Source organism: Paraeggerthella hominis (genome assembly GCF_021044775.1).
Lineage (GTDB): Bacteria > Actinomycetota > Coriobacteriia > Coriobacteriales > Eggerthellaceae > Paraeggerthella > Paraeggerthella hominis.
The window spans coordinates 171,598-228,791 of record NZ_JAJNOQ010000002.1 but is presented as its reverse complement, the minus strand read 5'-3'; the positions used below and the strand labels follow the sequence as shown (position 1 = coordinate 228,791).

Annotated in this window: 51 protein-coding genes, 2 tRNA genes and 1 pseudogene (2 of these 54 only partly in view); 31 read left to right on the top strand and 23 right to left on the bottom strand. The window is 58.1% G+C overall.

All coding sequences use genetic code 11. From position 1 onward, the window contains the following. The 12 genes from LQE90_RS03285 to LQE90_RS03230 form a co-directional block, all read left to right on the top strand. Nucleotides 1-141, top strand: the end of a protein-coding gene (locus LQE90_RS03285; protein ID WP_216529265.1) for a TadE/TadG family type IV pilus assembly protein. The gene continues 510 nt to the left of window position 1, outside the view; only the last 141 of its 651 coding nucleotides appear in the window; its start codon lies beyond the left edge, outside the window; its stop codon occupies nt 139-141. Next, nucleotides 138-470: a type IV pilus modification PilV family protein gene (locus LQE90_RS03280; protein ID WP_216529266.1), complete on the top strand. Its 333-nt coding sequence runs from the start codon at nt 138-140 to the stop codon at nt 468-470. The genes LQE90_RS03285 and LQE90_RS03280 overlap by 4 nt, the downstream gene beginning before the upstream one ends. Continuing rightward, complete coding sequence (locus tag LQE90_RS03275; RefSeq protein ID WP_216529267.1) at nt 467-997, top strand: hypothetical protein; 531 nt, start codon at nt 467-469, stop codon at nt 995-997. The genes LQE90_RS03280 and LQE90_RS03275 overlap by 4 nt, the downstream gene beginning before the upstream one ends. Further along, nucleotides 998-2,695, top strand: coding sequence for a GspE/PulE family protein (locus LQE90_RS03270; RefSeq protein WP_216529268.1), 1,698 nt, complete (start codon nt 998-1,000; stop codon nt 2,693-2,695). Nucleotides 2,696-2,708: 13 nt separating this feature from the next. Continuing rightward, nucleotides 2,709-3,764, top strand: a complete 1,056-nt coding sequence (locus LQE90_RS03265) for a type IV pilus twitching motility protein PilT (protein WP_216529269.1) — start codon at nt 2,709-2,711, stop codon at nt 3,762-3,764. After that, nucleotides 3,764-4,972, top strand: a complete 1,209-nt coding sequence (locus LQE90_RS03260) for a type II secretion system F family protein (RefSeq protein ID WP_216529270.1) — start codon at nt 3,764-3,766, stop codon at nt 4,970-4,972. The genes LQE90_RS03265 and LQE90_RS03260 overlap by 1 nt, the downstream gene beginning before the upstream one ends. A 97-nt stretch (nt 4,973-5,069) precedes the next feature. Next, nucleotides 5,070-5,465, top strand: a complete 396-nt coding sequence (locus tag LQE90_RS03255) for a prepilin-type N-terminal cleavage/methylation domain-containing protein (RefSeq protein WP_216529271.1) — start codon at nt 5,070-5,072, stop codon at nt 5,463-5,465. 54 nt (nt 5,466-5,519) lie between these two features. Continuing rightward, nucleotides 5,520-6,374 carry a prepilin peptidase gene (locus LQE90_RS03250; protein ID WP_255713185.1) on the top strand — a complete coding sequence of 285 codons (855 nt, stop codon included), beginning with the start codon at nt 5,520-5,522 and terminating at the stop codon, nt 6,372-6,374. Nucleotides 6,375-6,406: 32 nt separating this feature from the next. After that, nucleotides 6,407-7,399: a pilus assembly protein PilM gene (pilM, locus tag LQE90_RS03245; RefSeq protein WP_216529273.1), complete on the top strand. Its 993-nt coding sequence runs from the start codon at nt 6,407-6,409 to the stop codon at nt 7,397-7,399. 5 nt (nt 7,400-7,404) lie between these two features. Beyond that, nucleotides 7,405-8,073, top strand: a complete 669-nt coding sequence (locus LQE90_RS03240) for a hypothetical protein (RefSeq protein ID WP_231088177.1) — start codon at nt 7,405-7,407, stop codon at nt 8,071-8,073. Then, on the top strand, nt 8,060-8,662 hold the full coding sequence (locus tag LQE90_RS03235; RefSeq protein ID WP_216529274.1) for a type II secretion system protein GspM: 603 nt from the start codon (nt 8,060-8,062) through the stop codon (nt 8,660-8,662). Before LQE90_RS03240 ends, LQE90_RS03235 begins: the two co-directional genes overlap by 14 nt. Nucleotides 8,663-8,725: 63 nt before the next feature. Beyond that, a tRNA-Phe gene (locus LQE90_RS03230) sits at nt 8,726-8,801 on the top strand. 232 nt (nt 8,802-9,033) lie between these two features. On the opposite strand, the gene LQE90_RS03225 is transcribed toward LQE90_RS03230, so the two are convergent. Then, entirely contained in the window at nt 9,034-10,362 is a 1,329-nt protein-coding gene (locus tag LQE90_RS03225) for an IS1595 family transposase (protein ID WP_216529275.1), read from the bottom strand. A 394-nt stretch (nt 10,363-10,756) separates the two neighbouring features. On the opposite strand from LQE90_RS03225, the gene LQE90_RS03220 reads away from it, so the two are divergent. Then, the gene (locus LQE90_RS03220; protein WP_216529276.1) at nt 10,757-11,503 is read left to right on the top strand and encodes a restriction endonuclease; all 747 of its coding nucleotides are present in this window, start codon (nt 10,757-10,759) and stop codon (nt 11,501-11,503) included. Between the two features lie 293 nt (nt 11,504-11,796). Here LQE90_RS03220 and LQE90_RS03215 read toward each other — a convergent pair whose 3' ends face one another. Further along, the gene (locus tag LQE90_RS03215; RefSeq protein ID WP_216529277.1) at nt 11,797-12,009 is read right to left on the bottom strand and encodes a hypothetical protein; all 213 of its coding nucleotides are present in this window, start codon (nt 12,007-12,009) and stop codon (nt 11,797-11,799) included. A 222-nt stretch (nt 12,010-12,231) separates the two neighbouring features. Further along, complete coding sequence (locus tag LQE90_RS03210) at nt 12,232-12,447, bottom strand: helix-turn-helix domain-containing protein (protein ID WP_114566321.1); 216 nt, start codon at nt 12,445-12,447, stop codon at nt 12,232-12,234. Between the two features lie 97 nt (nt 12,448-12,544). Between LQE90_RS03210 and LQE90_RS03205 the strand changes: the two genes are divergently transcribed. The 3 genes from LQE90_RS03205 (at nt 12,545) to LQE90_RS03195 (ending at nt 15,356) form a co-directional block, all read left to right on the top strand. After that, nucleotides 12,545-13,306, top strand: coding sequence for a hypothetical protein (locus LQE90_RS03205; RefSeq protein WP_216529278.1), 762 nt, complete (start codon nt 12,545-12,547; stop codon nt 13,304-13,306). Between the two features lie 256 nt (nt 13,307-13,562). Then, nucleotides 13,563-14,159: a zinc ribbon domain-containing protein gene (locus tag LQE90_RS03200; protein WP_216529279.1), complete on the top strand. Its 597-nt coding sequence runs from the start codon at nt 13,563-13,565 to the stop codon at nt 14,157-14,159. A 69-nt stretch (nt 14,160-14,228) separates the two neighbouring features. Beyond that, nucleotides 14,229-15,356 (top strand): hypothetical protein, encoded by a 1,128-nt coding sequence (locus LQE90_RS03195; RefSeq protein WP_216529280.1) that lies wholly within the window; start codon nt 14,229-14,231, stop codon nt 15,354-15,356. Between the two features lie 339 nt (nt 15,357-15,695). Here LQE90_RS03195 and LQE90_RS03190 read toward each other — a convergent pair whose 3' ends face one another. From LQE90_RS03190 to LQE90_RS03180, 3 genes and pseudogenes are all read right to left on the bottom strand, one after another. Beyond that, entirely contained in the window at nt 15,696-16,664 is a 969-nt protein-coding gene (locus LQE90_RS03190) for an Abi family protein (RefSeq protein ID WP_216529281.1), read from the bottom strand. 167 nt (nt 16,665-16,831) lie between these two features. Next, nucleotides 16,832-17,731: an IS1/IS1595 family N-terminal zinc-binding domain-containing protein gene (locus LQE90_RS03185; RefSeq protein ID WP_216529282.1), complete on the bottom strand. Its 900-nt coding sequence runs from the start codon at nt 17,729-17,731 to the stop codon at nt 16,832-16,834. A 405-nt stretch (nt 17,732-18,136) separates the two neighbouring features. Further along, a pseudogene (locus LQE90_RS03180) lies at nt 18,137-18,280 on the bottom strand (twin-arginine translocase TatA/TatE family subunit); the annotation flags it as partial. A gap of 198 nt (nt 18,281-18,478) precedes the next feature. On the opposite strand from LQE90_RS03180, the gene LQE90_RS03175 reads away from it, so the two are divergent. From LQE90_RS03175 to LQE90_RS03165, 3 genes are all read left to right on the top strand, one after another. After that, nucleotides 18,479-19,105, top strand: coding sequence for a TetR/AcrR family transcriptional regulator (locus LQE90_RS03175; RefSeq protein WP_216529283.1), 627 nt, complete (start codon nt 18,479-18,481; stop codon nt 19,103-19,105). Nucleotides 19,106-19,182: 77 nt separating this feature from the next. Then, on the top strand, nt 19,183-19,653 hold the full coding sequence (gene purE, locus LQE90_RS03170; RefSeq protein ID WP_114566311.1) for a 5-(carboxyamino)imidazole ribonucleotide mutase: 471 nt from the start codon (nt 19,183-19,185) through the stop codon (nt 19,651-19,653). 12 nt (nt 19,654-19,665) lie between these two features. Beyond that, nucleotides 19,666-20,352, top strand: coding sequence for a queuosine precursor transporter (locus LQE90_RS03165; RefSeq protein ID WP_114566310.1), 687 nt, complete (start codon nt 19,666-19,668; stop codon nt 20,350-20,352). Between the two features lie 48 nt (nt 20,353-20,400). Here LQE90_RS03165 and LQE90_RS03160 read toward each other — a convergent pair whose 3' ends face one another. After that, entirely contained in the window at nt 20,401-20,697 is a 297-nt protein-coding gene (locus LQE90_RS03160) for a TFIIB-type zinc ribbon-containing protein (RefSeq protein WP_216529284.1), read from the bottom strand. Between the two features lie 629 nt (nt 20,698-21,326). Between LQE90_RS03160 and LQE90_RS03155 the strand changes: the two genes are divergently transcribed. From LQE90_RS03155 to LQE90_RS03125, 7 genes are all read left to right on the top strand, one after another. Further along, nucleotides 21,327-23,336, top strand: coding sequence for a thiamine pyrophosphate-dependent enzyme (locus LQE90_RS03155; RefSeq protein WP_216529285.1), 2,010 nt, complete (start codon nt 21,327-21,329; stop codon nt 23,334-23,336). Continuing rightward, nucleotides 23,329-23,922: an indolepyruvate oxidoreductase subunit beta gene (locus tag LQE90_RS03150; RefSeq protein ID WP_216529286.1), complete on the top strand. Its 594-nt coding sequence runs from the start codon at nt 23,329-23,331 to the stop codon at nt 23,920-23,922. Before LQE90_RS03155 ends, LQE90_RS03150 begins: the two co-directional genes overlap by 8 nt. A 192-nt stretch (nt 23,923-24,114) precedes the next feature. Continuing rightward, entirely contained in the window at nt 24,115-25,350 is a 1,236-nt protein-coding gene (locus LQE90_RS03145) for a phenylacetate--CoA ligase family protein (protein ID WP_216529287.1), read from the top strand. Between the two features lie 295 nt (nt 25,351-25,645). Continuing rightward, nucleotides 25,646-25,837: a hypothetical protein gene (locus LQE90_RS03140; protein ID WP_147269851.1), complete on the top strand. Its 192-nt coding sequence runs from the start codon at nt 25,646-25,648 to the stop codon at nt 25,835-25,837. A gap of 120 nt (nt 25,838-25,957) precedes the next feature. Beyond that, entirely contained in the window at nt 25,958-27,502 is a 1,545-nt protein-coding gene (locus LQE90_RS03135) for a sodium:solute symporter family protein (protein WP_216529288.1), read from the top strand. A 517-nt stretch (nt 27,503-28,019) separates the two neighbouring features. After that, nucleotides 28,020-29,021 carry a YdcF family protein gene (locus LQE90_RS03130; RefSeq protein WP_216529289.1) on the top strand — a complete coding sequence of 334 codons (1,002 nt, stop codon included), beginning with the start codon at nt 28,020-28,022 and terminating at the stop codon, nt 29,019-29,021. 198 nt (nt 29,022-29,219) lie between these two features. Then, nucleotides 29,220-30,875, top strand: coding sequence for a Na+/H+ antiporter NhaC family protein (locus LQE90_RS03125; protein ID WP_216529290.1), 1,656 nt, complete (start codon nt 29,220-29,222; stop codon nt 30,873-30,875). 57 nt (nt 30,876-30,932) lie between these two features. Here LQE90_RS03125 and LQE90_RS03120 read toward each other — a convergent pair whose 3' ends face one another. Then, nucleotides 30,933-31,604, bottom strand: coding sequence for a 5-formyltetrahydrofolate cyclo-ligase (locus LQE90_RS03120; RefSeq protein WP_216529291.1), 672 nt, complete (start codon nt 31,602-31,604; stop codon nt 30,933-30,935). A gap of 290 nt (nt 31,605-31,894) precedes the next feature. Between LQE90_RS03120 and LQE90_RS03115 the strand changes: the two genes are divergently transcribed. Then, complete coding sequence (locus LQE90_RS03115; protein WP_114567950.1) at nt 31,895-32,368, top strand: RrF2 family transcriptional regulator; 474 nt, start codon at nt 31,895-31,897, stop codon at nt 32,366-32,368. Here LQE90_RS03115 and LQE90_RS03110 read toward each other — a convergent pair. From LQE90_RS03110 to LQE90_RS03100, 3 genes are all read right to left on the bottom strand, one after another. Then, nucleotides 32,365-33,660, bottom strand: coding sequence for an Nramp family divalent metal transporter (locus tag LQE90_RS03110; protein WP_216529292.1), 1,296 nt, complete (start codon nt 33,658-33,660; stop codon nt 32,365-32,367). The two genes, LQE90_RS03115 and LQE90_RS03110, sit on opposite strands and share 4 nt — an antisense overlap. A 4-nt stretch (nt 33,661-33,664) precedes the next feature. Further along, a complete protein-coding gene (locus tag LQE90_RS03105; protein ID WP_114567952.1) occupies nt 33,665-35,017 on the bottom strand; it encodes a magnesium transporter in 1,353 nt (450 codons plus the stop codon). Between the two features lie 621 nt (nt 35,018-35,638). Continuing rightward, nucleotides 35,639-35,715: transfer RNA gene (locus LQE90_RS03100), tRNA-Arg, on the bottom strand. A 265-nt stretch (nt 35,716-35,980) separates the two neighbouring features. On the opposite strand from LQE90_RS03100, the gene LQE90_RS03095 reads away from it, so the two are divergent. Beyond that, the gene (locus LQE90_RS03095; RefSeq protein WP_216529293.1) at nt 35,981-36,535 is read left to right on the top strand and encodes a protease inhibitor I42 family protein; all 555 of its coding nucleotides are present in this window, start codon (nt 35,981-35,983) and stop codon (nt 36,533-36,535) included. Between the two features lie 61 nt (nt 36,536-36,596). On the opposite strand, the gene LQE90_RS03090 is transcribed toward LQE90_RS03095, so the two are convergent. The 11 genes from LQE90_RS03090 to LQE90_RS03040 all read right to left on the bottom strand — a co-directional run bounded on the left by LQE90_RS03090 (nt 36,597) and on the right by LQE90_RS03040 (nt 51,269). Beyond that, nucleotides 36,597-37,394 (bottom strand): ABC transporter permease subunit, encoded by a 798-nt coding sequence (locus tag LQE90_RS03090; RefSeq protein ID WP_216529294.1) that lies wholly within the window; start codon nt 37,392-37,394, stop codon nt 36,597-36,599. After that, on the bottom strand, nt 37,387-38,301 hold the full coding sequence (locus LQE90_RS03085) for an ABC transporter ATP-binding protein (protein ID WP_216529295.1): 915 nt from the start codon (nt 38,299-38,301) through the stop codon (nt 37,387-37,389). Before LQE90_RS03085 ends, LQE90_RS03090 begins: the two co-directional genes overlap by 8 nt. Continuing rightward, entirely contained in the window at nt 38,298-38,936 is a 639-nt protein-coding gene (locus tag LQE90_RS03080; protein ID WP_216529296.1) for a TetR/AcrR family transcriptional regulator, read from the bottom strand. Before LQE90_RS03080 ends, LQE90_RS03085 begins: the two co-directional genes overlap by 4 nt. A 90-nt stretch (nt 38,937-39,026) precedes the next feature. Further along, a complete protein-coding gene (locus tag LQE90_RS03075; protein WP_216529297.1) occupies nt 39,027-39,785 on the bottom strand; it encodes an ATP-binding cassette domain-containing protein in 759 nt (252 codons plus the stop codon). After that, on the bottom strand, nt 39,782-41,359 hold the full coding sequence (locus tag LQE90_RS03070) for an ABC transporter permease/substrate-binding protein (protein ID WP_216529298.1): 1,578 nt from the start codon (nt 41,357-41,359) through the stop codon (nt 39,782-39,784). Before LQE90_RS03070 ends, LQE90_RS03075 begins: the two co-directional genes overlap by 4 nt. Before the next feature lie 145 nt (nt 41,360-41,504). Beyond that, nucleotides 41,505-43,496 carry a Stk1 family PASTA domain-containing Ser/Thr kinase gene (gene pknB, locus LQE90_RS03065; protein ID WP_114567968.1) on the bottom strand — a complete coding sequence of 664 codons (1,992 nt, stop codon included), beginning with the start codon at nt 43,494-43,496 and terminating at the stop codon, nt 41,505-41,507. Between the two features lie 87 nt (nt 43,497-43,583). After that, nucleotides 43,584-46,343 (bottom strand): FtsW/RodA/SpoVE family cell cycle protein, encoded by a 2,760-nt coding sequence (locus tag LQE90_RS03060; protein WP_216529299.1) that lies wholly within the window; start codon nt 46,341-46,343, stop codon nt 43,584-43,586. Further along, a complete protein-coding gene (locus LQE90_RS03055) occupies nt 46,340-47,545 on the bottom strand; it encodes a Stp1/IreP family PP2C-type Ser/Thr phosphatase (protein WP_216529300.1) in 1,206 nt (401 codons plus the stop codon). The genes LQE90_RS03060 and LQE90_RS03055 overlap by 4 nt, the downstream gene beginning before the upstream one ends. Next, nucleotides 47,545-47,958, bottom strand: coding sequence for an FHA domain-containing protein (locus LQE90_RS03050; protein WP_123193062.1), 414 nt, complete (start codon nt 47,956-47,958; stop codon nt 47,545-47,547). Before LQE90_RS03050 ends, LQE90_RS03055 begins: the two co-directional genes overlap by 1 nt. Before the next feature lie 21 nt (nt 47,959-47,979). Then, a complete protein-coding gene (locus LQE90_RS03045; protein ID WP_231088176.1) occupies nt 47,980-49,167 on the bottom strand; it encodes an FHA domain-containing protein in 1,188 nt (395 codons plus the stop codon). Nucleotides 49,168-49,493: 326 nt separating this feature from the next. Then, nucleotides 49,494-51,269 carry a response regulator transcription factor gene (locus LQE90_RS03040; protein ID WP_216529301.1) on the bottom strand — a complete coding sequence of 592 codons (1,776 nt, stop codon included), beginning with the start codon at nt 51,267-51,269 and terminating at the stop codon, nt 49,494-49,496. A gap of 605 nt (nt 51,270-51,874) precedes the next feature. Between LQE90_RS03040 and LQE90_RS03035 the strand changes: the two genes are divergently transcribed. Then, nucleotides 51,875-53,560 (top strand): MFS transporter, encoded by a 1,686-nt coding sequence (locus LQE90_RS03035; RefSeq protein WP_216529302.1) that lies wholly within the window; start codon nt 51,875-51,877, stop codon nt 53,558-53,560. A gap of 200 nt (nt 53,561-53,760) precedes the next feature. On the opposite strand, the gene LQE90_RS03030 is transcribed toward LQE90_RS03035, so the two are convergent. Beyond that, nucleotides 53,761-54,384, bottom strand: coding sequence for a hypothetical protein (locus tag LQE90_RS03030; protein WP_216529303.1), 624 nt, complete (start codon nt 54,382-54,384; stop codon nt 53,761-53,763). Between the two features lie 389 nt (nt 54,385-54,773). On the opposite strand from LQE90_RS03030, the gene LQE90_RS03025 reads away from it, so the two are divergent. After that, nucleotides 54,774-55,037, top strand: a complete 264-nt coding sequence (locus LQE90_RS03025) for a hypothetical protein (protein WP_114566737.1) — start codon at nt 54,774-54,776, stop codon at nt 55,035-55,037. 161 nt (nt 55,038-55,198) lie between these two features. Further along, nucleotides 55,199-57,194: the 5' portion of a molybdopterin-dependent oxidoreductase gene (locus LQE90_RS03020; RefSeq protein ID WP_216529304.1), read on the top strand. 317 nt of this gene lie beyond the right edge of the window; only the first 1,996 of its 2,313 coding nucleotides appear in the window; the start codon lies at nt 55,199-55,201; the stop codon falls past the right edge of the window.

Below are 57,194 nucleotides of genomic sequence, written 5' to 3'. Positions count from 1 at the left end.
GAAGAGCTTTCAGCAAGCTCCCCCTACAATATGACGGTGTCCGTTCAGTGTACTCCGACGTATGATGCCGCCGGTCGTTTGGCTGCGTTCACATACGGGGATAATACTGTTGTCAAGAAGGCTTCGGGAGGTCAGTCATGACCGAATCCTTGTTCGACAGGTTCCGCCGCAAGGTTGTCGACCGTCGGGGCGACTCCATGGTTGAAGCGCTGGTGGCTATCTTGATTGCTGTGCTGGGCGCAACGATGCTGGCCACTATGGTGATGGCGTCTGCGAGCACGGCGATTCAGAGCGAGCGCGCGCTGGACGCTTCGTACGATGCGGAATCGAATCTCATGAATTCGCATGTAGACCTGACCAAGGTAAAAGTCGATATTCCCAATTCGGAAGGGGCGAATGACCCGGAGCCGGCGGTGACGCTTTACGGTTCGGGTGATTATGAGCGCTATTGCGAAGGCAAGCGCGCATGAGAAACGTGAAGTACAGAGCCATGCTCCGCAGCCGCGTGCGCGATACGCGGGGATTCATGCTGGGCGAACACCTGATCAGCATCTTGTTTATCGGGTTGCTGTGCGTTGCGGTAACCGCCGGATTGCAGGCGGCCATGAGCTCGTACAGTCGCATTACCGTGCAGACGAAAGCCAACGCGATGCTCATGCAGGCGGTCGAGGAGGTAAGCGACGAGCTAACGTACGCGCTTGAAGTGGAGGGCGATGGGGTGCAGTCTGACGAGAACCCTCTGTATTTCACAAGCTCCACGCGGCATGAAATCGCCTTGTTGCAGTCCGACGGTCAGCAAGGCATCTGGTTGAACGCCGAGGGCGCGCAGGCTCTTCTTGCTCCTGCCGAAGACGGCCTTACGCCGCGGCTTGAAATGCTCTCGTACAATGCCGCCTCCAAGACCTGGTCTTTCGAGTTGGGCGTGTACGCCGAAGGAAACGTCGCGCAGGAAGCGCTTGCCAAAACCACCATGAACGTACTGAGGATAGGATCGTAAATGCCTTACAAACGTTTGGGAGACGTGCTGTTCGATGCGGGCCTCGTGACCGAGGACCAGATAGAGCACGCGCTTTCGGAGCAGAAAACAACGAAGCGCCGTTTGGGCGACGAACTTATTGCCGAGGGCATCATTACGGAAGCGGGTCTGATCGAGGCGTTGCAGATGCAGTTGGGCGTCGAGTTCATCGATTTGTCCCAGGTTGATCTTGACCCCGAGATGAGCCGCGTGGTGTCCAAAAACGTCGCGCGCCAGTACAACGTCGTGCCGGTTCGCACTACGCCTGACGAAGTGTACCTAGCTATGAGTGACCCGCTGAACTTCATGGCCATCGAAGCGGTGAAGCACGCCACCCGCAAGCGTGTTGTCCCCATGGTTGCCATGCACGACGCCATCATGCGCGCCATCATGACGCTGTACGGCAACGAAGGCGCCGCCCGCGCGATCGAGGAAATGAAGCGCGATGCGCGCCCGGCGGACGATTCGTCCAGCGGGTTTGCCGCTACGTCGCTCGGCGACGATGCCGACGCCCAGTCCGCGCCCACGGTTCGCTTGGTGAACAGCATCATCGAGCGCGCAGCGACCGAACGGGCAAGCGATATTCACCTTGAGCCGCGCGAAGCCGACCTGCACGTGCGCATGCGCATCGACGGTTTGCTGCGAACGATACTGACGGTGCCGAAGGAGCTTCAGGCATCCGTTATCTCGCGTCTTAAAATCATGGGCGGCATGAACACCTCGGAGCGCCGCGTTCCCCAGGATGGCCGCGCGAGTATTCGCCTGAAGAAACAGGATATCGATCTGCGCATCAACACGCTGCCCACTATCCACGGCGAAACGGTGGTTGTTCGCCTGCTCGACAAGAACGACAGCCTGTTCGACCCTCAGGGCATCGGCCTTACCGGGGAGAACCTGGAAAAATACAATCGCCTGATCAGCTCGAACAACGGCATGGTTCTGATCGTCGGGCCCACGGGCAGCGGCAAAAGCTCCACCATGTACACCATGATCCGCCATCTCAACATCGATTCGGTGAACCTGGTTACGCTCGAGGACCCCGTGGAATACAACATCGACGGAGTGAACCAAGTCCAGATCAACGAGAAAACGGGCATGACGTTCGCGAACGGCCTGCGCGCTATTTTGCGGCAGGACCCCGACATCGTGGCGGTGGGCGAGATCCGCGACGGCGAGACGGCCGAGATAGCCATGCGCGCCGCCATCACCGGGCACCTGGTTCTGTCCACCGTGCACACGTTCGACGCTGCGTCTACGATCGATCGCCTGGTCGACATCGGCGTCGAGCCGTACCTTATCGCAAGCGGCATTCGCGGCATTATCTCCCAGCGCCTGGTTCGCTTGGTGTGTCCGCATTGTCGGCAGGAGTACGATCCTCAGCCTGAAGAATTCGAGACGATCGGGCTGCCGTACGACGCGCACGTCAAGTTCTACCGCGGGACGGGCTGTCCCCTGTGCTTCGGAACGGGGTATCGTGGAAGGACCGGCGTGTTCGAGATATTGACGCTCGACCGCGCCTTGCGCACCTCGATCACAGGAGGCGCGACGCGCGAAGAGCTGCAGGGCGCCATCGAGCGTTCGGGCTCGTTCAAAACCATGGAAGCTTCCTGCCGTGAACTGGTGCTCTCTGGCGTGACAACCGCCGAGGAAGCCCGCAAGACCATTACGGCGTTGGAATAGCAAGGAGCCGATCATGAACGTAGAGGAGCTCATAGCTTCCGCGCATCGTGCGCAGGCGTCGGACGTGCATCTGGTGTGCGGCCTTCCGGCCAAGTTTCGCGTTGCGGGTCGATTGACGAACGCGGGATTCGCCGACGACGCGCCGTTGACGCACGACGATTGCGAGCAGCTTGCACGGCAGCTGGCCGGCGACGATTTCGAGCGCATCAAGCGCTCGGGAGAGCTTGACCGAGCCGCCACCATTGCCGGCGTGCGCGTTCGTATCAACCTGTTCCGGCAGCAAGGCCACGTCAGTGCCGCCCTGCGCCTTTTGTCCGACGCCATACCCGCGCTCGAATCGCTGGGGCTTCCGCCTGCGGTGCTCGATTTCCCCCGTATCCAGCGCGGCATCGTGGTGGTTACGGGTGAAACGGGCAGCGGCAAGTCGACCACGCTGGCTGCGCTCATCGACAGCATCAATCATACGAGCGACCAGAACATCATCACCATGGAAGACCCCATCGAGTACATCTACACGCCGGATCGCTCGATTATCTCTCAGCGCGAAATCGGTCAGGATACGGCTAGCTACCATGACGCCCTGCGTGCTGTCCTGCGCGAAGACCCCGATGTCATCCTTATTGGGGAGATGCGCGATTTGGAAACCATCCAAACGGCGCTGACCGCTGCCGAAACCGGCCACTTCGTGCTGGCCACGTTGCACACGAAGTCAGCGGCGGATTCCATCGACCGCATGGTGGACGTGTTTCCTGAGGGCTTGCAGCGACAGATTCGCATGCAGCTTTCCACCTGCCTGGTGGCTGTTCTTTCACAGCAACTGTTGCCGCGCCGCGACGGGACGGGCCGCGCGTTGGCCTGCGAGCTCATGATGGTGACGCCCGCTATCCGCAACCTTATTCGCGAGGCGAAAACGCCGCAAATCGCCAGCTCGCTTGCCACTTCGGCGGCGGCAGGCAGCGTGTCCATGGACAATGCGCTGATCCAGTTGGTGCGCACGCGCGCCATCAGCTTGGAAACGGCAGCCGCCGCAGCGTACGACGAAGACTACGTGAGAAGGAACGCGCGCTAATGCCTGCATACACCTACATGGGAGTTGCCAACGACGGACAGCGCATCAACGGCGTGGTCGAGGCGTTCGACGAGATCGAGGCCATGGAAAAGGCCCGCGAACTGTGCCGCGTGGTCCAAAGCGTCAAAGAGGTCAAAAAGGGCGCCAATATTTTGACCATGGACATTACCAAGCCGAAGGCGAAAACGAAGAACCTCGCCATCATGTGCACGCAGTTCTCGACCATCTTGAAAGCGGGCTTGCCTATTGGGCGCGCGGTGTCGTTGGTGGCCGACCAGACCGCCGACAAGTACCTCAAGCGCGTGCTGGTCGAGGTTGCCGCCGACGTATCGGCGGGGCACGGGCTTGCCGAAAGCTTTGAGAGCAAGGGCGAGAACTTGCCGCGCGTGTTCGTCGAAACCGTGCGCGCCGGTGAGGAAAGCGGGCACCTGCCCGAGTGCTTCGCGCGCCTGCACGCGTATTACGATAAGCGATCCAAGGTGGCCGCCAAGGTGGCCAGCGCGCTCACGTATCCCATCTTCGTGCTGATCATCGCTGTGGTTGTAGTGGCGGTGATGATGGTGATGGTGGTGCCGGCCATAGCCGGCATGGTTTCGTCGCTGGGAAGCGACATGCCGGGCATCACGCAGTTTTTGATCGATTCCTCCAACTGGGTTTCGGCGAATATCGTGATGGTGCTGGTGATCGTGGCGTTGTTGGTGTTGGGCATCAAGCTGTACAGCACCACCGAATCCGGAAAAACGCAGTTCGCGAAGATGCGGCTGAACCTGCCGGTTCTTGGCGTGGTTGGAAAGTACTCGGGTGCTTCGCAGTTTGCGAACACTATGGCCATGCTCATATCGTCGGGGCTTTCCATGCCTCGTGCGGTGTCGGTGACGTCTCGCGTGATGGACAACTACGTGCTGTCGCGCGAAGTGGGGCGCATGGAAGCAGGGCTGGAAGAAGGCCGAACGCTGGGCGAGTGCATGATCGACTGCCGCTGGTTCCCGCGCACGCTTATCGAGATGACCACCGTGGGCGAACACACCGGAGAACTTGAAGAGACCTTGGAAACCATGGGGTCGTTTTACGATAGCGAAACGCAACGCGTGACCGATCGCGCGCTTTCGCTTATGGAACCGACCCTGCTGGTTCTGATGGCGATATTTGCGGGCTTCATCGTGGTGGCGTTGTACTTGCCGCTGTTTACCATGTATGCTGCAATGTAACGAAATAGATAAGCTATGACTTACTTTCGTTGCATTGTGCAGAATATAACGTGAATTTGGCACGACGGAAGTGCTAGATCAGGAGAAAGGAACAACTATGAAGGAAATGATCAAGAAGATTCGCGAGGAGAAGGGCGGCTTTACGCTGGCCGAGCTCCTGATCGTGGTTGCGATCGTGCTCGTGCTGGTCGCGATCGCCGTGCCGGTGTTCACGGGCGCTATGGAGAAGGCGGACAAGGCGGTGGGGAATGCTAATATTCGCACGGTAAAGGTTCAGACTGCTTCTACGATTATGCTGAATGAGGATACGTATGACCTCACGAAAAAGTACGAAGCGAGTGCCAAGGTGAGTGAATCGGGGGATCTGGGTCCAGTGACCATCACTGAAAAAGCCGACGCTGCTGATAAAGCAACTAAGGAAAAAGACGGCACGTGGATCATTACTGCCGTAGTTGAGGGCGATAACCTGACTCCTGCCAAGTCTGCTGCCTAATTGTCCCTCCCCATCAACATCTTCACGCCAGGTGAGGCGGCCATCCTTCTGGGGATGGTCGCCCTCCTTGGCGCGTGCATGGGCAGCTTCATCAACTGTTTGGCATGGCGCATGGTGCACGGCGAAAGCGTCCTGCATGGGCGCAGCCATTGTCCGGCGTGCGACCATGCGCTCGGCCCGCTCGATCTGGTGCCCATCGTATCGTGGCTGGCCTTGAGAGGCCGATGCCGTCACTGCAAAGCCCCGGTCAGCCCTCGCTACGCGCTTGTCGAGGTTGTTATGGCAATCGTGTTCGTCGCGCTTGCGGTGGTGCATGGCTTCGGCATTCCCGTCTTGGCGTACATGGCGCTCGCGACCATTCTCATGGGTGCGGCTTTGGTTGACCTGGACACGTTCACCATCCCGAATGGGTTCGTTGTCGCGGCGCTGCTCGTTTGGGCGGCTTCCGTAGGGTTCATGGCTCCTCCGGCAAACGGAAGCTTTGGCGTGGGTAGCCTGTTCGTTTCGTTGACGGGTTTCGGGTGGGCGTCGGTGGCGCTCGACGGTTTGGCAGGCGGCCTTGGCGTAGGCGGCGGCATCCTGCTGTTCTCCATCATGTTCGATGCCGCAACGAAGCGCGCTTCCCTGGGTGGCGGCGACGTAAAGCTCTTGTTTGCGGTGGGGTTGTTTCTGGGATTGGCCGGTTCGTTGCTGAACCTGCTGATCGCTTGCATTGCCGGGTTGGTGTTCGCCCTTGTCCGGGGGCTTTCCGCTTCGCCCGATGCCGTTGCAGACGGTGCGGCGGATTCGGGTTCTGAAAGCTTCCGGACAAAGGCGATCCCGTTCGGTCCCGCTATCTCCTTTGCAACGGTGCTGACGTTGCTGGTGGGACCGGCGGCTCTTACGTGGTATACGGGAATGTTCTTGTAGGGTTCAAAAGAAGGTTGAAAGGATCACGCCGCATGGGCAAAACGTGCACAGGCGTCGACATCGGCGAAAGCAGCATCAAACTTGCGGTGTGCGAGGGGGATGCTGTTAAAAAGGTGGTAGTGGAGTCCCTTCCCGAGGGTCTTGTTGTCGACGGCCGCATCGTGAGTCGCGACGCTATGGCCGATTTCATAAAAAGCCTGGCCAAAAGCGCAGGCGGTATCTCCAAGGACGTTGCGTTGGTGCTTCCTGCGGCCGACAATCTAGTGCGTCGGCTTACGTTGCCCGCCATGACCGAGAAAGAGCTGAAGCTCAACCTTCCCTACGAGTTTCGCGATTACATAGCACAAGGCAAAGACCGGTACCTGTACGACTACGCCGTGCTTTCCATGAACGAAGCCCCGGACGGAACGCCTGAAACCATGGATCTTTTGGCCGTGGCGTCGCCTCGGCAGACGATCGCCGACTTTGCGGAGTTGTTTCGTCGCGCCGGCTTGCGGTTGCGTGTCGCGTTGCCCGAGCAAGCGGCGTTTCAGAATCTGATCAGGAAAAACCCGATTGCGTTTCAGAATTGCTGCGTCATCGACTTTTCGTATCGCGCCACGAAGCTGCACTTCTTCTTGGACGGAATGTACGACGTTGCTCGCTCTATTGAGATCGGCGGGATGGATATCGATCGCGCGCTTGCCCGCGAACGCGGCGTTGACGAGCATGTTGCCGTGAAGTACAAGCTGGCGGATTTCGAGGACGCGCAGCATTCTAAGGAAGTTCAGTCGATATACGCATCCATCGCCGTAGAGCTTGGAAGGGCTTTGAACTTCTACAGCTTCAATAATCCTACGGCAGCTATCGAGGTGGCGTATTGCTGCGGCGGCGGAACGCTGCTGGAGCCTCTTATGGAAACCATCGATGCCCACACGAACATCGAACTTCGCCCCATTATCGACCTTATGCCCTTCACCACAAGCGATCGCGACTTGCGCGCCTTGTGCCCGGCCGCCGTGGGCGCTACCAGGAATGCGAGGTGAGGGACGTGGATCTGAAAAAACCGGTTTCCATCAAAGGGTTCTCGTCCTCGACGAAGAAGGATTCCTATCCCACAAAAACGTTCATCAACCTTGTGGCGGTCGAGCAGCAACGTGGGTCGCGCGCAACCTACGTTGCCTTGTTCGCAATAGGCTTGGTGCTGATTGCCCTGTTCGCCAAGTTCGCGGTTGTGGACCCGCTGGCTGCAAGCGCGGCAAGCGGTCGAGACGTTGCAGCAGCGCAAGCCCAGCTTGATGCGCTGAGGGATCAGAACGCCGACTACGCAGAACTGAACAAGCAGTACGCTCGCTACGTGGTCACGGGGCTTTCCGAAGAGGAGATGAACCTGGTCGACCGCGATACGGTGCTTGATTTGCTGGAGCAGAAGGTGCTGAGCGTAGGGTACCTGTCCTCGCTGAAGGTGTCGGGAAACAAAGCGACCGTTACCTGTTTGGGAGTGGATCTTACCAAGGTGTCGCACCTGGTCCAAGACCTGGAAGGCGACGATCGCGTAGCGCACGTAACGGTTTCCACCGCGCAAGGAGAAACCGACGCGGTTGCGTCGGCCACCATCGAGATAGCCTTCAAGGGTGCGCTCGACCAGGCGGCTGGCAAGGCGATGGCGGAAGCGCAGGGCGACGTGGCGAAGAAGGGAGGCAGCAATGGCGCGGCGTAGTTTCTTGAATCGCTCGTTCTCCGGTCGCGAAAAGGGCCTGCTGCTGGTGCTAGTCGTTCTGCTGGTGGGTGCCTGCTATTACTTTTTTGTGGTGAAGAGCGTAGCCGACACCGTGGCTGCTAACGAACAGCAGCTTGAAGACATTCGATTGCAAGTTGACCAGCAGACTATGCTGGCAAGCGTTCGTCAGCGTATGCAGGCCGAGTTGGATGAGCTGGGCAAGCAGCAGCCGGTTCCCGAGGTGGCGGTGTACGACAACCTGAAAAACGAGCTTGACCAGCTCAACGCGTTGATGACTTCTGCGATTACGTACGATCTGAAGTTCGAGCAGCCCGTGCTTGACGGGCATCTGGTGCGTCGCCCGGTGACGGTTTCGTTTACAACTTCCAATTACAGCGCCGCTCTTGATGTGGTTCGGGCGTTGGAGAACGGCGCTTATCGGTGCGAGATCATGAACTTTTCCATGACGGGAAAGCTGTTGGCGGACGGGTCGGTCGAAAGCGTGGCCTCGACGTTTAACGTTACGTACCTTGAAACGACGAACGGTTCCACGAATCTTGGAGGCCTTGTTGAGAAAAGCACGAAGTAGGGCTTGACCGCAGGCGGCTACATCGGTAAAATATCAATCCGCGTCCTTTACGGATAGCGAAATGGTCGGGTAGCTCAGTTGGTAGAGCAGCGGACTGAAAATCCGCGTGCCGAGGGTTCAAGTCCCCCTCCGACCACCATTGCATGCTGTATTCAAGAAAGTCTGTTGATGACTGGATTGAATATGAATAAGTGGATAAGTCAACAACGGCTTATCCACTTTCTTTTTTCCATAGCTTCTTGACGATTCCATCAAAGATTAGAGATTGCCTGAACGCAGGGAGAGCGTTGCCGGGAAAAGGCGCAGAAAAGCCCGGACTTCGTTTTTGAAGTTCGGGCTGATTCGTTTACGAGGAGATGAGGGGTGCTTCCCTAGACGGGCTTGCTCCTGAGCATGCCGGTCGTGAGGATGGGCGCGGATCCCTCCCAGCTCCTGCCTCCGGTGACGGTCTTCTTGCCTACCGTTGCCGCCCCGGAGCGCTGCTTGCGCTTCTCCAGCGCGTCCCGGCGCTCCTGCACGACGGCCTGCATGTCGGGGTCGTCCCCCGCCTCTTCGGCGGCTCGACTGAGGTTGTGCTCCATGATGGCGATCTTCATTCGCTCGCATTCGCGCTCGCCCGCTGGCGATTCCCACCAGTCCATAAGGGGGTAGGGGCTTGTCCGGAAGTCCCTCTGGACGCTGCGGTAGTCGCACTGGGCGATCTTCTGAACCACGCGCTTGACGGTCTGGTCGGCCGAGTCGTTGATGGTCGCCTGCCAGCGCCAGGCGAACTCGACGAGGTACAAGGGAAAGCGGCGGGTGGAGACCCCGCGCTTTCGCGCTATGAAGTTCTTGAAATGGGAATGGAGGGCGTTGACGTTGCCCAGGCTGCCGTCCACATCGGTGGAGATATGCGCCGTATGCTTGACCTTCAGGGCGTTCAGGACCCCTACGTAGGCGTTCAGCTCGTCGGTGACGATGCAGCAGCCCTCCTCCAGTTTGCCGGAAAGGGCCTCGCGGCAGCTCTTCGAGTCCATCATGGACCGTCCCGCGATCTCAAGGAACGTGTTGCGGCGCTCGTCCACGCCCGTGAGGATGCACACATGGTCCGCATCGCTCTTGCCGTTCGCGCGAAGGCGGCGCTTGTCCTTCTTCCTTCCTCGGACGTAGGCGGGGCGGGGCATCTCGAAATCCTCGCATTTGGTCCGGTTGCCCTTGAAGCTCTCGTAGACGAACGTCTCGTCTATCTGGGCGCGCTCTCCGCTTCCGAGCGTCCACGCCTCCTGCGTCTGCTCGATGAGATCTTGGATGCGCATGCGCATGTAGTAGGCCGTGGGGGCGCTCACGCCGCAGCGCTCTGCGCATTTCGCGATGGGAAGCTCATCGACGAAGCAGTTGATGTACTTCATCCAGGTGGACTTGGGCAGCTTGGAGGTGAATATCATGGAGCGCTTGGGCTTGTCCGAGAACGTCCGCCCGCAGTCCTTGCACTTATGGCGCTGCCTGCCGTCGGTGTAGCCGTAGCCTACGGAAGACAGGGATCCGCATTTGGGGCATACGGGAATGGGGAGCTGATCGGGCTTGCGGGACTCTTCCAGGATCGAGTCCATCTCGTGCTCGAAGAGGATGTCCCGCACTTGGTCGATGAGCGCCTTGCGCTCGATGATGGGGAGAATGGACAGGGACCTGTCCAAAGATGCCGCGATCGCGCCTCCTTGCATGCGGCCTCCTCGTCCTTCTCTCTCCGGGTCCGTGCGGATCATGTTCTCTGCAAGGTGTAGTATATTCCCGTCGGAAATATTGAAAAGCCGTGTCATCAATATATAGATTGAGGTTTTAAGGAAGATACAAGATGTTGTATTGCTCGAAAAGAGAGTGGGTTATGAATCGACGTTTTCGCAGATGGATCCGCGGTTCTTCAAAATGGGATACAAGACTTCTTTCGTTATCCTGCTCCCCCTGTTTCCCGGTTGTTGACCTGCGGTTCTCGTGAAAAGTATATTATATGCCGTCATGCGAGGATCGGTTGATGGCTGATCAGGGGAAAACACGAAGTCTTACAGGCCGCATGAGTCCGGTTCAACGGTTTTGCAAGAAGTAGTGGATTGGACGTAAATGTTGATAGAGCAGAGCGTTTCGGTATTTTTGGTATTTGCTGGAGGCGTGTTGGTGCTCGGTTCGCTACTCAGCCTCTTCTTAATTCGTCAATTGATATGTCGGATAATTGAAACAAGCGACGATCGTCAGAAGAAGAGTTCGTACGAGTTGAATGGCTCAGATTTCGAAAAAGAGGTCGAGCGGCTATTGAACGGAAGTAAAACGGCTCTGACAAACGCCCATCGACCAACATCCCTGAGCGTCAACCGCCGGTCTTTTGGTGATTTTGGAGGCGACTTAATAGTTGATTACTGGGCTAAGAAATGCGTCGTTCAATGCAAGAAACAAAACAAACCAGAAACCCATTCGTCTATTGCTGCGATATACCAGGCAAGCTACGCTCAAGCATTTTATGATGCCGACTATGCAATAGCGTTTACGAACACTGATTTTTCCGATCCCGCTAAAACGGCGGCAAAAACGCTTGGCATTATCCTCCTGAATGGTGAAACTTATAAAGCGTTGCAAGATGGCAATGACGAGAAGGTAAACGAAGACATACGGGTTCTTCGGTATACGGCGGTTTTCTGTCCGAGATGCATACTAAGAATAATCAGGTTCTTTCGGCGTAGGCGTTTTAGGTTTAAACACGATAAGAAAAAGTACGCACCCTCCGCTTATAAGGAGGATCATCATTTCGTCAAGGAAGTTAAAAGCCTCTGTAGATGGTTGAAGGATGAAGCAATAAACAGACGCGAGAGCTAAGAGCGGGCCATAAGCAAAGCTTAGTATTGCGCGAAGCGTGTATTGCGCATGAGAAAGCCCAGCGACTCCACCGTTAAGGGCAAACCATCCGACTCTTGCAAAGAGAAATATCTGCGCTAGATATAGATAAAGAGGAATGTAATTACTTTCGATCATTCCTTTCTCAAAATTAATATACACCCAAATTCCCAATGTTGTAAAAGCGGCGATGGCAAAAGAGAAGGACGCAATTAGGGAAATCAAAAATGATCGCATAGCGCCATCCTCGCTTTTGCATCGGCAGTATTCCATTTTCAATTCTTCTCGGTTATGGAAGGGGCTTCGTATTCGTTCGTATTAGGCCGCATGACGTTTTCTCGCCCTATCATCAGGTACTGCGTCAGAGCGGCGGTGACGATCTCGGTCGCGCTCATGTTCTCCAACGCCCTTTCGAACTCCGTCTTCAAACGTCCTTTGAGGCGCACCGTTATGCGGCGGCTGCTTTCAGTGTTTTCGCTGGCGTTCATACTCGTCCTTATATTGTCTGACGTTTACGAATATTTTGTCTGACAATAGTATATAGAAAAGGCTTATTGCATGGGTTCTTGCTCGAACGCGAACATTAAAAAAGCCAGACGGTTCGCCTGGCGGGAAAAGGAGCTTTACTGTTGGGTCTGGAACTGCCGTTCGGGGTCGGCATCGATTGGGGGCCTTCTACGTGGGCAAGCTCGCGTAGCGAAGCAGCCGGTTCAAAGGCCCTCGAAGAACTCGCCGAGGGAAAGGCCGAACCCCGCCGCGATCCGCTCGTAGGCGTCGAGGGTGCAGTTGCGCTCCCCGCGCTCGATCTTGGCGTAGTAGCTGCGCTCCATGCCAAGCCTCCCGGCGGCTTCCGTCTGGTTCAGACCGGCCTGCTCGCGCAGCTCCTTTATACGCTGGCCGACTATTTTCCTCGTTGCGACTGTCATTGGTTCAGCCTATCGACTAAACTTGTTCAATGTGGGTCTTATAAGACCCACTTGCAATGCACATAGATACGCCTGAAGCCATCGAGAAAGGGGAACGATGAAGAATCGAAAAAAGAGCATGCGGCTAGTAGCTAGCGTGATCGTCGCTATTGCAGCGGCGCTGGTCTGTCTTGCGGGATGCGCGGGGGGAAGCGGTGTTGTCGGAACGTGGTACCACGTGGATGTGGACGATGGGAAGATGGAATTCGTCACGTTTGACAAGAACGGTACGTGGATTGATGATAGCGGAAACACAGGGAACTGGACCGAGACCGATTCCTCCGTCAGCATGACCGGCGGATGGGTGAACGAAGCTTTGCAAAAAGGCGATGGAACGCTTACAACCATGGGCGACGATGCCAGGACTCTCGTAAAGGAGCAGGCAAAAGCGCAGGAGACCTACGACGCTCTCGTAGATGCCGCCAATGCTCAGAGAGATGAGCTTGCCAAGACGATCAAGGGCAATCTCATCGGCTCTTACGCGTACAAGAGTGTTTTGAGAGAAGAGCAGCAGGTATCGGTTTCGTTCAAGGAGGACGGGACGTGGACTTGCGAATGCCGCTACGAAATGACGGACGTATTCGGGAAGAGCCTTGGCAAAACATACGACGGAGCGGCTAATGGAACATGGCGAATCGCGTACGAGCCGAAGTGCGAGGCGTCTTACGCACCGGATGATCTAAAGGTTCAAGTTGACGATGGAAACCAAACCGGCGCGGATCCTATAAGTAAGCCGGAAGTCGTAGTTAACTCATACGACAAGGATGAAATTGGTGAAGTGATACTGCATCAAAACGGATCGCTCCTAGTCAAGCTATAGGACAGAGTTTCTTCTGGCGGCTTTCATGCAATCAGGGTAAAAATCGACTTATCAAAAGGTGCTTGGTCGAAAGCAGCTGCTTTCTTGTGGAGGCGTGGATACTGTCGCGTATCCCATGGCCGACGGTGAGGTTGTTTTTGATCCTGGTAATGGTGGTGCCGATGAGCCTGGCATGTTGGTTGAAAAGTGCTTTTCGGCGGCTACGTAGGCTTGGCGCCAGTGGTTGAGTGAATGGGAAACGAGCAAGGAGAACTTCATGAACTGCCAGAAATGCGGTGCCGCGATGAACGAGGAGGCTCGATTCTGCCCCCAGTGCGGAGCTGGAGCCGACGGGCAGCCGTCGAGCGAGTTCGCCGCAGGCATGCACCAGTATTTTCATTACCAGCGCGACCAGCTGAGGAAAGAGCAGGAGGCGAAGGACGCCCGCAGCGCCGCATTCTACGCAAATGCCGAGTTCGAGCGCTTGAAGAAACGGCGCACCTCCTGCACCATTGCCGGAGCGATCGCGGCGTTGACGGGAATCAGCCTGACCGCGATCCCCTTGATGGCCTCCGCCTCTTCGCCCGACCAATTTCTTTCGGTGATTCCCCTTGCCATCATCGTAGGACCGTTTTTCTTCTTCGCCCCGTTCGGGTTCATGCCCATCAAGGACTTCATCTCCAACCACGGGGCGATCATCGTGTTCGCATGGATCTTCGTGCTTATAGTGTTTTACCTGGTCATCGTGTTCTGCATGTTCGCCGGGATACCGTACTTCTTCTACCTCCGGTCGAAGATCAAGGCGGCGCAACGGGATGCCGAGCTGCTGCAGAACCGCGCCGACGTCACGGTGGCCAACTTCCGAGAAGGCTGATCTCCGCATTGCCTTCAAGCGTCAGATGCGGGTCGTTGACCCGCCGATTGAAAAGCCGAGGCTTCGACCGTGAACGATGAAAAGAAAAGCTTGGAAGCTCCTGCCGAAACTCCGCCGGTCGCCCCCAAGCGTCCCCGCAAGCCCGTCCTGATCGCGATGGCAGCGGCAGCTGCGGTGGCGATCGCCGGGGGAGCGGCGCTCGCGTGCGCCCTCGGCGGCCCCGCCGAGACCGCCGATCCGCCTTCCAACCAACAGTCCCAGGCTGCGGCGAGCTCCCCGCAGAAGTCCCAGTCCGCCGTCAAGCTCACCGTTCGCGCGGAAGGAGCCGACGGCAGCGCGACCAAGGCGAAGGTCGTCGCGGTCGGCAAGGACAAGAAAACCGTCATCGCGGAGCGCGAAGTCGAGGCCAACAAGGCCGTCGAGATCGGCAAGCTCGCGGAGGGCGAGTACGAACTCATCGTCACGTGCGCCCCGGTGACCTCGACCGGCTCCGCCTTCAAGCTGCCCGAGAAGCCCACGGCCTTCAAGGTGGACGGCAAAGGCAAGGCGGTCGAGGTCGAGGTGAAGCTCGAAGCACTGCCCGAAGAGGAGATGACCAAGGAACAGCTCGAAGCCGTCGCTACTATCTTGGAAGCGTCCGGCAACGCCGAAGCGGCGAAGAACGTCGTCGCGAAGGCCGAGACCGCGCCTTCCGTCCCCGGAAGCGGCGACTCCGTCCAGACCACCCCGCCCGCACCCTCGGGCGGCAACAACGGCGGCGGTTCCTCCGGCAACAACTCCAATAGCTCCGGCGGCGGCACCGGCAACGGCGGTTCCGGCAACGGCGGAGGCGCGACCCCTGCTCCGACTCCCACGCCGACCCCCGATCCGACCCCACAGCCTCCCGCGCACCAGCACGACTGGGTCGCCCAGTACGAGACCGTCACCATCCCCGCCGTCACCGAACAGCGCTGGGTCGAGAACTGGATCTACGTCAATCGCTATACGTGCGGACATTGCGGGACGCATACATACTCTTATTCCGAAGCGCAGGCTCATCAGGATATGCATTGGGAACAAACGGGCACAATTTATGGGTTTGTTACTAGCGGCTACGAAGAGGATCGCGGCTACTACGAAACCGTCGTCGTCTCCCCCGAGCGCACCGAGCAGCGGCTCACCGGGTACGTATGCTCCGGTTGCGGCCAGTGGAAGTAGCGACGTGGGCGGGTTGTTGCTTCGTCGCAGCTTCAAGCAGATCAAAAAGATAGGACGGCGAATCCGAAGAATACGGTTCTGGAATAGTCTGGAAAGAGTTCCGAATGCCCACACGCTACAGACAGTGAATAATTCGGAAAGGCACCCTTTTGAAACGCAATCTTTGATTTGCGGTCATTTGCGAGTTTCTTCAACGTATACGTGGAATAGTTGGCAGATACCGCGTTTCTCCCCATATATAAGGAGAACCCGACGCATCGGGTTCTCCCAGGTGTCACCCAAAGGCTTCCACCGCAATTAATTGAATATATAATACCACGTTTCGCAGCAACAAAGGACTTACGGCAAATTTTTTACGTAGTTGATAATTGAAGAAAGCTTTTTTCTGTTGTCGGGTTGAATAATTTTACCATAAATATCATAGGAAAGCTCGCTGCGAAATCTTTCTAGAATTTGAGAATAAGAATTGATGAATTGACGACATTCAGTTTTAGTGCACCCAAGTTTTTTCATCATATACAAAATCAAGATTGCATAGTCGGTAATGCTGGAAAAATTCAAATCAGCGGTTTTTGTTTCCAGGAAAAGAAGATCCGTTACGTTTTTTGCGATTCCTCCGCTTTTAAAACGGACATCGAAAACCGCGCCGTTATGAGCGACGGCGTTGCGAAGGTCTTTGAGTGCGAAAATAATCTGCCCGAGCTGCTTCGGTGAATCGACGTTGGACGGCATCTTCAAATCGCCGATAATTTGTTCCTTTACTCTTCTATTTAGGCAGGCATAAAACATGCCGAAATTACCGAGTGTCATAGTTTCGAAAACAGCCCAGATAGGAATCGCTCTATCGTTGTTCCAAAAGTGGCTGAAAACAGGCTTTGACGCATGGTTGCGCAAGATAAGATCATCGATCTCTTTCCGCAGTCGGAAGCGCTTTTCCCAGGCTTCCTTGTATTTTTTCCTTGATTCCTCATAGTCGCGATACCCCGTTACGCTCTTCGCCCAAATATCTTCGAGTTTGTGTGAGCAAGAATCTTCAAGAACCGCCTCAAGTGTGTAGTTCTTCAAAGCGGTTTCGATAAATAAAAGCCTTGGATAGAAGAGCGTTTTCAACTGCATGTCGAACTCATTGAGTAGAGAGATATCGTTAAATGAAGAGATGTTCAGTCTATTTGCGGAGTCTCCTGCAAAACGATATCCTTTGTATCCATGGTAATAGCCGAGGTTTTTGAGCTTGCGTTTCTGAGTAGATCCTCTGATTTCTATCCCGCTTGCCCTCAAATGCTTCATGAGAGAGTTCAAAGTTGCCAATTGGCGCTCTTTCTTTTAGTTGATTGACTAGATGATATTTGAGCGATTATACAACTAACGCCAGAATTGTTCCAGGTGTCCGTTCCTCAAGTTCTTCATGTCTTTCTTCATCCCGAATGTAGCATGTTTCCTAATATTTGAAAGTCCTTAATGCATCCGATCCGGTGCTAATGTGTCGTCGTTCTGCCGCAGTCCTTGCACCTGAAGCGCGTGCTCGCGCCTCGGCGTTCCTTCACGACCAGGGCGGCGGAACCGCAATGGCGGCAGCGCTTCGAGCTTCCGCGTGCGGCTGTACCGCTCGGCTCCTTCGCCTCGCCCGCTTCCTTCTTCACGGACTTGTCGGAGAACTTCTTGCCGCACGATTTGCAGCGGTAGACTTGGCTGCCCGCTTGCGTGAAGCCGTCCTTGCATACGAGAGGGGACCCGCACCTGGGGCAGGGGCGCTCCTGCAATCCCAGCGCAAGCTCGGTCTGCACGACGGCCTGCGCGGGCGATCCCAGCTTCGCGTAGCATGCCTCGACGAGCTGGGCCGTGCAGAGCACGTCCCCGTCGGCATGGTGCGCCGCGAAGCGCTTCAGCCCGAGGCTGTCCGCAAGGGAGTCGAGGGCGTAGGAGGCTTCGTTCGGGAACGCCCGCTTGGCCAGCTCGATGCTGTCCATGATCGGGCATTCGGGCGGCAGGAAGTCCGCCAGCCCCTTGCAGAACAGGAGCCGCGCGTCGAACCGGGCGTTGTGGGCGAAGATGGGCAGGTTCTTCCCTTCGAAGAACCTGCCCATCTCGTTCGCAGCTTGCTCAAGGGAGACGCCATCGCCTATTAGGACGGCAGACGGCTTCGTGCCGGGACGGACTCCGCCTACGATCCGCTTTGCGGCGACCGCAGTCCTGTACATGCCCGCCGCCTGCCGGTCGAACACCCTGAGCACCGCGATTTCCGTGATAACGTCGAGCTGAGGATCGAGTCCCGTGGTTTCGAAGTCCAGGACGAAGTACTCGCGCGGGCGCTCTTCGGGCGGGGTCAGGCGAAAGAACCGAGGGAACCTCGACAAAGGCTGCTCCTTCAAGGCCATGGCGCGCCTCCTTTCTGCTCTTTCGTAGAAAGGTAGCAGATCAAGGCGATGGGCGCTCAGGGGGTTTTCGTATATGGAGAGGGCTTTTCAAAGGATAGCCGAGCGTGAATAATCGCTTCGCGAAAAGGCGGAATCGCGGTCCGAGCAGGGAAATCAACAAAAGTGCTTTAATACAGCACCATTGCATTGCGAAGCGCCCCGATTGGGGCGCTTTTTCGTGTCTGGGCTTTCGTCTGCCTCTGATCGGGCGTGCGGTGCTGGAGAGTTGCGAGTTTTCGCTCGCACACCGTCTTTATCGGCCCTTATATACGAAAACGCCCCGGTGATCGGGACGTTTTCGGGGGCATGAAACACATGCGGTTAAGAGCGGCGCTACGCCCCTTGCTTGGCGCTCGGCTCCATGTCGTCGTCTTCGACGCGCCCGCGCAGCTTCTTCACGCCTCGGCCGAGCATGGCCCCCAGCTTCGGCAGATTTTTCGGACCGAAGATAAGCAGGACGGCTACCAGAATCAAAACAAGTTCAGGCATTCCCATGCCGAATATCCTCATGCTGCACTCCTTCTTGAGCAAGTTTCCGTGCTTAGCGGTTCTCTGCGTGCGCGTTTGCGCGGTTGCGTATATTTGACTTGCATTATAGCAACATTAAATTTATAGTCACTACAATTTTATAGGTAAACAACAATATTGCTGCAAGGTTCAGCACAGCTTCGTATAATTCGAATCGATATTGCAAACGAAGGGTTGACTATGTCTAACGATGCGGCTCCGCACGGCTTGCGCGAGCGAAAGCGCCGTGCAACGCGCGCGGCTATCGAGCGCGCGGCTATCACGTTGGTGCAAGAGCGAGGGTACGACAATACAACGGTTGCGCAGATTTCCGAACGCGCTCAGGTTTCTCAAGGCACGTTCTTCAATTATTTTCCTACGAAAGATGCTGCAATCGTGGGCATCGGCACGTACAACCTTGATCCCGATGCGGTTCATGCGGCGTTCGACCGCCTGATGCCCGCTACCATGTTCACCGCCACGCTGACGTTGTTCTTGCAGGTGGTTGAGTCGTTCGACTGGGAAAGCGACGTATCGTCGCTTCGCGTTGCGTTGGTGAAAGACACCCCGTCGCTTATGAAGATGTTCTTGGACAACGCGTTTGAATTCGTAGCCGATTTCAGGACGCTTGTAGCTTCGTATCTGGACGAACGCCCGCAATTGCGCACGTGCCCCGAGCTTCTGTCGTCTTCTGAAGAGGCGGGCATCGTGGTTTCCGAGGCGTTGGAGGCGGCGAAGTTCGCGTTGTCTCGCGCGGCGCGAAACCCGTCCGAAGGGCTTATGTCGGCAGAGGACGTGGAGGAGGTCGTTCGCCGCATCGTCGGATGATACACTTGCAGCGAACGAAAACAGACGCATCGCGCGCGGGATCCGCGCCGCGGAGCGAACGAGGATAAGGAGCAGTCATGTCCTGCGAACCGAACACCCCGCTTGTGGGCATTATCATGGGATCCGAAAGCGACATGCCGGCCATGGAGCCGTGCATGAAGCAGCTTGACGAGTTCGGCATTCCGTACGAGGTCAAAGTTGCCAGCGCGCATCGCAAGCCGGCGGACGTGCACGACTGGGCGTCTACTGCGCACGAGCGCGGCATCCGCGTGATTGTGGCTGCGGCCGGCAAGGCGGCGCATTTGGGCGGCGTGGTGGCGGCTTACACGCCGAACCCGGTCATCACCGTTCCCATGAAGACCAGCGACCTAGGCGGATTGGACTCCCTTCTTTCCATGGTGCAGATGCCTTCCGGCGTTCCCGTAGCGTGCGTTGCTATCAACGGCGCGAAGAACGCCGCTATCTTGGCTGTTCAAATGCTGGGCACGGGCTGCGACGACGCGCGTCAGAAGATCATCGACTTCAAGCAGGGCATGGCCGAAGCATAGGAGCAGGCGAACGTGACCGAGCATCAGGGGGATGGCGCCGCTCTTGTCTGCCCGGCAAGAGACGGCGCCCCGGCCGTTTCGGCGGAAGGCTTGCGCGTGTACGGAGTGTTCACGGCGCTGTTTTGCGGTACGTTGGTTATATCGAACGTACTGGCCGCAAAAGCTCTTGATCTGGGGCTTTTTACGCTTCCAGCATCTATTTTGACGTTCCCCGTGGTGTATATAATCAATGACGTGCTGTCCGACGTGTTCGGATTCAAGCGCATGCGCTCGGCTATTTTGCTGGGATTCGCATTGGCGGCGCTGGCGGCGCTGGCGTTTCATGTTGCCATCGCGCTTCCGGGCCTTGATCCGAGCGTCGACAGCGCCTTCGCTATTACGCTGGGCAGCTCGTGGCGCATTCTTTTAGGCTCGCTTGCCGCTTATTTGCTGGGGAGTTTGCTCAACTCGTACGTGATGGCGTCCTTGAAGCGGCGCTTCGACAAGCACCTGTTCTTTCGTTGCGTTTCGTCGACCCTTTTAGGGGAAACGGTGGACTCCCTTGTGTTTATTACCATCGCGTTCGCCGGAACGTTTTCGCCGGAGGTCGTCATTGCCATGGTCGCTTCGCAAGTGCTGTTCAAGGTGCTGTACGAAGTTGTTCTGTATCCCGTAACGAAACTGGTGATCGTGAGGGTTCGAGCGCGTGTGGCCGCCTAACGACGTATTGCGGTAGTCTTCGGACGGCCACGCGACGCACGAAGCTGGCTAGTCGCCGAAATCGAAGAGGTCGCCCAGGAAATCCCCGCGCTTTTTCTTCTTTCCCTTTTTGTAATAGTCGTCACGGTATTTGTCCTCATAGCGGCGCTCGTCGTAGCGCTCGGGCGCGCTTGCATACGATGCGCTCGGCGCGGCAGCGGGGGCCGCCAGGGACGTTGAGCGCTCGATGATCTTGTCAAGCTCGCCGCGGTCGAGCCATACGCCGCGACATTGCGGGCAGTAATCGATCTCGATGCCTTGGCGCTCGCTCATGATCAGGTCGACATTGCAGAGGGGGCATTTCATAGGAACCTCCTGCTCTCGGGGATGCAAAACGATGCGCCTCCATTTTGAGCGCAAACGCGCCTTAGGTAAAGTTCTTTGCTTTTATATCAGAAACGACATAAGAATTTCTTGCCTGCATAGAGCGGGTTCGAGGATGGACTGCGCGGATGCGAACGGGGCCCATGTCAAAGAAATCAAGCTTCGAAGAGCAATTCCGATCGGCGTATTCGTAAAAATGCCCGTCGCGTTCCAGGATAAGGCCAATGCGCGGTTTTATGGTTTTGTAGGCGACGATCGGTGTCGCAGGTCCCCGCTCGCGTCCGCATTTTCAGGGGCCGCCGATCAACCCGATGCCGATGTTTGCTCGGCGGGGCGGTTTTGCTCGGAATGCTCACGGCCCGGTTGCGCTTTCTTCGCTGCGCGTCTCTCGTTGCATATCGACTGCCGTTCGACAACGGGCAAAGCGCACCTCTTGTTCGAGGTCGCGCGGCACTTCCTGTGGAGAAGGCTCTCCTGCGACCGATGTGCAGCGGCTCCGTCGAAAATCCTAGCGAAGGGTTTGCTATCATGGGAACGGAAATGTTTCACGTGAAACACTCGTTCGTGTGCAGGTCCTTCACGAACCGCGAAAAGCGAGACAGGCGAGACGTATGACGAAGCAATTGTTGATGGGGAACGAAGCGTTCGCGCACGCGGCGCTTGAGTCGGGCGTGCGTGTGGTGGCGGGATATCCCGGCACTCCGTCTTCCGAGGTTATCGAGACGATAGCGAAACTGCACGGCGCAGGCAGCGCGCGCGACGTCCATGTGGAGTGGTCGACGAACGAGAAGAGCGCGCTTGAAGTGGTGGCCGGTGCTGCCTACTGCGGCGCACGTACGCTGTTCACCTGTAAGCAGGTGGGTCTTAACGTTGCGAGCGATCCGCTGATGAGCCTGAACTACGTGGGCGTGAAGGGCGGTACCGTGCTGTTTGTGGCCGACGATCCCGGCCCCATATCGTCTCAAACCGAGCAGGACACGCGCCGCTTCGCCTCGTTCGCGAAGATTCCCGTTCTTGATCCGGCTACTCCCGACCAGGGGTTTGCCATGATGCAGGCCGCCTTCGACCTGTCCGAGCGCTACGCTACGCCCGTTATCGTGCGGCCTACCACGCGCATTTGCCACGCATCCACGTTCTTCGAGGTTGCCGAGACGACGGTTGCCCGTCCGGTGCCGGAAGAGGGCTTCGAGCGCGATCCGAAGTGGGTCATCTTCCCGCGCCGCGCATACGAAGCGCACGGCGAGATAAACGAGCGCTTGCGGTCCATCGCCGGCGATTATGCGAACGATCCGGTTCTGTCGGCGTTCAACCCGATTGAAGAAGGCGGCGCCGCGCACCCTGCTGCCGCGGAAGACGCGTCGCAGGAAGCTTCCGTTCCCCGCTTGGGCATTGTGGCGGGCGGCGTTTCAGCTGCTTACGCGCGGGAAGCCTTGCGCATGATCGAGGAGCGTGCGACGCTTGAGGGCTTCGAGATCCCGGCCTATCGTTTTTGGCAGGTGGGAACCCCGTATCCCTTCCCCGAGGAAACCGCCGAACGCTTCGCGCAGGGGCTTGACCAGGTGCTCGTGCTTGAAGAACTCGACCACGTGCTGGAAGACGCTTTGCTGGTCTTTGCGGGACGCACGCATGCGTCGTTCGACGTGAAGGGCAAGCTTACCGGTGACGCGCGCGACCGCGGCGAGAACGACGTGGACGATGCCGTCGTCAGAATCGCCCGCTTCCTGGGCCTTTCCGACGGGCGCTCCGCCGCCCAGCCGCCCGTGTACGAGTCCGCTGACGCTCCGCTGCCGGTCCGCCCGCCCGTTTTGTGCGCAGGCTGCCCTCATCGCGGCAGCTTCTACGCCATTAAACGCGCTTTGGGCCGTACGCCTGCCGTCCTGTGCGGAGACATCGGCTGCTACACGCTGGGCAACGCCCAACCGCTCGATGCGGTCGACACGTGCTTGTGCATGGGCGCGGGTATCACGATGGCGCAAGGATTTGCCGTGGCCGAGCCGCAGAAGAAAACGCTCGCGTTCGTGGGCGACTCGACGTTTTTCGCAAGCGGTCTTCCGGGCATTGTGAACGCGGTGTACAACGGCCACGACATCACGGTGTGCGTGCTGGATAACGCGACCACTGCCATGACCGGTTCTCAGCCGCATCCGGGCACCGGCGTGACGCTGATGGGAGATACGCGCACCCCTATTTCCATCGAGCGCGTTCTGGAGGCCGTGGGCTTCGAATGCATCGTCCATGCTGATCCGCTGAACTTCGACGAATCCACGAAGGCCGCTCAGAAGGCCGTCTCGTTCGAGGGCCCCTCCGCCATCCTGTTCGAATCTCCTTGCATTCAGCTGGTGAAGCCGAATCCTCCGGCGGTGATCGACCAGGATCTGTGCACGGGCTGTAAAAAGTGCATCACGGAAATTGGCTGCCCGGGTATAGGGTTCAACGTTGATGCGCGCGGGCCAAAGAGCAAAGAGCGCGGTCAGGCGTTCGTTGACGAAAGCCTATGCAACGGATGCACCCTGTGCACCCAGGTGTGCCCGTTCGATGCGATCACGATGTCGGACGCGAATGCGTCGTTGGCGGACAAACCCCTTAACGGCTCTGCGACGGAAGGAGGCTCCCATGCGTAATGTGCTGCTTGCGGGCGTCGGCGGCCAGGGAACCGTGCTGGCTGCGAAGGTTCTGGCTCAAGCGGCCCAGGACAAGGGTTGGCATGTTCGCACTGCCGAGACTATTGGCATGGCGCAGCGCGGCGGGAACGTGGTGTCTCACGTGCGCATGGGCGATCAGGGCGAAGAGGTGTTCGCGCCATTGGTTGCACAGGGCACGGCCGATCTGGTGATTGCGTTCGAGCCCGCCGAGGCGGCGCGCGTTCTTCCGTATCTTTCTTCCGACGGGGTGATGGTTGCTGCGGTTACGGCCATCCAGCCGGTGACTGCGGCGCTGGGCAAGCATCCTTACCGCGCCGATGACGTTGTGGACGGCATCGCTCGATCTTTGGCTGGGACGCAGGCTCGACTGATTGCCGTAGACGACGCCGCGTTGACGGAGGCGGCCGGCGGGCGCAAGGTGCTCAACACGCTGCTGCTGGCTAGTGCGTTGAACACGAACTGCATCCCGATCAGCCTGGACGACTTGCGCCGCGCGGTCCGCGCGTGCGTGAAGCCGCGCTTCGTGGACCTCAACCTTGCTGCCATCGATGTGGCGGCAAGGTAGGCTCGTCCTTTTCAAAGTGCTTTGCATTGTTCGATTGTTCGCCTAGAATGGAACGCATGGAATTCGTATTCAACAATATGCCTTGTATAGCCGTGGGTCCGGCTGGTCGATGGCTTTAGCTTCAAGTCTCGCTCTGTGCAGGCTTGAAGCATCTATGAATCGAACATTCCGGTTGAGAGAAAAGGACCCCTCATGCAGATGACTGCCGATCAGCTTTCCCTTATCAAAAAGCAATTCGAAACGCTGAAAAATCGTTCCGCCTTCTATCGATCCAAGTTCGAGGGCATCGACTTGTCCGATGTGCAGACTCAGCAAGATTTCGAGAAGCTGCCCTTCTCCGAAAAAGACGACCTGCGCAACGCGTATCCTTTGGGACTGCAAGCCGTTCCCGACGAAGAGATCGTGCGCATACACAGCTCCAGCGGAACCACGGGCACGCCCGTGATCGTTCCCTATACGCAGCAGGACGTTGTCGACTGGGCCGTGCAGTTTGCGCGCTGCTACGAAACCGCAGGGATCACCAACAAGGATCGCATCCACATCACGCCTGGTTACGGCTTGTGGACGGCGGGCATCGGGTTCCAGCTGGGTGCCGAACGACTGGGCGCGATGGCTATTCCCATGGGGCCGGGCAACACGGAAAAGCAGCTGAAGATGATGCAGGATCTTAAATCGACCGTGCTGTGCGCAACCAGCTCGTACGCGCTGCTGCTGGCCGAAGAGATTGCCGAGCGCGGCCTGCGCGACAAGATCTGCCTGCGCAAGGGCGTTATCGGCAGCGAACGCTGGGGCGACAAGATGCGCCAGCGCATTTCGGGCGAGTTGGGCGTGGAGATCTTCGACATCTACGGACTGACGGAGGTGTACGGCCCCGGCATCGGTATTTCGTGCAGCGAGCACAACGGCATGCACGTGTGGGCCGACTACGTGTATATCGAAGTGGTCGACCCCGTTACGGGAGCGCCCGTGCCCGACGGCGAGGTGGGCGAGCTGGTGCTGACCACGTTGCGCAAGCAGGGCGCGCCGCTCATTCGCTACCGCACGCACGACCTGACGCGCATCATCCCCGGCGACTGCGCCTGCGGGCTGGCGCATCCGCGCATCGACACGCTGACGGGCCGCACCGACGACATGTTCAAGGTGAAGGGCTGCAACATTTTCCCGGCTCAGGTTGAAGAGGTCATCTCGATAACCGACGGGGCTTCCAGCGAGTACCAGGTGATGATCGAGAACATCAGCGGCAAAGACGTGCTGACCGTTCTGTTCGAGACCGCGTTGCAGAACGAGGCAAAGGAGCGCGCCGAGCAGGAACTCGCCATGATCTTCAAGGCGAAATGCGGTTGCACTCCTGACGCCAAGGGCGTTCCCATGGGTGAGCTTCCGCGCAGCGAAAAGAAGACCAAGCGCATCTTCGACAGCCGATACTAAATGCGCTTTAGCGGGAGGCTTGCGCGGATGATACGTTGATGGTGCTCCTCCCCGTGCGCTGAGCAGGCGTGCGGGGAGGTTTTTGCTTTGGCGCGACGGATTGTCGACGCCTTTGTCTTGCGCGCTGCGCGTGAAGAAGGCGGGTTCGTTGCCTGTCGACTGCGGCTTGCGGTTCGCGGTTCGTCACCTGTGGCCTAGGGCTTGCGGTCCACGGCTTGCGTCTGCGCGAAGAAGCGCATGGCTCGTTCGCGGTATTTTGCCGCCTGTTGGCGCTGCGCTATGGTAAAGTGTCCCCATGCATTCTGCAAAGGGACATATCGTTGTTGACGAACGCTGGCGTTTGGAGCTGGCTCTCGCGGCGGCGTGCCGGGCTTTCGCCCCTCGGTCCTCAGAAATTCTCGCACCGCTCGACTTGGGCTCGAAGCCCTGCGCGCTCGACGCCGCCGAGCCTCATTACGTTTCCTATTATTCCTATCGATACCTCTAGCACACGGGGTTCTGCTGGCGCGTCATCGTACCTCGACGCATCCGTTGGAAATTCGTGTGCGCCTTCAAGCTCTTGAACGGGCTTTTTTGTTGCAGGCATTCAACGTAAGGAATAATCCGCATGATCGAGAAAATTTGCATGGTGCTCATATTTGTCGGAGTGGCGATAGGCGTGGGCATTTACTGCAGACGACACACCACCAGCGTTGACGGGTTCGTGCTGGGAGGTCGCTCCGTAGGACCGTGGCTTTCAGCATTCGCGTTCGGCACAAGCTACTTTTCCGCGGTGATCTTCGTGGGGTATGCGGGACAGTTCGGTTGGAAATACGGTCTTGCTGCCACGTGGATTGGCATCGGCAATGCTATTTTGGGAAGCTTGCTTGCCTGGTGGGTGCTTGGCCCGCGTACGCGCGAGGTCACGCATCGCTTGAAGGCGGCCACGATGCCCGAGTTTTTCGGAGCGCGCTACCATTCGAAAGGCTTGCGCATCGCTGCCGCTGCCATCATCTTCGTGTTCCTGATTCCGTACACCGCGAGCGTGTACAACGGGCTGTCGCGTTTGTTCGGCATGGCGTTCGGTTTGCCGTACGAGGTATGCGTTATCGGAATGGCGGTCATCACCTGCATATACGTGGTGCTGGGCGGATATATGGCCACCGTCGTGAACGATTTTATCCAGGGTATCGTCATGCTGCTAGGAATTGTTGCCGTCATTGCCGCCGTGCTGTCTAACAACGGCGGGTTTACCGAGGCCATTAACCAGCTTTCGCTTATTCCGGCAGAGGGCTCTCAGATGGCCGGCCCGTTTGTGAGCTTCTTCGGTCCGAACCTTCCCGACCTGATCGGCGTTATCGTGCTGACCAGCCTGGGTACCTGGGGTTTACCCCAGATGGTCCAGAAGTTCTACGCTATAAAAAGCGGTCCCGCCGTCAAGCAGGGCGCTATCATCTCGACCGTGTTCGCCATGGTCGTTGCCGGAGGAAGCTACTTTTTGGGAGGTTTCGGGCGCCTGTACGGCGACCAGGTGGAAATGACCGCTGCGGGAACGCCGGTGTACGACTCCATTATGCCCACCATGTTGTCCACGCTGCCTGACCTGCTGATTGGCATCGTGATCGTGCTGGTGCTGAGCGCGTCTATGTCTACGCTTTCCTCGCTGGTCCTGACGTCGTCTTCCACGTTGACGCTTGACTTGATCAAGGGAAACATCGTGAAGAAGATGCCCGAGCAGATGCAGCTGTTCTACATGCGCATGCTGCTGGTGGTGTTCATCGTGATCTCTGCGGTGATTGCGCTTGTGCAGTACAACTCGTCCATTACGTTCATTGCGCAGCTTATGTCCATTTCGTGGGGCGCGCTCGCCGGCGCCTTCCTGGGACCGTTCTTCTGGGGGCTGTACTCCAAGCGTATTTCGCGCTCTGCCGTATGGGTTAGCTTTATCGTGGGCGTGGGTCTGACTACCGGAAACATGATCGCGGGTTTCTTCGGCGCTCCGTTGATCGCTTCTCCCATCAACTGCGGCGCTATCGCCATGGTGCTTTCTTTGGTGCTGGTTCCCCTGGTCAGCCTGTTCACCAAGTCCGTTCCTTTCGACATCGACCCGCCGAGCGTTCAGGGAGCCATCGATCGCGAGTACGTTCAAGAGTTGGAAGCCGAAGCAAAGTAGCAGCGGCTTGCGCTTGCGTGCCGAGGGTCCGGGCTTGAGGGGCTCTTGGCACGCGGGTTTGCGTTCTTCGGGCTGGGGCGGGGCCGGGGCCGAGGCGTGGGGTTGGGGCCGGCGGCCGGATTGTTGCTGCCGGGATTTGAGGCGCGGCGTCAAGTTCTGTCAAAACGAACGAGTTTTGCGGCGGTTTTGCTTCCCTCGAGGCAAGTTCTCGTGCATGCGGTTTTTATCGTACCAGGTCATACGCGTGTGGCACCCCTTTATCCTTGATCGAGGACCAGCAAAACTCGTTCGTTTTGACAGAACGGCCCTGCGCTCGGCCGCGCGAACCGGCTGCGGGCCCTTTGCCCCAGCCGCCGGCCCCGCGTCCCGCCCTCGTCCGGCCGTCGGCCCTGCGCCCGAACGCTCGCCCCTCTTCGGCGGTTTGCTCAAAAGGCGCGTTCTTTGCAACAGATTAGCGACAAAGAAATGTCAGGCGATATACTAGGGAAAAGACCTCCGCGATTATCAAAGGTTTCTCATGCTCCTTTCGCTGCTGTTCACGTACTTGCCGGCTCTTGTTTTCGGGTTTCTGTTCGTGCGGAATTACCGTAAAGAGCCTCGTCAGTTTCGCAACGCCATGTACTTCTTGCTGTTGTGCCTGTTCGCTTTCTGGGGGATGTCCATACAGTTCAACATGCCATGGTTGTTCGGCTTGGGAATTCTGGCCATTCCCTTCGGCACGATTGCTCTGGTTGTGTTCTTGCTGGCGAATGCCGTTGTCGTGATCAGGCGCGAGGGATTTTCGCTTTCGCATGCACTGCCTGGGTTGATGGCTTTAGCCATTGTGGCGGTGTGCCTGGCCGGTCCGTTGCTGGTTCTTTGGGAGGCTCCAGGCCCGGTGCTGACCCTGTACCTCCTTGTTTTGATGGAAGGCTCGTACGTCGCGTTCACCTTCTTCGCGCTGCTTTTGTATTCGTGGCTGTATCGTCGCTTGCCGAAGCGTCGCGACTACGACTACATTGTGGTGCACGGCGCCGGTTTGTCGGGCACCGAGCCTACTCCGCTGCTTGCAGGGCGCTTGGACAAGGGCGTGGAGCTGTGGAAGGCTGGCGGCTGTCGCGCGCTGATGCTGGCATCCGGCGGAAAAGGCCCTGACGAGCAGGTTTCGGAAGCTCAAGCCATGCGGACGTATTTGGTCGATCGTTGCGGCGTGCCCGCCGATGCGGTTCTTATGGAGGACCGGTCTTCAGCCACGATGGAAAACCTGCGCAACAGCAAGGCGATCATGGACGCTCGGTCGGGCGAGGACAGCTACCGTGCAGTTGTGGTGACAAGCGACTACCACGTGTTCCGAGCTGCCGAGTACGCGCATAAGATTGGTCTTGCCGCCGAAGGCGTGGGGAGCACGACCGCCCGGTACTTCTGGCCGACGGCGTTCATACGGGAGTTCGTGGCGGTTAGCAACGAGCATCGCTGGCCGTTCGCGGTCATCTTCGTGCTGTGGACCATTCCGATCGTGCTGAGCTTTGCGACGCGGTAAAACCTTGCGCCGAACATCCCCAAGAATGTAACGCTCGCCTGGTGATACCGCTATTTTGCGGCTTAAACATCCGCGTTTTCCTTCGCGTTCGAGCGAGGTTCGGTATACTAGTGACCATTATTGTGCAGCCGCGCGTGTGCGTTCGAAGGGAACCGGCACGCCCGACCGCACGGTTGTCATATCGACGAAGGGGATTGTATGGAAGGTTTTGACCTGATCAGTGCGGGGGTGTGGTCCATCGTTCCGCCGATTTTGGCGCTCGGATTGGCCCTTATCACGAAGGAGGTGTACTCGTCGCTTGCTATCGGCGTGTTCACGGGTATGGTTATTTACCAGTTCACGCTGAACGGTGCCGGGTTCGAGCAGTTGGTGGACTCGTTCACCATGGTTCCGCAGATGATGGCGGAACAGATAGCGGGCAACGGGGCGTTGCTGTTGTTCTTGGCGCTCTTAGGCGCGCTTGTGGTGGTCATTGCCGCGGCTGGCGGCTCCCGTGCGTACGCCGAGTGGGTTTCCACGCACATCAAGAACGCGAAAATGGCGCAGGTTTTGACCGCGCTTCTGGGCATCATCATTTTCGTGGACGACTATTTCAACTGCCTGACGGTGGGCGCGGTCATGCGCCCCGTTACCGACCGCTTCAACATCAGCCGTGAGAAGCTGGCGTGGATCATCGACTCCACCGCCGCTCCCATCTGCATCATCGCGCCGGTGTCGTCGTGGGCCGTTGCCGTGGGCGGCTACTTGGGCGAAGGCGGGTTCACCACGTTCGTCCAGTCCATCCCGTACAACTTCTATGCGCTTCTGACCATCGTGTTCGTATTCTTCATGTGCTTCTCCAATCGCGACTTCGGTCCCATGCGCCAAGCAGAGGCCGATGCTCATAAGTCGGCCGACCAGCAGCAGCGCATCCCTTCGCCCGACAGCGCGCTTGAGGCCGTGTCCACGGCTCGCCTTGACGGCACCGCCGAAGGCGACCCGCTGCCGGCCAAGATCGAGACGATCGTTGCCGAGCGAGACGAGCTTGAAGATGCTGCGAAAGCGGCCGTCGAAGAGTTCAAGGGCATGACCATCTCCGACAAGGGGCGCGTGTTCGACCTGATCGTGCCGATCATCGTGTTGATCGTGTTCTCTATTCTGGGCATGCTGTACGCAGGCGGCTTCTTCCAGGGCGTCGACTTCTCCACTGCCGTGGGCGAGAACCCGGTGTTCGGCCTGTGCATTGGCGTGTGCGTGGCGCTGGTCGTGTCGGCCGGAATGTTCTTGCCCCGCAAGCTCATGACGCTTTCGGGCTACATGGAGGGCATTTCGGAAGGCGTTCGCTCGATGGTGGGCGCCATCATGATCCTGGTGCTGGCATGGAGCTTGGGCGGTACCTGCCGTTACCTGCTGGGCACGGGAGAGTTTGTCAGCGGCTTCCTGAACAGCATCGGCGTTGGCTTGGAGCTTCTGCCCGCCGTGATCTTCCTGGTTGCTGCTTTCATCGGCTTCGCTATGGGCACGTCGTGGGGTACTATCGCGCTTATTCTGCCTATCGTTATCGGCGTGTTCCCGGTTGAAGGCCCCTTGTTCCTGGTTGCCGTCGGCGCCACGCTGGGTGGTGCGGTGTACGGCGACCACGTGTCCCCCATTTCGGACACCACTATCTTGTCGTCGGCGGGCGCGCAGTGCAACCACCTGCGCCACGTTGCCACGCAGCTGCCGTACGCCTCCGTGGTTGCGGTTATCTGCTTCGCGGGTTACGTGGTTGCCGGCTTCACGGGCAATCCGTGGATTTCCCTTGCGGGCGGCGCTGTGGTTATGGTGCTGGCCGTGCTGGTGCTCAACCGTTCGAAGTACGGGGCAGCCAAGTAGTTTTGAGCTCGAAGGAAACAAGGGGAGGGCGCGGGATTCGTTCCGCGCCCTCCTTTTTTAGGCGCTGATGATAAGCGGAAGCGGTTGGTCGTGAGGCTCGCAGGGCACGACCTCTACGCGTTGCTCGCTGAACGCCACGCCCACAACAAGAGCGTCGGCGCGCAGGTTGGGGAGCAGGCGGTCGTAGTTGCCGCCGCCGTATCCCAGACGGTTGCCCTGTCCGTCGAACGCAACCAGCGGCACGGCTACTACGTCGAGCTTGTTGGGATCAACGGCTTCGAACCCGTTGCGTTCAAGCGTTGCAGGCGTTAGGCAGCGAAGCGGATGGTCGAGAAACGTCGTTCGTGCACGATCGAGCTGTGCGTGCGTCACACGGTAGAGCGCCATGCGTGCAGGCTGGTCGGCGGCTTCGCGCAGCATGCAGGGAAAGCACACGCTCCATGCACGCGTGTGCGCCGCTTGTACGAAAGCGCTCAAATCCACCTCGCTGCGCATGGCGGAGAACACGGCAATGCAAGGCTTGTCGAAACAGGCGCCCGGACTTCCGCTCGCATGCTTCGCGTCGGTGTGGGAAATCGCTTCTTCGCTTGCGGCGTCTGCTGATAGGCATTCCGCAATCAAACGTTCCAGCCGAAGGCAAATCTCAAGGCTTTTGCGCGCGCGAACTTGAGCGCTCAAAGCGTCTCGACGACGAAGGACTTCTTCTCGAACACGTTTCTTCTCATCCATGCGAGCCAGTATAGCCTAAGCTGTCCGGCTTGCATTGCGCGCCGTACCCGTTCGCGCGATTCGGTCTTGCACGCGTGACCCTGCCGGTTGACGGCCTGTAGCACCTCATTTGTGCATGCAACGTATCGTAAACGTAACCGTTTCAATTCGGTTTGACCTACATGCCTATCAATGACCTTGCTATAATCGATCGGAATTAGGTACACTCAAGCCAAGCTTTGACCATAAGGCGAACCGTTTACCGCGAATCTCAATATGAGTCCGGTGATGGATCGAGTTAGGAGATACCAGTGCAACTCAAAGCATCGACCGATTACGGCATGCGAGCCATTCTGTACTTGGCTGCGCAAGGGGCTACCTGCTCCTCCAAAGACATTGCTGAGGATATGTCCATTCCTCGCGACTACCTGATCCAGCTTGCGCAGCTTTTACGCAATGCGGGCATCATCGAAGCCCGACCGGGCAAGCACGGGGGCTATCGACTGGCCAAGGATGCTTCCGAAATCAGCGTGCTTGAAATCATCAAGGCGCTTGACGAAGACTCCAAGCGCGCTACGCGTGAAAAGCGCAACGCGCGCAAGGGCGGCGAGATGGTCGACAACATCAAGCAAACGTACAACTTGATCGAAGAAAGCATGGACGCGTATCTTTCCAGCTTGACCATCGACATGCTGCTCGGGTGCGTTCAGGACGAATCAAGCAGCCGGCAATACCTCTCCGATCGTCTCAAGCAGGAAAGCCAGCGCCTGGTGGCGGACAACTAGCCGATACCCAGAAGCTGCATGATCAGCAAGGCGACGGTGAGCACCGTTACAATGCCCACCGTCAGCCAGATGAGCACGCGAGACGTCATGCGCGAACGGAAGGCGCCCATGACGCGCTTGTCGGCTGCGATAATTGCCATGAACACCAGCAGCACCGGCAGTACAAGGCCGTTTACGAACTGGGCCGTGAGCATGACGTTCATCAAGTCGATGTTCGGAACCAGCACAATGACGGCCGAGAACACGATAATGCACGTGAAGATGCTCTTGAACAGCGGCGCTTCCTTCCACTTGAAAGAAACGCCCGCTTCCCACCCGAAGGCTTCGCAAATAACGAACGCCGTGGTAAGCGGCAATACGCATGCTGCAAGAAACGACGCAGCTACCAGGCCGATGGCGAACAACGCTTCAGCGTAGTGCCCGGCGAACGGTGCGAGAGCGCGTGCTGCATCGGCAGCGGATTCGATTTCGATTCCCTGCGGATGCAGCACGGCGCCCGTGGTCACGATGATGAACCACGCCACCAGGCAAGCCGCTATCGTGCCGGCAATCACGTCCACTTTTTGGGAGAACAGATCCTTTACCGAGATGCCCTTTTCAACCACGTTGCTCTGGTTGAAGAACATCATCCACGGCGCGATGGTCGTGCCTATCATGGCTATGACCAGGGAAACGAAGCTCTTGTCTTCCACAATGCGGGGGATGGCGGTGCTCTGCAGTGCCTGGCCCCAGTCCGGTTGCGCCATGAACGCGGCTACGATGTACGTGACGAACACCAACGACAGTATCAGAAACACTTTCTCTACGCGCTTGTAGCTGCCGCCCACGATAAGCAGCCACACCGCAGCTGCGGCTACCGGAACTGCCAAATATTTCGACACGCCGAACATTTCCATGCCGCTTGCGATGCCTGCGAACTCCGAAAACGTGGTGCACACGTTGCCGACGAGCAGCGCCAACATGGCCAGCGCCGTTAGACGAATGCCGAAGCGCTCGCGGATGAGGGCCGCAAAGCCCTTGCCGGTGACGGCTCCCATTCTTGCGGCGGTCAGCTCCACCACGATAAGCAGGACGCACATGACGGGGATGACCCACAACGTGGCGAACCCGAACTTGGCTCCCACGGTGGAGTACGTTGAAATGCCGCCGGCGTCGTTGCCGGCCATGGCCGTTACGATGCCGGGCCCCATGGCGGCCAAGAGCAGCCAGAGCTTATTGGGTTTCTTTTTCTCAGGTGCGGTTTCGTCGATCGCTTGCGCAGCGTCCGCGCGCTCGAGGTTCTTTTCGACCATGAGGCTACCTCCAATCGTAGCCGATGATCTGGAACAACACCATCGTGTACAGGACCAAGAACAGTACGGCGCCAATGATGCCGCCAACGATCTTCGCCGCGGTTACCTGCGTCTTGTCGCTGCTGACGTCCTCCTCGATAGCGTCCCAGGCGTCGTCAACGGTGACGATGCCCAGCAGCACGCCATGCTCGTCTACCACCGGCATGGCGGGCAGCTCGTACTTGAAGATGTCGGCAGCCACGTCCTCTTCGGTTTCTTCTGGCGTTGCGGAAATCACGTCGTCGAACATGACTTCGCGCACGGGTTTCGCATCGTCGGTCAGCACAAGGGTTCGCAGGCTGAGCACGCCGATGAATTCATCGTAGTCGTCCAGCACATACACGTAGTGCACAGTGGGATGGTCTTCGGGCAGTTCGCGCAGTACTTCTATGGTTTCGCCAACGGTGGTGTCGGCCTTGACGGAAACGAACTGCGTGGTCATCATACCGCCGGCCGTGCCGTCCTTGTATCCAAGCAGGCGACGGATCTCGGTGGCGTCCTCCACGCCCATGAGGCGCAGCAGGGTTTCTGCTTTCTCGTACGACAGGTCGCGCACGATGTCTGCAGCATCGTCCGGGTCCATGTTCCCCAGCAGGCCGGCGGCGCGGGCGTCGTCGAGGTCTTCGATGAAGTCGGCCTGGTACTCGTCTTCCATTTCCGAGATAGCCTCGGTTGCTTGAGCGTCGTCGAGGTGCTGGAACACGTTGGCTCGCTGCTGCGGGTCAAGTTGCTCCAGGATGTCGGCCACGTCTGCGGGGTGGAGCTCGTCCAAGCGCTTGTGCGTAACGGACAGCTGCACTTCGGACAGGTCTCGGTCAAGCAGGTCCATGTAGTTCCATGCGATGATCTGCTCGTCGATCTTTTTGTCGAACACCTTGGCCACTGCTACAACGGCGCGTTCGAGCCAGGGGGCCAGACCGCGCAGGATGCCGCGCGCGCCCACTTCGGCGCCAAGCAGGCGTAGCTGCGAACCCGACACGGAAAGCTTGAGATCGTTGACGCGAACGACTTTCATGCCTTGCGTATCGACGATCTGACGGTTCAGCAAGTCGCGCGCGAGAAGAACTTCGTCAGGTTGCAGATAGCTGAAGCGGATGTCGTGCGCTTCCACGGTGAGCGTGATGCCGGTTTCGTCGAACTCCTCGACGTATTTGCGCCATGAGATCATGAACGGCACTTTGCCGGGCCCTTGAAAAGCCAGGCTCGTGATGCGCGGAAACACCTCGCCAGTTGAAATGGCCAGGTCAGAGATCGTGCCGATCTTTTCGCCCGTGGCGTCTACGACGGGTTTCCCCATCATTTGAGAGAGGTAGAGCATGGTTTATCCCTTACTGTTCATGCCCGTGTTCGCAAGCGATCGTACCGTGTCCCATGGTAACGCGTGCGTTTGCGCGCATCACGATGCGGGGGAGTAAAATCTATGTCAAACACGAGCGCCGCAGCCACCTTCGACTGCCGACGTAAGGAAATCGAAGGAGGGCTACTTACTGTGAGGTTTCGATTTTCGAACCTTCAACAAAGTCCCTTTCCTATTGACCAATAAAAAAACCGCACGTGCTGATACCAGTCGTTGCGGATTTCGGGCTTCTGAACGGCGTGCCGTTCAGTCAAACCGTCTGATCGCGTTTGCGTATGAGCATGCTGCCATCGAAGCGCATTGTCAACGCAACTGGTACGTATCATACCTCATTGGCCGAGCATCCGGGCGTGTTTTTTGTTTGTGTAGGTTACAAGGTTGCTCCGGGTGGTCGTAGCCGCATTTGAAACGAGCCGCCGGGCTGCTTGCATGCGGGTTCTTGAAAGCGACGCTGCGAGCCCTGTTGCTGGCGCACCAGAATGCGATGCACCGGCAAGGTCCGTCATTGGCTTGAGGGGGCAGCTCCTCTGTTTTGCAAGAGACGCAAAAAAACCGCCCAGTTGGACGGTTTTGAATGCTAAATGGTGCGCCGTGAGGGATTCGAACCCCCGACGTACTGATTCGTAGTCAGTCCCTCTATCCAGCTGAGGTAACGGCGCACGTCGAAGCAGCGAAAGATATTATGCCCGTACTCCCATCTTCTGTCAACGACTTTTTTAAGAAAAGTTGAAAGTTTTGGATAACGACTTGTTGCGAGGGGATGGGTTTCGGAATGAAATCGATGCGGTTACGGATGCCAAACGTACGAGCAAGGCCAGTTCAGAGTAGGAAACATGCTCCTAGGATGGGTTGGAGCACATCCCTGTTTGCGCAGACAAAAGAACGTGCGGTTTTCGAAGTGCATGCAAAGAAAGAGAGGATTTCATGACTAAAATTGCAAAATTTTCTATGGTAGGAAGTGCGGTGGCGCTGCTTTTGGCGTCGTTGATTGCAATGGCCGGCTGCTCAAACGATACCAATGCCGCAACGAATTCGGACAACGCTGCTCCCGCGAACAACTCGGCGGCAAGCGACAACGCTGCAAATCAAATGGGCGACGGCAGCAGCTTGGCCGAAGGAACGGTTTTGAAGGTGTCGAACGGATGGGTTGCGTATTCCAACGGCGACATGCTGGTGCTTTTGGATTCGAGCGCCGACGCTCAGTATCAGTGGACGTCCGACGTGAGCGGCGATTCGGTGCTGAAGGACACGGATGCGGATCTGCCGTCTTCTACGTACTACGACCAAAACGCGAACGACGTGATAGGCTCTGCGGGCATGCACGTGTTCGGGTTTATGGCTGACCAGCAGAACAACGGCGAGTCGACCATAACGTTCAAGCTGGCGAACGCGACCGATTCCGCCGATGTGAATACAACCATCGTTGTAAAGGCGACGGTAGAGAGCGGCGTGTTTTCTGCTGTGAGCGTGCAGCAGTAATTCAGTTGGTCGTAAGGCTGGGGGAGGTGCGCGCGGCGCTCGCTCCCTCAGCCTTGTTACGCTAGATGCTCAAGTCTCGGCGGTTGAATACGCCAATCGCAAGGGCGAACAGGGCGATGCCGAGGGCAAGCAGGATTGCCGACCCTGCGTAAGCGGAAGCATCGCTTGTCGCCAAACCGTAGCTGTCGAACATCGCAAGCGGGTTGACCTTGTCCAGAAAGGCCAGCTTGTCGCCCACCTTCGCCACCATTTGCATCAAGAAGAACGCAATACCCGCTCCGCCGCCAACCCACAGCGCCGCTCCTGCGTTCGAGAAGGCGCAGGCTGAGAAGAAGCACATGCCCGCCAAGAACGTCCACAGGCAGAACAGCCCGACGTTCGCGCGGAACAGCCCTGGAATGTCCAGGTCTCCCGGGAACATAAGCTCCGCACAGGCAATTTCTGCAGCTGTCGTGAGCACCATGAGCAGGGCCAGAACAACCATCATGGCCCCTGCAAGCGTAAGCGCGACGCGCACGCGACTGTTGGGAGTGGCCAGCAGGTAACTCATGGTGCCGCGGTCCAGGTAACGCACCATAAGCTTGTTTGCCATAATGAGAATCAGGACGAACGGGAACACGGTCAGCAGGAACCCGTACAGGTAGTTCAGCATGAAGTCGAGCAGCGTGGTCGCTTGCGTTCCCATGCCGAAGGCGGCGAACAGCTCCGGCATGCTGTCCATCATCATGTTCAGGCTTTCGCCTAAACTGGGATCGAACATCATGACGATACAGGCTATGTACATCCCTAAAACCGCGAAGATGATAATCGCCACGAACGCGTTCGACTTCAGCTCCTTCGCCAGCAGCGTGCTATTCATGGACGCCTCCCTTCAACTGAGCGCCGTACAGGTGCAGGAACAGCTCTTCGAGCGTTTGCTCCCGCGCAGACAGATCCTGCACGGGGTAGGCGGCCAAATCTTTCACGAACAGGTCCATGTTTCCGGTGACGGCGATCTCTGCTGTAGAACCGCCGATCGCGCGCGCCTCGGGGTGGGCTGTTAGGTAGCGCGCGCGGGCCTCCGGTTGGGCGAAGGTGATTGCGAACATGCGCTTGCGGTTCTTTTGCACGTCGCCCATGCGCTCGACTGCAACAATTCTTCCGCCGCGGATGAAGGCGACCCGATCACACGTGCGCTCAACTTCTTCAAACAGGTGCGACGACAAAAAGACGGTGGTGCCGCGGCTTTTCTCGTCAAGCACCAGGTCGATAAACCGGTTTTGCATGAGAGGGTCAAGGCCGCTGGTGGGCTCGTCAAGCAGCACGATGTCGGGTTTCGCCATGAACGCGCATACCAGCCCCACTTTTTGTTTGGTTCCTTTCGACATTTTGCGAATCTTGCGCGTAGGATCAAGCTCGAAATAGTCGATCAGTTCGTGCATGCGCATCATTGAATCCACGTGCTTCATACGCGCCATGAAGTTGAGAAACGCGCTGCCGGTCATATCGTCCATGCATGCGATTTCTCCTGGCAGATAGCCAAGCCGGTTTTGGATTTTGGCTCGATCTTGAAAGCAGCGCAGCCCCGCAATGGTCGCCGTGCCACTGTCGGGCTTGATAAAGCCCATGAGATTGCGCATGGTAACGGTTTTCCCTGCGCCGTTGGGACCCAGGAACCCGAACACCTCGCCTCGTTCGACCGAGAACGTTACATCGAAGGCGCCGCGTCCCTCCCCGTAGTCTTTCGTGAGCGCCTGCAGCTCGATAATCGCCTGACTGCCTGTCATACGTACTCCTTTTTGTAAGACCAGGTGCGCAGCATGTCGCACCAACGATGCATCTCGGTCATCATGTCGTCCATGTCAAGCCGCTTTTTCAGGGCTTGTTGCTGGTGTAGGTAGCCGTCGGCAAGCCATATCAGCAGGTTGACAACGTAGCGCGGGTCTACATCATCGCGAAACTTGTCGAAATTCACGTTTTTGAAATACGCAGCGAACATGAGGTCGATTTGGTTTTGCGTCCAGTTCTCCATGGTGTCCTTGACGTCTTTGTGCTCGGGGTAGAAAGCGTGGATGGAGAATTCGAGCGCGTAGGGGAACTTGGAGAGGACTGCGCATTTTCGTTGCCCTGCGTAGATGAACAGGTCGAAGAAGTCGTCAATGGCGTAGAATTCATCATCGACTACCAGGTGCGATACTTTTTCCATCAAGTATTCCATCAGGTAAAGGTAAAGCTCTTTTTTGTTTTTGAAGTAGAAGAACAGCAGGCCTTTGGAGATGCCCGCTTTGCGCGCGATGCTTTCGGTGGAGGCGTTTTTGTAGTCGTTTCGCCCGAATGCTTCAACGGCGGCGTTCACGATGGCTTCCTGCCGTTCTGCGGGCAGTCGTTCGAACTTCTCCAAATTGCCGTGCTTGTTGACCATGGCGTCTCCTCTTGCTTGACCGGGCGGTCAACCTCATACGGTCCATGCTACGGCATTGACTATTTTTTTGAAGCCCCTTGAGGGGAAATCTTACGGAAGGGTTTCCGAGCAGGAGAATACGCGCTGCTTGCGGGTGACAAGGCGCTTTACAAAGTCCGTGGCGGGGCTGCGTAGAATTTCGCACGGGGAGGCACATTGAACGGCCTGCCCGCGCTCCATGACGAGCACGCGATCTCCTAGCGCAAGGGCTTCGTCTATATCGTGCGTGACGAACAGTATCGTGATGCCCGTTTGGTCGTGAATCTGTTTAACCTCGTCTTGCAGAGCGGTTCGCGTGATGGCGTCGACGGCGCTGAAAGGTTCGTCTGCAAGAAGAATGTCGGGGCTTGCGGCCAATGCGCGCGCCATGCCCACGCGCTGGGCCTGGCCACCGGACAATTCAGAAGGATAGCGGTCTTTGATTTGAGGTGAAAGTCCAATGATGCTCATCCATTTGTCCACCGCGGCTTCGGTTCTTCGACGATCCCCCCGATTCAGCAAGCGCGGAACGTATGCGATATTCTGCTCGACGGTCAGATGGGGAAACAGAACGCTTCCTTGGATCGCGTAGCCTATGTTTCGTCGGAGTTCGATGGGATTGAGGTCGGCGGTGGACTTGCCGTGGATCAAAATGCTCCCCTCGTCCGGCATGGCCAGGGCATTGACCATTTTGAGCAGCGTGGTCTTGCCGCATCCAGAGCTGCCTATGATGGTGACGAAGCTTCCCTGTTCGATGGAGAGGCTTACCTGGTCGACGGCTCGCGTGCTGCCGAACTGCTTTGAAACGTCGTTGAATTCAATTGCGATCATAGGAGTCCTTTCTGAGCAAGGAACGCATCAGCAACGTCTTTCGGCTCACGACCTTGGGTTTCCACTTGGTTGTTCATGCGCGCCATGTCGACGTCCGAAATAAGGCCCCGCATCTTTTCGAGCACGGCTTTCAGTTCGGGATGGGCGTCTAGCGTATCTACGCGCACGACGCTCCCGCATAGATACGTGGGATAGAACCCCTTGTCGTCTTGCAGCACGACAAGCTGGTCGTCGGCTGCTTGACCGTCGGTTGTGGAGATGGCGATAGCATCTACGCGCCCTTCGAACAGCGCACGGTACTTTAAGCTGATGTCCATATCGCGCGTGCTTCCGAAGTTCATCCCGTAAGCTTTTTGCAGGCCGGGGTAGCCATCTTGCCGGTCGAAGAAGTCGGGTTCAGCGCCCAGTGCAAGGCTTTCCGCTGCGCGTGCAAGGTCGGAATACGTGTGCAGGTTGTATTGTTGGGCGACTTGCTTGCTTACCGCAAGCCCGAAGGTGTTGTTGAAGCCGTACAGGCCTACCCAGGTGAGGTTCAGGCGGTCTTGGTATTCCTGCTGCATCGTGTCGAACATGGATTCGTCGTACGTGCTGTCATGCTTGAGCACGGCGTTCCATCCGGTGCCGGTGTATTCGGGGTACAGATCGAAATCACCCTTTTCCATGCCGGGTTGAATGTTGGAGGTGCCTCCGCCTATGCCCTGCGTAAGCTCAACGGAAAGGTCGGTGTCGTGCTCTATCAGCGTGTTCAGCATCTCTCCGAGAATGTACTGTTCGGTCATGGGCTTTGTGGCTATGCGGATAACGCCGCTTTTACCCTCGTTCGTCATTGGTCCGAAGGGACTCGGGCCCTGTTCCATGGCAACGATGCCGCACGCGGCTATCAACGCGGCAACGGTCAGGCATATTCCCAGCCGCCAGCCACTGCGTTGTGCGTTGCGTGGTTCCAAATGCCGTCGCGCGCGCTTCTCGATCAGTCCCAGCAGCAGGTCTACCGTGATGGCCAGCAAGGCGATGAGCGCGCTGCCCGCTACGGTCATTTCCAGGTTGTTCGTGGTGATGCCGCGGTAGATGGCAACTCCAAGCCCTCCGGCTCCTATGAAGCTGGCGATACCGGCCAAAGCGATGGTCATGGTTGTTGTGGTTCGAATGCCGCTTACGATGACGGGCGCGGCCAAAGGCAGTTCGATGCGGTAGAGCAGTTGTCCGTTGGTTGACCCCATGCCGCGTGCGGCTTCCGTTATGGCAGGGTCGATGCTGGTGAGGCCGGTGTAGGTGTTGCGCACCATGGGGAGGAGCGCGTAGATGCTCAGGGCTGCGATGGCGGTTGTGTTTCCGATTCCGGTAACGGGGATCAAAAAGCCAAACAAGGCAATGGATGGAATGGTGTAGATGAAGTTCACCAGCGCAAGAACGGGTTTCGCGCCGCGTCTCCATTGTGCGATGGCCATGCCGATTGAAAGGCCGATGATAACTGCAAGGAACACGGCCACGCAGGATATTCCGATATGCTGGATCAAAAGCTCGAAGAACCAAGATCTTTTTTCCACGAGCAGGGAAAGCGTCGATTCGATCAAGCGGTCGACCTCGCTTTCAAACGAGAATTGCAGAAAAAGAAAGGCAACGAGGGCCTGGACCTCTCGTTGCCTATTCTAGCTGCTTTACTGACGGAGCTCGCGTAAGTCCGACGTGCGTTGCCCGTCTGTTTCTCTGCGCGCCCTGTTAGCTTGTCGCATTTCCGGAAGGCGCTGGGCTGGTTGCCTTCTGGAACGTGACCGTGACGTTGACGTTGCCCTTCACGTTGGTGAGCGTGAAGGTTCCGCCCGATGCCGGCACGTCGTCGATGCCGCGCACCGATGCGACTTCGTATCCTGCGTCAGGCGTGATTTTGATGGTTACCTGTCCGCCCTCTTCGACCGACGTGACGTCCGACGTAACGGAGCCGCCGCCGTTGGAATTGATTGCCACCGAGTACGACTTCTTGTCGGGACCCTTGCTCAGGGTGAGCGCGACCATGCCGTTTTCCTGCAGCTTAGAGCCAGCGGCCGGGGTTTGGGCAAGCACGGTTCCCTCGGGCTTGTCGCTGGCCTGATACGTGTAGTTGTTCGTGTCGACCAGCAGACCCAAGTTGTTGAGCGTGGCCACCGCGTCGCCGCGCATCATGCCCACCACATTGGGAACCTCGATACCTTCAGAGCCCAAAGACAGGTAGTAGGTGATGGTGGTTCCCTTTGCAACCTGCGTTCCCGGAGCAACGTCCTGGCGCACAATGTGGTCCTTCTCGACCTTGTCGGAGTACTCGGCAGTTCCGGCAGAGTATTTCAGGCCGTTTGCCGTCAGTTCCTTTTTCGCCTGATCAGCGGTCTTTCCGGTCAAGTCGGGCACGGTGATTTCCTGGGTTCCCTTGGATATGCCCAGAGTGATCTTGGTGTCCTTTTTCTGCTTGGTGCCGCCGCGCGGATCTTGGCTGACCACCTTACCGGCTTCCACCTTTTCGTTGAAGGACTCTTCCGTGACGATGTTGGTGAATCCGGCTTGCGTCAACGTTGCCGTTGCCTGGTCGGCGCTCTGCCCCACTACGTCGGGAAGCGGGATGGCGTCCTTGTCGTTGCTGCCGCCGCCGGACATGAGCGCAAATGCTACGCCGCCCACTATGGCAAGTGCGGCGATGATGCCGATCACGATGGCGATGGTCTTCTTGTTGCTCTTCTTGCCGTTGCCATCGTCCGAACGATAAGAACGCGCGGGCGAAACCGGTGCAGCCGGGTTCACGCCGCCGACGCCGCCCATGGCAGGCATGACGGCCGTTCCGTCAACTGCAGCCGGTCCGATGGGGGGCACCACGCCGCCCATGACCGACGTCTGCGCGCTGGTGAAGCCCTCGCCCAGATTGACGGGACGTCCGGCCAGGTAGTCGTTCAGCGCCAGGCGCATGTCCTTGGACGTGGCGAAGCGGTCGGCCGGGTTCTTGGCCATAGCCTTCATGATGATGGCTTCGAGCGCCGGGTCGATGTCGGGGTTGATCTCGTGCGGCGGCGCGGGCAGATCGTTGACCTGCTTCATGGCCACGCTTACAGCGTCGGGGCCGTCGAAGGGCAAGCGCCCGGTGGCCGACTCGTACAGCACGATGCCCAGGGAGTAGATGTCGCTGGTGGCGGTCAGGTCTTTGCCTTGCGCCTGCTCGGGGGAGATGTAGTGAGCCGTGCCCAGCACGCTGGACGTCTGCGTTTTCACGGAGTTCTTCGCACGCGCGATGCCGAAGTCCATCACCTTCACGTTGCCGTCGGGCTGGACCATGATGTTTTGCGGCTTGATGTCGCGATGGATGATGTCAAGCCCGTGCGCAACCGAAAGCGCTTGGCATACCTGCGATCCGATTTCCGCCACTTTGCGCTGGTTGATGGCGCCGCGCTCGTTGATAGCGGTCTTCAAGTCGGATCCGCGCACGAATTCCATGACGATATAGTAGGTGCCTTCGTCGTGGCCCCAGTCGTACACGTTCACGATGTAGGGGCTTTGCAGGTTGGCGGCAGCGGCGGCTTCTTGCTTGAATCGTTGGGTGAAGCTGGGATCCGCGGCGTACTGCGGGAGCATCACCTTGACGGCAACCAAGCGGCCGAGCACGTTGTCCTGCGCGCGGTACACTTCGGCCATGCCGCCGATGCCGATGCGCTCGGTTATTTGGTAGCGGTTGTTGAACACCCTGCCAATCATGTTTCCGGTCACGTTTTAGCTCCTTTAGGTCACATGCTGGGTATGCGCCATGTCAAAGTCATGATACAGCGCACCAGCATATCTTATCTACAAAAGCCCCTGAACTTCTAGAGCGGTTTTCAACACATTCTGCGCTTTTTCGGTTGCGATGCCCTCTTCGCCGTCCTCGATGATGATGGACACCACGACGCGCGGATTATCGGCGGGCGCCATGCCGACGAACCAGCTGTCGTTGCTGTTGGCCTTCTCCGCCGTGCCCGTTTTGCCCGCCACCTGCACGCCGTTGATAGCGGCGGCGGTGCCCGTTCCGTTGTTCACGACGCCGATCAGCACGTCTTTCACGCGGTTGGCGGTTTCCTTGCTGACCGCCTGCATGAGCTTGGAAGGGTTGGCGGTGAAGCTGCGCTCGCCGTTGGCGTTGTAGATGCCGTCGACTAGGTACGGCTGCATGATGCCCCCGTCGTTCGCGATGGCCGAACCCACCATCGCCATTTCGAGCACGGTGGCGTTCGGGCCGGCAAAGTCCATGGGCTCACCGGCAGCGGCCCAGGCTAGGTTCCACTTGTTGTTGTTCAGCTCTTCGGGCGTAGGCATCAGGGACGTTTTAAGGCCGATGGCGAAGTCGATGTCTTTGCCGAAGCCGAACTTCTCGGCGCCGGCTACAAGGCGCTCTCCGCCGATTTGCAGGCCCAGCTGGCCGAACGCCGTGTTCGAGGACAGCTCCATGGCTCGTGCCAACGTGATGTTGCCGTAGTCGTTGTGGTTGAAGTTCGATATGGTGCCCGTGGTTCCCTCCACCGTCATGGTGCCCGGCGCGGAGTACACGGTTTCCTCGCTGGCGACATCGTCTTCCAGCGCAGTGGCAAGCGTTACGATCTTGAACGTGGATCCCGGTGCGTACAGCGCGTGCGCAGCGCGGTTGACAAGGGAGCTGTCGCCGCTTGCTTGTCCCGACCCGGCTGCTTCCAGAAGCGTTTCCACGTCGGCGGCGTTGTACGTGGGGGCGGAGGCCATGGCCAGTACGGCCCCGGTTTCCGGGTCCATGACCACAACGGCGCCCTTGCGTCCCGCCAGAACGTCTTGGGCTGCTTGCTGAATCTTGGAGTTCAGCGTGAGCGTGACGTCGTTGCCCGCGGACCCCACGCCCGCCAGCGAATTCAGCACGTCGGTCCACGAGGCAAAGTTCTGCTGGCCCTTGAGGGCGTCGTTGTACGCAGCTTCAATACCGGAATTGCCGAACCTCGAAGACGAATAGCCCACCACGTGGCTGGCTAAATCGCCCGCAGGGTACGAGCGGCTGTACGTGCCGTCGGGGTTGATGGCGCTTTGCGCCAGGATGATGCCGTCGTAGGTTGAAATGGTGCCGCGCTCGCTTCGCGATTCCTTGGCCAGCGTGTGGTTGTTGCCCGGCATGTTCTGGTAATAGTCTGCCTGCACCACCATGATAAGCGTGAGGTTGGCTACCAGCAGCGCGAACAAGGCCGAGCACAGCAGCATGGTGTGCGTCAGCCGCTTGCCTAGCGATACGCGCCCCAGCACGCTGTTCGCGTGGAGCGTTCCCGTGGCGCTGACAACTTCCGCGCCGACGCCGGTTCCTTCGTCGCCGCAGCGCAGCAGGAAGCCTACGGCGATGAAGCTTGCCAGCAGTGACGATCCGCCCTGGCTGATGAAGGGCAGCGTGAGGCCCGTAAGCGGAATGAGCCTTGTCACGCCGCCCACGATGATGAATGCCTGCAGCACGATCATGGTGGTAAGGCCCACGGCCACGAACGAGCTGACGTCGCTCTTCGCGCGCGCTGCCGTGACAAAGCCGCGCACTGCGAAGCACAGGAACAGCAACAATACGCCCGCCGCACCCAGCAAGCCGATCTCCTCGGCGATGGCGGCGAAGATGAAGTCGCTTTCCACCACGGGGATCTGGTCGGCAAGGCCGCGTCCCAAGCCTGTTCCGAACAATCCGCCGTCAGCGATGGAGTAGATGGATTGCACCAGCTGGTAACCCGTGTTCTGCGCATCGGAGAAGGGGTCGAGCCACGTGTTCACACGCACCTGCACGTGCCCGAATGCCAGATAGGCGCCAACGCCGCCGATGGCGATCAGCCCCAAGCCTATGAACAGGTAGAACTTCTTTCCCGTGGCCACGTACAACATGACCAGAAACAGGAAGAAGAATACGAGCGCGCTGCCCAGGTCCTTCTCGAATACGACCACCAGAAGCGACACGCCCCACATGAGCAAAAGCGGCAGCAGCGTGCGCACGTCGGGCAGGTTGAACGGGCCCAGGCGCCAGGTGAACACGCTGAGCATCTCGCGGTTTTGAGCCAGGTATCCGGCCAAGAACAACACGATGACGATTTTGGCGATCTCGCCGGGCTGGAATGAGAAGCCGCCGATATGAAGCCAGATTCGGCTGCCGTAGATTTCTTGCCCCAAGCCAGGGATCAGCGGCGAAAGAAGCAGCAGGAAGCCGAAGATCATCAGGGTGTATTTGTAGTTCACAACCTTGTCGAGGTTGCGGATAAACGCCAGCACCAGCACCATGGCCGCTACGCCCACGAACAGCCATACAACCTGGTTGACGGCAAGATCGGGCGCCAGTCGCGTGACGAACGCAATGCCGATGCCCGAAAGCGCGAACGAAATGGGCAGAAGCGCTGGGTCGGCGCCGGGCGCGAATTTGCGCACGGCGATGTGCGCGATCACGAAGGCGACGAAAATGCCAGCAGGGACGCCCAGCGTGGTCATGTCGAGCGCAAGCCCCTGGTTGATCGCGATCATGGCGAACAGCAGCACCACAAGCGGTGCTGCCACGCATAGGAGTATCAGTTCTAGGTTGCGCCTGGTCATGCGGTACCGCCTTGCGAGTTGGCGGGAGCCGGGGGATTCGCGTCATGCGCGCCGTCTGCGTTGGCTCCTTCGGCAGGCGATTCCTTTTTGCCTTCTTCGGCGTTCTTGCGCTCGGCGGCTTCGGCCTCGTATTCCTTGACCAGTTCTTCCGCCGCCTCGACGGAGTCCACGCGTATGCCGGCGTCGAGCCGGTTCGCCGTTCCCGGTTGCAGGTCGCTTACGGGAACGTCAGTGGTTCGTTCGTGTTGCGAGAACGAGAATCCCAGCACGCTGCCGGGAATGCCACGATAGATGGCAACCTTGCCATTGTCGTTCATCAGGTAGGCGGTCGTGTTCAGGTACGTGCTGGTTCCCCAGGCCGTACCTGCGATGATGGCTGCGAACAGCACGAGGATCACGGCAATGGAAAGCTTCGTCTTGAACGCCATCTTCCTGCGCCGTGCTTCCGCAAAGCCGGTAACGTCTGCCACGATAACGGTCACGTTGTCGTGGCCTCCGGCGGCTATGGCCTCGTTGACCAGTTGCGACGCGCATCGCTGGGGGTCTTGCACGCGACAGAGCGTGCGCTCTATGGCTTCGTCGCGGACCATGCCGGACAGGCCGTCGGAGCACACGAGCAGTCGGTCTCCGGTTTCCACGTTGATCTCGTAGATGTCGGGGTGCAGGTTCGGGTCGCTGCCCAGCGCGCGCGTGATAACGGAGCGCTGCGGGTGGCAGCGTGCTTCTTCGGGCGTAAGCTGGCCCGCTTCTATCATGTCGGCCATCAGGCTGTGGTCGCGCGTGAGCTGCTGCAGCTTTCCTTGATGCAGCAGGTAGGCGCGCGAGTCGCCCACCTGGGCGATGACCAATCGCTCGCCTTCCAGCATAGCCGCCGTCATGGTGGTTCCCATGCCCTCGCGTCCTCGCCCGTCGTGCGACGCGCGAATGACCTCGCGGTTCGCGTCTACGACGGCCTGCGCGAGCGCTTCGCCGTCCGGATGCTCCGGCGCGCGTTCCGCCAGCACGTTCACGGCAATTTCCGAGGCTATCTCGCCTGCGGCGTGCCCGCCCATGCCGTCGGCAACGGCGAACAGCGGCGGTGCCACGATCAGGCTGTCTTCGTTATGGTCGCGCAAGCAGCCGATGTCGGTTCGGCTGCCGAAGGGCGTGACTGCGCCGCGACGGGTGCGCGGAGTGGATCGATACGAGCGTTTTTCAGCCATTAGGCAAACCTTACGCGAATGGCGACGTCGCCCACGTTGACCACGTCGTTGTTCTTAAGAGCGGCAGGCTCGGCTATGAGCTGCCCGTTCACGGCTGTGCCGTTCGTGGACCCCAGATCCTCAACGAACAGGTTCTGCCCCATCAGGCTGAACCGTGCGTGGCGTCCGGAAACGTATCCGGCGCCTACTACGATATCGGCTCCAGGGCTGCGGCCCACGATGACCGGGCCGCGCACGACGATGGATACGCCGCGCAGCTCTTTCGGCCCTCGTTCAACCGAGAGATTCCACGTGCGTTCTTTTTTGCGTTGTCCGCGTACAACTCCGATGCCCGTCTTCATGATGGCGAACAGGAACAAATACAGCAGTGCGACGAACAGCAGACGGATGATGAGCAGTACGACGTCGATCACGGGTTAACCTTTCCGTTGCGTTCAGGCTTGGGTGAACACGAAGTTCGTCATGCCGATGGTGATGCGGTCTCCTTCGGATAGCGGGTGGGAGGCGATTTCGCGCCCGTTGACGAAGGTTCCGTTCGTGGATCCCAGATCGGTGAGCACCCATACGCCCTGCTGGTCGAGGCGCAGCTCGGCGTGCGTGCGCGAGGCGTTGATGTCGTGGACGGAGATGTCATTTTTCGATTCGCGTCCGATGAGCAGGCGCGAGGATGCTAGGTCGTACGCGCGGTTGTTGGCCTCGTCGATCAAGCGCGCGCGCACGGCGGCCCGCGCGGGGACGGGGCTGGCTGCCTGCTGCCCGCCGGCGAACACGACGGTGTCGGCGGCTACGGCGCCGTGCGGCGCTGCGGCTGCTGCTGCGGCCATGCCGGCACCTGCGGCAGCTCCCACGGCGCCGCCCATGCTGGCGTTCGCCACGTCGAAGGGATCGACCACGCGCGGCGCGCGGCTTGCGGCGGGAGCGTCGCGGGACTCGTCGAAGTCGCGGCTGTCGAAGGTGTACTCGCCGTAATCGATGGATCGGTCGATCTCGTCTTCGGGAACGTAGGGAAGCTGACCTCCCTGGTTGTACGCGTCGTACTGGCCGGGCGCGTCGAAGCCGCCCATGGGCGCGTTGGGGTTTTCGTATCCTGCGTACGCAGGGGCCGGCGCCGGAGCTTGCGCGTACGGCTGCTGATAGCCGCCCTGATAGCCGGGCGCACCGTAGCCGCCTTGCGGCGCAGCGTAGCCCATCGGCGCTCCGGCAAGCCCGTAGCGCTGCATCTCTTCTTGACGCAGCTGCGCGATGATGGGCGCGGCCACCGCCTCGGCGATGATGTCGAACTTGCCGTGCTTGAGGCCGTCGTCCACGATGAAGCGCACAAGCGGCTGCCCGTCCATGACCAGCCCCTGCTCCGCCGCTTTGGCTGCCAAGTACGTTTCCGTTTCTCCTGCCAAAGTGGGGTAGTATCCGAACAGGCGACGATCGTCGTCGGGGTTGACCAGCACCGTGTAGAGGGTTGGCGCGAACTGCTTGCCGGCGCCTACCATCTTTTCGCGCCTCATCTGCTTTTCGGCCTTTTTCGCAATCTGGACCGGCGAGATGGGGGAGTTCGCCATGCGGTCGGCTGCGCCCTCGAACGTGTCTTCCATCTTGCCTTCGAATCTCGAAAGAAAGCCCATCATGTCTCCTTTATCGCATGCGCGGCTGCTTCTTCGCTGCGGTCGCGCGCGGCATTTCGTGCGGTACGGTGCGGTGCGCGACCGTTCGCATGGTTGAGGTTCGCGTTTGAGCGACCTTGGCTGTCGTGCGTTTTTGTATACGACTATGCAATGCTCCATCTTGCCATAAACGCAGGAAGCCCGCCTTATGTTTTACGCAATCGTCATTATATTCCCGATGCGGGAGGGCGGCAGAATCGTCGGCTTGGGCGGCGCGGCGGGACGGCCTGGACGGCGGCTGGGGTTGCAGTTCGACGTGCGCCCTCTAGCGATAATGCGCGAAGTAACGCCTACTCGCGCGGCTCCCGGCCTTCCCCGATCATGGCGAGCAGCTCCTGCTGGTTGTGGATGTTCAGCTTTCGGTAGATATGCGAGATGTGCGTTTTCGCCGTGCTCTTGGAGATGTACAGCTGATCCTGGATATAGGCAGCGTTGTATCCTTTTGCCAGCATGAACATGACTTCCGTTTCGCGTCGAGAGAGCAGGTAGCGATTGGCTATCTCCTCGCACTGACCGCGGAACCAGCCGCTTTTGCGAGACCCTTCGTCAAGCGGCAATACGTCGGCTGCCGCTTTTTGCGATCCGGCTTTTCTCCGGGGATCTCCAGAAGCGATGGAAGGGGGGTTCTCTGATTTGCTCTTTGCGCTGTCGAGGATTGGGCTGGTTTCAGCGGCCTTGTTGCTTGTTTTCTCGCTCTGGTTTTCGATGTGCGCTTGTTCGTTCTGAAGATTCATGGATGCGATGGCTTTGCTGAAAGAGGCGTTCGTGGGGCCAATGGCATGCTTGATATCGCGTACGCGCGGGAGCAACGCGTACGCTAGCACCATGGTGAACATGACGACGACGGCGCCGCTGTTTTCTCCAAACGGCGTGAGCGCGTCTAGGAGGTGAGGGTCTGCGACTAGAAGAGATCCTACAAGAGATCCCAAAGCTAGGCATCCGCGTCCGACTCCGAACACGAAAATAGGGGACAAGCGAAACTCCTGAGCCAACTCTCCGAAAAACACCCACATGAGCGATTCGAAGCACATGTAGCCTGTCAGCAGGACAAGCGGGGGCACCATGCTGTTATCCAGAGCGAGCGATGGTAAAAAGAACAGAGTGACGGCAATGAAGGGAACGATGGGCCTGAAAAGGAAATCCCAATGACTTCTTTTATCAATCGAGAATACGGTTATAAGAAGCAGAATCGTAGCCGCCCCTCCGGCGAATAGCGCTAACAACTGCGTTGTGAGATCGGATGATGGCAAGATGATTTGCGTGGAAACGGATCGCAAGGCGCCCAGCGCGAATCCAAACAGGAGTACAGGAAAACTGAGGCGCAGGGAAAACGGAACCTTCTTGACGGGTAGTGGGTTGAATATTGGAACGGCATGCCGGATGGCATAGCTTTCGGGTGTAAGTTGCCAGAGCAGCGGGAGCTCCAATAAAGGCAGGCAGGCGGTAAGCGCTCCGGAGTACGGTGCGGGAACGATGTGCAGGACGAGAGAGTATATGGCAACGGCGATAACGGTGGACACCGCCGTGTTCACGACGATAGACGCCGAGCTGTCGCGCGAGTAGGCGACACCCCAAAAGATGAGCATGAACGCGGATCCGATCCCGGTTGCAACTCCAGCGAACGCTGTTGCCGCTATGCCGATTATTCCGGGAGCGAAAGCTGCGAACACGGAGAGCGTTCCGATAAAGGTAAGCGCCGCTGCAACGATCATGGTCTGCTTTCGCGTGTATGTGCGAAGGAATTTTTGGTCCGTTGCCGCAGCGGTGAAAAGCGTTGCGGCAAACACGATGATGGATATCAGGAACACAAACGTAACCGAGGGGATGGAGTCGCCGTTTTGGGCGGTGCCTCCCCCTGTTTGAAAAATCGTAGTAGTCCCAAACATGGCGGAATACACCCATGCTTGGTGGATGCCTAATCCTAGCGATAAGCCGCTTAGCTCGCCTTGAGTACCTAGGCCTCGGTCGTCGTTAACCGTAATGCTGACGCGCGGAAAAGACAAAGCCATGAGACTCTCCCCGTATCCCCCAGAGTTGTTTTTGAATCGGCCCGTTTCCTTCTCCATTTGCGCGTAGGCGCATGCGGTGTTTCCCGATGCGTTGGATAGGGGAAATGGGTCACGCCCTCAGATGTTTCGCGGCTCAATCATCGGTGGGTTCAATATAAACGAAAACAGATCGTCGTTCAAATGCAGAATATTAGGTCTACAAGCGCCATCTGGGGTTATATGGGGTGGTGAGATTGAAGAATGATAAAAATCAACCTCTCGGAACGATAGGGTCCATTTGAAAATTGCCCCCATGATTCGATGCTCTGCATCCTTCGATGCCTAGTATTTGCGGCGTCGGTTTCTTTTGACAAGGATTGATAGGGGGTTGGCCAGGCTGCGCTCTTTCAGCTTGGCTATCCGAAGGAGAATCGTGGAAAGGGGGACGTGCGCGGTCGTTTCTTCCGGCTGCTGCGTATTCTTATGGGTGATTCGAGGGCCGATACGGGGCGGAACTCAAAACTGCGGAAGCCTCAATAATTTGCGAATACTGAAGCGTCTGTAGTTTCCCATCAATGCGCTGCTGCCGTCTTGCTATCGCGTAGAGGGTGAACTTAATTTTTGCAATTTGGCCGATATGGCCGAATTGCAACAGTGTTTACTTTCCTTCAGAGGGGGTTTTGATGGATAAAAAAGAATTTACCATCTCAGAAGTCATAGACTCCATCGGCATCAGTTTGCACACGTGGGTCGTGTTCGTGCTGCTCGCCTTTGCTATGATCTTCGATGGTTATGACTTCATGATCGTCAATTCGACCAACCTGTTCGTTGCTCATACATTCTGGCCGGAAGATGCGGCTCCCGGAGCACTTATGGGGTCTCTAACCACGTGGGGCTTGCTCGGCATGGTTATCGGCGGCGCTGTCGGCGGTATTATGTCCGATAAGATTGGTCGCAAGAAGACGTTGATTGCCGCCGTTATGTTTTACGGGCTGTTCACCTTGCCTCAGGCATTTGCGAATGATCTGGCGTTCTTCGCCGCGTTCCGCCTGATCGCCGGATTTGGCGTTGGTTCCTGCATTCCCGTTGTGACCACGGTGTTCTCCGAGAGCATGCCGTCCAAGCAACGCGGTATCTTTGTTACGTTCGGTATGGCCTTCATGGTCGTCGGCTGGGTTTTGGCTGGTTTGATTGCCAATCCTATCTGCAACGCAGCTACGCCGCTTTTGGGCGAATTCACCAACCAGGTGACCTATGCTCTGGCTGATGGCGGTACGGCTACCATGTACGCCAACTGGCGTATCTGCTACCTGATCGGCGGCATCCCTCTGATCTACGGCATCATTCTCATCTTTACCATGCACGAGACTCCGCACTGGTACGCTAACTCGGGTAACAAGGAGAAGGCATGCGAGCGCCTGACCCAGATCGAGCAGGCAACGCGTCACTCTTCTCACACTTACGATCCCGCTTTGCTGATCGTTCCTCCGAAGCCTGCCAAGACTGGCCCTTCGGTTCTGTTCTCGAGCAAGTTCATCGTGGCAACCTGCGCTATCTGGTCTGCTTACTTCGTCGGCCAGTTCTGCGTGTACGGCATGAACGCCTGGATTCCCACTTGGTTCGTGGGTCTTGGCTATTCGCAGGCCGACAGCGTTGCCCTTCAGACGTGGAACAACGTGGCGGCTATTGCTTCGAACATCGCCGTTGGTTTCGTTTCTGACAAGGTTGGCCGTAAGCGCAACCTCGCTGGGTCGTGGCTGTTCTGCATCGTCGCTATCATTTTGTGCTCCATCTTCGTTGCTCCGAACAATATGGGTTTGTGCATCGCGCTTATGCTGCTGTTCGGTTTTGCGCTCAACTATGCCATCACCGCTGTTCAGCCGTTGATGCCCGAGAGTTATCCCACCGCCATCCGCAATACTGGTACTTCTTGGTGCCAGGCATTCGCCCGCTTCGGCGGTTCGGCGTCCTCCATCGTTCTCGGCGGTATTGCCGGTATGGCCATGTTCCAGACTGCTGCCGGCAATACAAACTGGTCGACGGTGGTTCTCGTGCTTATTGTCCCGTTTGCCCTGGGCTTCATCTGCACGGTTTTGTTCGTTAAGGAAACAGCTGGCAAGTCTATGGATGCGTTGGCGGAAGAGGAAGACAAGCTTGGCAACTCCGAGAGCGACGGTATGATGCGCTTCGGCGTTATGCTGGTAATCGTTGCTATTTTGGCTGTGCTGTGCATCGTTTGCCCCCTGGTGGTTCCCGGATGGTCCAAGCAGCCGTACGCACTGCCTCTCATGGCTGTCGGCCTGCTTCTTCCCTTCCTGTACTTCTTCGTGTTCGGTGGCGCTCAGCTGGCTAAGAACAAGAAGAAGTAGCATGGATCTTTCGCGACGCGACCGTCTCCCCTTGACGGCTTAGCCGTCCGACGTGTGGCTTCGCAACGTGTTTTGTTACGCAAGAAGCCCTCGCCCTTCGATGAAGGAGCGAGGGCTTCTTTTTTGCTCGGCTTGATCAGTGCTTCCGGACAGCTGTCCGGGTCTCTCCCGGTTTGCTTGGCGTTGGTGGTCTTGTGTGCCTACTTGGCGTCTTCAGCGAGGCTCTTAGCTTCCTCAGGGGCCTTCTCGAGCTCTTGTAGCTGTTCGTAGGTAAGGCCTCGCCCTTCAAACATCCATCGCTTGAGCTTCTGGGCTTTCGACGCATTGGGGTCTTTCAAGCTTTCGCTCTTTCCTTTGTATTCTTCCTTGATGCCCATGGCCACGATGGCTGCCGTCGCTATGCGCAGCTTGGCGACGTCGCTCGTTTTGATTTCGTAGCATGCCCCACGGTTTTTGAAGTCGACTAGGCGGACGTGGCCTTCCTGCTTCGAGGTGTCTTCGTTGGTGAAGTGGAAAGGGGGGTTGGATAGGCTTCCTTTGACCAGCCAGCGCAGGCCCTCTATGTAATAGTCCTTGAACACTCGCAAGGTATGGAACGCATACTCCCATCGCTCAAGTTGCAAATAGTACGTAAGCGTTTGCGCGTCCGGCTTGATACGCCCCATCTCGCCGCCCATTCGTCCAAATATGGTCACTTTGTCGCGTTCGCTGGACCAATCTCCCTTGAAGCTGAGAAACGTGTCCCCGTCTTCGTACCAGACGTCGAAATCCTCGTGACGGGCCAGTGCGTCCGCGGGCAGATAGACTCGATTGTTCTTTTTCACCAGGGCCTCCTCAGGGGTGTTTGGGTCTGCCGCGATTATAGCGTACCTAAGCCCGTTCGCGCGTCGACCACCAAAAGCAAGAAATGTAAAAAATGGCTTATTATCAGGTGAAACAGAGTCATATCGTACTTGTCTCAAACGAAAATCAACCTCTCGGACCGATGGTATTCACACCAAAATTGTCCTTGTGATTCGATATGCAATTTGCGGAACTACCTATTCTGAAATCACCGGATACGTTGGTGCTTGCAATGGCCGAAGCCGGTATTGGCAAGTCATTGGCACGGTGGCGAAATCCCCGTTTTGCATCGTGCATGACATACGTTGGAGTGGTCGGCGACGGCACGTTGCTGCGGTTGCCGATCAAATGAGGAACGGAGGCTTCCCTTATGTGTTTTAGACCAGCAGATGCGTCCGGCGGCGACGGGATGAACAAGTGCCCCGAGTGCGGTAAGACCATCCAGATGATGGCGGGCGTTACTTTGAAAAAGTGCCCGTTCTGCAAGTGCGATTTCACGCCGTACATCAATGGCGAAAAGCCGCTTCCCGGTGCAGGCGCCCCTGCAGCCCCTGCAGCCCCTGGTGCCCCCAAGGCTCCCGGTGCCCCCAAGCCTCCCGCGGCTCCCGGTGCCCCCAAGCCTCCCACCGCTTAAGGCGAACAGTACTTGGCGATGCCCGTTGGGGATGGGCATCCTTCAGATTTGAAAGCCCGGGGAGGGGGTGATCGCCGAGTAGCTTATGTTTTGGTTTTCTCGCCGCAAGGCGGAAAAAGTTTCTTCAGTATGCGAGTGACGAGCTCAGAAAGAAGGAAAACATGGCATACGGTAAACAGTGGCAAACCGTAATGGAGGATGGGACGGTTGTAACCCGTAGCAATACGTGGTCGCCTCCGGGAAGCCATCCCGTAGGGTACGGCGTCAAGGTTGTTACCAAGGACGGCGAGCTGATCCGCATCGAGGGCGATGACGACAACCCCATCACCACCGGTCGCGTGAACGCAATGAACCTTGCTCTTCGCGAGTACACGTACGCTCCGTCGCGTATCATCCACCCGATGAAGCGCGATTATGCCGATCGCGGCAAGGACAAGTGGGTTCAGACCACGTGGGACGAGGCTCTGGATACCATTTGCGAGAAGGTTCGTTATTTCCAGGAGACGTATGGTCCCGAGTCGATCGTGTGCTTCGGCGGTACTGGTCGCGAGGCCTGCATCTTCTACTATGCGCTGACCTTCTCCGTTCTGCAGTCGCCCAACTGCTGCTACACGCAGTCCGGTTGGTCCTGCTACGGTCCGCGCTGCTCCATTTCCGACTACGTTTTGGGTGCTGGCTATCCCGAGCTCGACTATGCCGGCCATCTGCCTGGCAGCTACCAGGATCCGCGTTACGAAGTGCCGAAGTACATTGTTGTTTGGGGTAAAGAACCTCTTCCGTCCAACGGCGACGGCTTCTTCGGCCACTGCCTGGTCGACCTCATGAAGCTTGGCACCAAGATTATCTCCATCGACCCCCGTATCACGTGGGTGGGCGCTCATGACGGCAACATCAACCTGCAGGTTCGTCCTCAGACGGACACCGCTCTTGCTTTGGCCATCATGAACCTCATGTTCGAGAACGACGAGTACGATCACGAGTTCGCTGAGAAGTGGATCTACGGCTTGGACGAGATCAAAGAGCGTGCTGCTGAGTACCCCGTCGACAAGGTTGCCGAGATCACCACGGTTCCCGCCGAGGATATCAAGCGCGTTGCGCACATTATCGGTACCGAGCGTCCTGTCGGTTGGGCATGGGGTCTGGCGTTCGATCAGAACAAGAACGGCGTGCAGCTGTCCCAGGCGTTCATCATTCTTGCCGCTCTGGCTGGCTCGATCGACCGCCCCGGTGGCCTGACGCTTGGTCCTCCGTCTGCTCTGCTTGGCAAGTGGCGTATGGAGCAGCGTGGCGCTATGGAAGACTCTGTGTGGGAGAAGCGCATCGGTGCTGCTGCATGGCCGGGTCTGTCCACCGGCATGGCTACCACGCAGCCCGACGAGACGCTGAACACCATGGAATCCGACGAGCCCTATGCTCTGAAGATGGGTTGGTTCAACAGCTCCAATTTCCTGACTCCGACCTGCTCCGCTCAGCCGAAGCGTTGGCATAAGGCTCTGCAAAAGCTCGAGTTCGTGGTCGTTCAGGACCTCACCATGACCCCGACGGCTATGGCCGTGGGCGACTACTTCTTGCCGATGGCAACGTGGGCCGAGCACAACGGCATCGTTCTGACGCACTATGGCCGCAACACCGTGTTCATGGGCCCCATGAACAAGGCTCTGCAGGTTGGCGAGTGCAAGTCCGACGTCGAGATCTGCCTCATGTTTGGTCAGCGCCTCAACCCGAGCTGGTGGCCGTGGTACAAGCCTGCTGACGGCAAGTCCCTCGACCTCGATGCTCTGGCAACGGCTGTTGAGGACTTCTACAGCGATCAGCTGAAGGAGCTTGGCTTCGACTGGAAGACCTTCCAGGAGCTTGGCCTGTATCAGCCCGGCGCTCATGGCTTCGAGTACGAGAAGTACGAGAAGGGTCTGCTCCGCTTCGACGGCGAGCCCGGCTTCAACACCATTACCGGCCAGATCGAAGCCTACTCGATTCTGTACGAATCCTGGGGCGAGGACCCGCTGCCGTACTACGAAGAGCCGAACTACAGCCCGATCAGCAAGCCTGAGTTTGCCGGTCAGTATCCGCTGATTTCTACGTCTGGCTCTCGTCGTTACAGCTCGTTCCACTCCGAGCATCGTCACGTGCCGTCTTTGCGTCAGATCGATCCGTGGC

Bases quoted from the DNA above. Each gene is read 5' to 3' on its own strand.
- LQE90_RS03250 (WP_255713185.1), top strand. From the start codon at position 5,520: ATGGTCGCCCTCCTTGGCGCGTGCATGGGCAGCTTCATCAACTGTTTG.
- LQE90_RS03175 (WP_216529283.1), top strand. From the start codon at position 18,479: ATGTCTAACGATGCGGCTCCGCACGGCTTGCGCGAGCGAAAGCGCCGT.
- LQE90_RS03075 (WP_216529297.1), bottom strand. From the start codon at position 39,785: ATGATCGCAATTGAATTCAACGACGTTTCAAAGCAGTTCGGCAGCACG.
- LQE90_RS03085 (WP_216529295.1), bottom strand. From the start codon at position 38,301: ATGACAGGCAGTCAGGCGATTATCGAGCTGCAGGCGCTCACGAAAGAC.
- LQE90_RS03160 (WP_216529284.1), bottom strand. From the start codon at position 20,697: ATGAAATGCCCCCTCTGCAATGTCGACCTGATCATGAGCGAGCGCCAA.
- LQE90_RS03060 (WP_216529299.1), bottom strand. From the start codon at position 46,343: ATGACCAGGCGCAACCTAGAACTGATACTCCTATGCGTGGCAGCACCG.
- LQE90_RS03260 (WP_216529270.1), top strand. From the start codon at position 3,764: ATGCCTGCATACACCTACATGGGAGTTGCCAACGACGGACAGCGCATC.
- LQE90_RS03105 (WP_114567952.1), bottom strand. From the start codon at position 35,017: ATGCTCTACCTCTCTCAAATGATGGGGAAACCCGTCGTAGACGCCACG.
- LQE90_RS03150 (WP_216529286.1), top strand. From the start codon at position 23,329: ATGCGTAATGTGCTGCTTGCGGGCGTCGGCGGCCAGGGAACCGTGCTG.
- LQE90_RS03185 (WP_216529282.1), bottom strand. From the start codon at position 17,731: ATGGCCTTGAAGGAGCAGCCTTTGTCGAGGTTCCCTCGGTTCTTTCGC.
- LQE90_RS03220 (WP_216529276.1), top strand. From the start codon at position 10,757: ATGTTGATAGAGCAGAGCGTTTCGGTATTTTTGGTATTTGCTGGAGGC.
- LQE90_RS03275 (WP_216529267.1), top strand. From the start codon at position 467: ATGAGAAACGTGAAGTACAGAGCCATGCTCCGCAGCCGCGTGCGCGAT.
- LQE90_RS03135 (WP_216529288.1), top strand. From the start codon at position 25,958: ATGATCGAGAAAATTTGCATGGTGCTCATATTTGTCGGAGTGGCGATA.
- LQE90_RS03255 (WP_216529271.1), top strand. From the start codon at position 5,070: ATGAAGGAAATGATCAAGAAGATTCGCGAGGAGAAGGGCGGCTTTACG.
- LQE90_RS03095 (WP_216529293.1), top strand. From the start codon at position 35,981: ATGACTAAAATTGCAAAATTTTCTATGGTAGGAAGTGCGGTGGCGCTG.
- LQE90_RS03215 (WP_216529277.1), bottom strand. From the start codon at position 12,009: ATGAACGCCAGCGAAAACACTGAAAGCAGCCGCCGCATAACGGTGCGC.
- LQE90_RS03270 (WP_216529268.1), top strand. From the start codon at position 998: ATGCCTTACAAACGTTTGGGAGACGTGCTGTTCGATGCGGGCCTCGTG.
- LQE90_RS03025 (WP_114566737.1), top strand. From the start codon at position 54,774: ATGTGTTTTAGACCAGCAGATGCGTCCGGCGGCGACGGGATGAACAAG.
- LQE90_RS03125 (WP_216529290.1), top strand. From the start codon at position 29,220: ATGGAAGGTTTTGACCTGATCAGTGCGGGGGTGTGGTCCATCGTTCCG.
- LQE90_RS03155 (WP_216529285.1), top strand. From the start codon at position 21,327: ATGACGAAGCAATTGTTGATGGGGAACGAAGCGTTCGCGCACGCGGCG.
- LQE90_RS03045 (WP_231088176.1), bottom strand. From the start codon at position 49,167: ATGATGGGCTTTCTTTCGAGATTCGAAGGCAAGATGGAAGACACGTTC.
- LQE90_RS03200 (WP_216529279.1), top strand. From the start codon at position 13,563: ATGAACTGCCAGAAATGCGGTGCCGCGATGAACGAGGAGGCTCGATTC.
- purE (WP_114566311.1), top strand. From the start codon at position 19,183: ATGTCCTGCGAACCGAACACCCCGCTTGTGGGCATTATCATGGGATCC.
- LQE90_RS03110 (WP_216529292.1), bottom strand. From the start codon at position 33,660: ATGGTCGAAAAGAACCTCGAGCGCGCGGACGCTGCGCAAGCGATCGAC.
- LQE90_RS03140 (WP_147269851.1), top strand. From the start codon at position 25,646: ATGCATTCTGCAAAGGGACATATCGTTGTTGACGAACGCTGGCGTTTG.
- LQE90_RS03265 (WP_216529269.1), top strand. From the start codon at position 2,709: ATGAACGTAGAGGAGCTCATAGCTTCCGCGCATCGTGCGCAGGCGTCG.
- LQE90_RS03225 (WP_216529275.1), bottom strand. From the start codon at position 10,362: ATGCAAGGAGGCGCGATCGCGGCATCTTTGGACAGGTCCCTGTCCATT.
- LQE90_RS03280 (WP_216529266.1), top strand. From the start codon at position 138: ATGACCGAATCCTTGTTCGACAGGTTCCGCCGCAAGGTTGTCGACCGT.
- LQE90_RS03205 (WP_216529278.1), top strand. From the start codon at position 12,545: ATGAAGAATCGAAAAAAGAGCATGCGGCTAGTAGCTAGCGTGATCGTC.
- LQE90_RS03145 (WP_216529287.1), top strand. From the start codon at position 24,115: ATGCAGATGACTGCCGATCAGCTTTCCCTTATCAAAAAGCAATTCGAA.
- LQE90_RS03035 (WP_216529302.1), top strand. From the start codon at position 51,875: ATGGATAAAAAAGAATTTACCATCTCAGAAGTCATAGACTCCATCGGC.
- LQE90_RS03120 (WP_216529291.1), bottom strand. From the start codon at position 31,604: ATGGATGAGAAGAAACGTGTTCGAGAAGAAGTCCTTCGTCGTCGAGAC.
- LQE90_RS03090 (WP_216529294.1), bottom strand. From the start codon at position 37,394: ATGAATAGCACGCTGCTGGCGAAGGAGCTGAAGTCGAACGCGTTCGTG.
- LQE90_RS03055 (WP_216529300.1), bottom strand. From the start codon at position 47,545: ATGGCTGAAAAACGCTCGTATCGATCCACTCCGCGCACCCGTCGCGGC.
- pknB (WP_114567968.1), bottom strand. From the start codon at position 43,496: ATGATTGGCAGGGTGTTCAACAACCGCTACCAAATAACCGAGCGCATC.
- LQE90_RS03210 (WP_114566321.1), bottom strand. From the start codon at position 12,447: ATGACAGTCGCAACGAGGAAAATAGTCGGCCAGCGTATAAAGGAGCTG.
- LQE90_RS03130 (WP_216529289.1), top strand. From the start codon at position 28,020: ATGCTCCTTTCGCTGCTGTTCACGTACTTGCCGGCTCTTGTTTTCGGG.
- LQE90_RS03080 (WP_216529296.1), bottom strand. From the start codon at position 38,936: ATGGTCAACAAGCACGGCAATTTGGAGAAGTTCGAACGACTGCCCGCA.
- pilM (WP_216529273.1), top strand. From the start codon at position 6,407: ATGGGCAAAACGTGCACAGGCGTCGACATCGGCGAAAGCAGCATCAAA.
- LQE90_RS03235 (WP_216529274.1), top strand. From the start codon at position 8,060: ATGGCGCGGCGTAGTTTCTTGAATCGCTCGTTCTCCGGTCGCGAAAAG.
- LQE90_RS03040 (WP_216529301.1), bottom strand. From the start codon at position 51,269: ATGGAGAAGGAAACGGGCCGATTCAAAAACAACTCTGGGGGATACGGG.